Source organism: Polyangiaceae bacterium (genome assembly GCA_016715885.1).
Taxonomy (GTDB): domain Bacteria; phylum Myxococcota_A; class Polyangia; order Polyangiales; family Polyangiaceae; genus Polyangium.
The window spans coordinates 634385-692055 of record JADJXL010000002.1 but is presented as its reverse complement, the minus strand read 5'-3'; the positions used below and the strand labels follow the sequence as shown (position 1 = coordinate 692055).

49 protein-coding genes and 1 pseudogene are annotated in these 57671 nt (G+C 59.6%); 17 read left to right on the top strand and 33 right to left on the bottom strand.

The annotated features are described in order from the left end of the window. Positions 1–29: 29 nt before the first annotated feature. Positions 30–620 (bottom strand): DUF2270 domain-containing protein, encoded by a 591-nt coding sequence (locus IPM54_06390; GenBank protein ID MBK9259450.1) that lies wholly within the window; start codon positions 618–620, stop codon positions 30–32. Positions 621–742: 122 nt separating this feature from the next. Between IPM54_06390 and IPM54_06385 the strand changes: the two are divergent. The 3 genes and pseudogenes from IPM54_06385 (at position 743) to IPM54_06375 (ending at position 3187) form a co-directional block, all read left to right on the top strand. Beyond that, positions 743–1506, top strand: a pseudogene (locus tag IPM54_06385) (creatininase family protein). Between the two features lie 86 nt (positions 1507–1592). Further along, positions 1593–2441, top strand: coding sequence for a hypothetical protein (locus IPM54_06380; protein ID MBK9259449.1), 849 nt, complete (start codon positions 1593–1595; stop codon positions 2439–2441). Further along, entirely contained in the window at positions 2438–3187 is a 750-nt protein-coding gene (locus IPM54_06375) for a YkgJ family cysteine cluster protein (GenBank protein ID MBK9259448.1), read from the top strand. The genes IPM54_06380 and IPM54_06375 overlap by 4 nt, the downstream gene beginning before the upstream one ends. Positions 3188–3460: 273 nt before the next feature. Here IPM54_06375 and IPM54_06370 read toward each other — a convergent pair whose 3' ends face one another. The 4 genes from IPM54_06370 to IPM54_06355 all read right to left on the bottom strand — a co-directional run bounded on the left by IPM54_06370 (position 3461) and on the right by IPM54_06355 (position 5743). After that, positions 3461–3829 (bottom strand): hypothetical protein, encoded by a 369-nt coding sequence (locus tag IPM54_06370; protein ID MBK9259447.1) that lies wholly within the window; start codon positions 3827–3829, stop codon positions 3461–3463. An 18-nt stretch (positions 3830–3847) separates the two neighbouring features. Then, entirely contained in the window at positions 3848–4147 is a 300-nt protein-coding gene (locus IPM54_06365) for a hypothetical protein (protein MBK9259446.1), read from the bottom strand. Between the two features lie 39 nt (positions 4148–4186). After that, positions 4187–4963: a hypothetical protein gene (locus IPM54_06360; protein ID MBK9259445.1), complete on the bottom strand. Its 777-nt coding sequence runs from the start codon at positions 4961–4963 to the stop codon at positions 4187–4189. Positions 4964–5320: 357 nt separating this feature from the next. Further along, positions 5321–5743, bottom strand: coding sequence for a hypothetical protein (locus IPM54_06355; protein ID MBK9259444.1), 423 nt, complete (start codon positions 5741–5743; stop codon positions 5321–5323). Positions 5744–5885: 142 nt separating this feature from the next. Here IPM54_06355 and IPM54_06350 point away from each other — a divergent pair, with 142 nt between their 5' ends. The 4 genes from IPM54_06350 (at position 5886) to IPM54_06335 (ending at position 8186) form a co-directional block, all read left to right on the top strand. Next, entirely contained in the window at positions 5886–6401 is a 516-nt protein-coding gene (locus IPM54_06350) for a hypothetical protein (protein ID MBK9259443.1), read from the top strand. Next, complete coding sequence (locus tag IPM54_06345) at positions 6380–6640, top strand: DUF2169 domain-containing protein (protein MBK9259442.1); 261 nt, start codon at positions 6380–6382, stop codon at positions 6638–6640. Before IPM54_06350 ends, IPM54_06345 begins: the two co-directional genes overlap by 22 nt. A gap of 75 nt (positions 6641–6715) precedes the next feature. Next, positions 6716–7411, top strand: coding sequence for a DUF2169 domain-containing protein (locus tag IPM54_06340; protein ID MBK9259441.1), 696 nt, complete (start codon positions 6716–6718; stop codon positions 7409–7411). Between the two features lie 136 nt (positions 7412–7547). After that, a complete protein-coding gene (locus IPM54_06335) occupies positions 7548–8186 on the top strand; it encodes a hypothetical protein (protein MBK9259440.1) in 639 nt (212 codons plus the stop codon). A 177-nt stretch (positions 8187–8363) separates the two neighbouring features. Here IPM54_06335 and IPM54_06330 read toward each other — a convergent pair whose 3' ends face one another. The 10 genes from IPM54_06330 to IPM54_06285 all read right to left on the bottom strand — a co-directional run bounded on the left by IPM54_06330 (position 8364) and on the right by IPM54_06285 (position 20003). Further along, a complete protein-coding gene (locus tag IPM54_06330; GenBank protein ID MBK9259439.1) occupies positions 8364–9146 on the bottom strand; it encodes a hypothetical protein in 783 nt (260 codons plus the stop codon). Beyond that, positions 9118–9849 (bottom strand): DUF3396 domain-containing protein, encoded by a 732-nt coding sequence (locus tag IPM54_06325; protein ID MBK9259438.1) that lies wholly within the window; start codon positions 9847–9849, stop codon positions 9118–9120. The genes IPM54_06330 and IPM54_06325 overlap by 29 nt, the downstream gene beginning before the upstream one ends. Positions 9850–10072: 223 nt before the next feature. Continuing rightward, entirely contained in the window at positions 10073–10426 is a 354-nt protein-coding gene (locus tag IPM54_06320) for a hypothetical protein (GenBank protein ID MBK9259437.1), read from the bottom strand. Then, entirely contained in the window at positions 10416–11177 is a 762-nt protein-coding gene (locus tag IPM54_06315; protein ID MBK9259436.1) for a DUF4150 domain-containing protein, read from the bottom strand. The genes IPM54_06320 and IPM54_06315 overlap by 11 nt, the downstream gene beginning before the upstream one ends. Before the next feature lie 78 nt (positions 11178–11255). Beyond that, the gene (locus IPM54_06310) at positions 11256–11723 is read right to left on the bottom strand and encodes a hypothetical protein (protein ID MBK9259435.1); all 468 of its coding nucleotides are present in this window, start codon (positions 11721–11723) and stop codon (positions 11256–11258) included. A gap of 284 nt (positions 11724–12007) precedes the next feature. Next, the gene (locus IPM54_06305) at positions 12008–13078 is read right to left on the bottom strand and encodes a hypothetical protein (protein MBK9259434.1); all 1071 of its coding nucleotides are present in this window, start codon (positions 13076–13078) and stop codon (positions 12008–12010) included. Then, positions 13068–14105: a DUF2169 domain-containing protein gene (locus IPM54_06300; protein ID MBK9259433.1), complete on the bottom strand. Its 1038-nt coding sequence runs from the start codon at positions 14103–14105 to the stop codon at positions 13068–13070. The genes IPM54_06305 and IPM54_06300 overlap by 11 nt, the downstream gene beginning before the upstream one ends. A 16-nt stretch (positions 14106–14121) precedes the next feature. Then, positions 14122–15414: a TIGR02270 family protein gene (locus IPM54_06295; protein ID MBK9259432.1), complete on the bottom strand. Its 1293-nt coding sequence runs from the start codon at positions 15412–15414 to the stop codon at positions 14122–14124. 13 nt (positions 15415–15427) lie between these two features. After that, complete coding sequence (gene tssI, locus IPM54_06290; GenBank protein ID MBK9259431.1) at positions 15428–18100, bottom strand: type VI secretion system tip protein VgrG; 2673 nt, start codon at positions 18098–18100, stop codon at positions 15428–15430. A gap of 550 nt (positions 18101–18650) precedes the next feature. Continuing rightward, complete coding sequence (locus IPM54_06285; GenBank protein MBK9259430.1) at positions 18651–20003, bottom strand: serine/threonine protein kinase; 1353 nt, start codon at positions 20001–20003, stop codon at positions 18651–18653. 177 nt (positions 20004–20180) lie between these two features. On the opposite strand from IPM54_06285, the gene IPM54_06280 reads away from it, so the two are divergent. Together IPM54_06280 and IPM54_06275 are read left to right on the top strand one after the other, a co-directional pair. Beyond that, the gene (locus tag IPM54_06280) at positions 20181–21389 is read left to right on the top strand and encodes a hypothetical protein (GenBank protein MBK9259429.1); all 1209 of its coding nucleotides are present in this window, start codon (positions 20181–20183) and stop codon (positions 21387–21389) included. Positions 21390–21401: 12 nt separating this feature from the next. Continuing rightward, complete coding sequence (locus tag IPM54_06275; GenBank protein MBK9259428.1) at positions 21402–22910, top strand: hypothetical protein; 1509 nt, start codon at positions 21402–21404, stop codon at positions 22908–22910. Positions 22911–22926: 16 nt separating this feature from the next. Here IPM54_06275 and IPM54_06270 read toward each other — a convergent pair whose 3' ends face one another. From IPM54_06270 to IPM54_06240, 7 genes are all read right to left on the bottom strand, one after another. Then, entirely contained in the window at positions 22927–23511 is a 585-nt protein-coding gene (locus IPM54_06270) for a hypothetical protein (protein ID MBK9259427.1), read from the bottom strand. After that, a complete protein-coding gene (locus IPM54_06265; GenBank protein MBK9259426.1) occupies positions 23477–24019 on the bottom strand; it encodes a hypothetical protein in 543 nt (180 codons plus the stop codon). The genes IPM54_06270 and IPM54_06265 overlap by 35 nt, the downstream gene beginning before the upstream one ends. A 17-nt stretch (positions 24020–24036) precedes the next feature. Continuing rightward, complete coding sequence (locus tag IPM54_06260; protein ID MBK9259425.1) at positions 24037–25026, bottom strand: tetratricopeptide repeat protein; 990 nt, start codon at positions 25024–25026, stop codon at positions 24037–24039. 7 nt (positions 25027–25033) lie between these two features. Then, on the bottom strand, positions 25034–26137 hold the full coding sequence (locus IPM54_06255; GenBank protein MBK9259424.1) for a hypothetical protein: 1104 nt from the start codon (positions 26135–26137) through the stop codon (positions 25034–25036). A 20-nt stretch (positions 26138–26157) separates the two neighbouring features. Next, positions 26158–27114: a hypothetical protein gene (locus IPM54_06250; protein MBK9259423.1), complete on the bottom strand. Its 957-nt coding sequence runs from the start codon at positions 27112–27114 to the stop codon at positions 26158–26160. A gap of 27 nt (positions 27115–27141) precedes the next feature. After that, positions 27142–29226, bottom strand: coding sequence for a protein kinase (locus IPM54_06245; GenBank protein ID MBK9259422.1), 2085 nt, complete (start codon positions 29224–29226; stop codon positions 27142–27144). 294 nt (positions 29227–29520) lie between these two features. Then, positions 29521–30183, bottom strand: a complete 663-nt coding sequence (locus IPM54_06240) for a hypothetical protein (GenBank protein MBK9259421.1) — start codon at positions 30181–30183, stop codon at positions 29521–29523. A 223-nt stretch (positions 30184–30406) separates the two neighbouring features. On the opposite strand from IPM54_06240, the gene IPM54_06235 reads away from it, so the two are divergent. Continuing rightward, on the top strand, positions 30407–30766 hold the full coding sequence (locus tag IPM54_06235) for a hypothetical protein (protein ID MBK9259420.1): 360 nt from the start codon (positions 30407–30409) through the stop codon (positions 30764–30766). A 52-nt stretch (positions 30767–30818) separates the two neighbouring features. On the opposite strand, the gene IPM54_06230 is transcribed toward IPM54_06235, so the two are convergent. Next, positions 30819–31688, bottom strand: a complete 870-nt coding sequence (locus IPM54_06230) for a hypothetical protein (GenBank protein ID MBK9259419.1) — start codon at positions 31686–31688, stop codon at positions 30819–30821. Positions 31689–31782: 94 nt separating this feature from the next. Beyond that, the gene (locus IPM54_06225; protein ID MBK9259418.1) at positions 31783–32466 is read right to left on the bottom strand and encodes a hypothetical protein; all 684 of its coding nucleotides are present in this window, start codon (positions 32464–32466) and stop codon (positions 31783–31785) included. Positions 32467–32703: 237 nt separating this feature from the next. Here IPM54_06225 and IPM54_06220 point away from each other — a divergent pair, with 237 nt between their 5' ends. From IPM54_06220 to IPM54_06210, 3 genes are all read left to right on the top strand, one after another. Further along, positions 32704–34437, top strand: a complete 1734-nt coding sequence (locus IPM54_06220; protein MBK9259417.1) for a L,D-transpeptidase family protein — start codon at positions 32704–32706, stop codon at positions 34435–34437. 239 nt (positions 34438–34676) lie between these two features. Beyond that, positions 34677–35864 (top strand): acyl-CoA dehydrogenase family protein, encoded by a 1188-nt coding sequence (locus IPM54_06215; protein MBK9259416.1) that lies wholly within the window; start codon positions 34677–34679, stop codon positions 35862–35864. A 206-nt stretch (positions 35865–36070) separates the two neighbouring features. Further along, the gene (locus tag IPM54_06210) at positions 36071–36982 is read left to right on the top strand and encodes a DUF4388 domain-containing protein (GenBank protein MBK9259415.1); all 912 of its coding nucleotides are present in this window, start codon (positions 36071–36073) and stop codon (positions 36980–36982) included. 322 nt (positions 36983–37304) lie between these two features. Here IPM54_06210 and IPM54_06205 read toward each other — a convergent pair whose 3' ends face one another. The 3 genes from IPM54_06205 to IPM54_06195 form a co-directional block, all read right to left on the bottom strand. After that, positions 37305–42143, bottom strand: coding sequence for a hypothetical protein (locus IPM54_06205; GenBank protein ID MBK9259414.1), 4839 nt, complete (start codon positions 42141–42143; stop codon positions 37305–37307). A gap of 168 nt (positions 42144–42311) precedes the next feature. Then, the gene (gene hisD, locus IPM54_06200; GenBank protein ID MBK9259413.1) at positions 42312–43631 is read right to left on the bottom strand and encodes a histidinol dehydrogenase; all 1320 of its coding nucleotides are present in this window, start codon (positions 43629–43631) and stop codon (positions 42312–42314) included. Positions 43632–43774: 143 nt separating this feature from the next. Continuing rightward, positions 43775–44257, bottom strand: a complete 483-nt coding sequence (locus IPM54_06195; GenBank protein ID MBK9259412.1) for an SMI1/KNR4 family protein — start codon at positions 44255–44257, stop codon at positions 43775–43777. Between the two features lie 248 nt (positions 44258–44505). On the opposite strand from IPM54_06195, the gene IPM54_06190 reads away from it, so the two are divergent. Continuing rightward, positions 44506–45321, top strand: a complete 816-nt coding sequence (locus IPM54_06190) for a uracil phosphoribosyltransferase (GenBank protein ID MBK9259411.1) — start codon at positions 44506–44508, stop codon at positions 45319–45321. Between the two features lie 13 nt (positions 45322–45334). Here IPM54_06190 and IPM54_06185 read toward each other — a convergent pair whose 3' ends face one another. The 5 genes from IPM54_06185 to IPM54_06165 form a co-directional block, all read right to left on the bottom strand. Then, entirely contained in the window at positions 45335–46432 is a 1098-nt protein-coding gene (locus IPM54_06185) for a hybrid sensor histidine kinase/response regulator (GenBank protein MBK9259410.1), read from the bottom strand. A 72-nt stretch (positions 46433–46504) separates the two neighbouring features. Continuing rightward, complete coding sequence (locus tag IPM54_06180; GenBank protein ID MBK9259409.1) at positions 46505–48772, bottom strand: response regulator; 2268 nt, start codon at positions 48770–48772, stop codon at positions 46505–46507. Continuing rightward, the gene (locus tag IPM54_06175) at positions 48762–49706 is read right to left on the bottom strand and encodes a hypothetical protein (protein MBK9259408.1); all 945 of its coding nucleotides are present in this window, start codon (positions 49704–49706) and stop codon (positions 48762–48764) included. The genes IPM54_06180 and IPM54_06175 overlap by 11 nt, the downstream gene beginning before the upstream one ends. Before the next feature lie 569 nt (positions 49707–50275). Then, entirely contained in the window at positions 50276–50893 is a 618-nt protein-coding gene (locus tag IPM54_06170) for a chemotaxis protein CheW (GenBank protein MBK9259407.1), read from the bottom strand. Then, complete coding sequence (locus tag IPM54_06165) at positions 50890–52326, bottom strand: hypothetical protein (GenBank protein MBK9259406.1); 1437 nt, start codon at positions 52324–52326, stop codon at positions 50890–50892. Before IPM54_06165 ends, IPM54_06170 begins: the two co-directional genes overlap by 4 nt. Before the next feature lie 125 nt (positions 52327–52451). Between IPM54_06165 and IPM54_06160 the strand changes: the two genes are divergently transcribed. Continuing rightward, positions 52452–52910: a chemotaxis protein CheW gene (locus tag IPM54_06160; protein MBK9259405.1), complete on the top strand. Its 459-nt coding sequence runs from the start codon at positions 52452–52454 to the stop codon at positions 52908–52910. Between the two features lie 126 nt (positions 52911–53036). Further along, complete coding sequence (locus tag IPM54_06155) at positions 53037–53327, top strand: hypothetical protein (GenBank protein MBK9259404.1); 291 nt, start codon at positions 53037–53039, stop codon at positions 53325–53327. Between the two features lie 5 nt (positions 53328–53332). On the opposite strand, the gene IPM54_06150 is transcribed toward IPM54_06155, so the two are convergent. Next, complete coding sequence (locus tag IPM54_06150) at positions 53333–56848, bottom strand: protein kinase (protein MBK9259403.1); 3516 nt, start codon at positions 56846–56848, stop codon at positions 53333–53335. Positions 56849–57164: 316 nt separating this feature from the next. On the opposite strand from IPM54_06150, the gene IPM54_06145 reads away from it, so the two are divergent. Next, positions 57165–57626: a hypothetical protein gene (locus tag IPM54_06145; protein MBK9259402.1), complete on the top strand. Its 462-nt coding sequence runs from the start codon at positions 57165–57167 to the stop codon at positions 57624–57626. Positions 57627–57671 lie beyond the last annotated feature (45 nt).

The following is a 57671-nucleotide window of genomic DNA, read 5'->3' as shown; positions in this document are numbered from 1 at the left end:
GTCGAGCGAGTCCCAATCGCGGACGACGTTCACTCCTCTTCGGGCAATTTGTAAATACTCGCCAAGATCGCGAGCCCCACCATGAGCACGAGCGAAATGCAGAATACGACGGCGCCGGGCAAAATGCCCACCGCCGCGTTATCCACGATTCCTTTGTGCCCGAACGACAACTTCACGAGCCATCCCAAGTAGACGGCCCCAAACAGCCACAAATAATTACGCCGAAGCCGCACCGAGGCAGCTTGCAATCGACCAATGGGACTGCGGGGCGTCTCGAGGCTTTTCCAGAGCGCATCTTCCCATCCCTCGCGCGGCGGTTTTCCCATGACGACGGCGTAAAACCCCACTTCCAATAGGCGCACGCGCATTCGGACGAGCTCATAGAATCGAAATCGGCGAATTTCCATCCACAAAAAAATCAAGTCGAGAAATACGGCCAGTAAAAAAACGAAATGCGGCGCCCGCTCCTGACCGAGCGCAAACGTCGTGAGCGCAGCGCTCGTGCCCACCGCCCAGTTCGTCGTCGTATCGAGCCGCGTGCGATACATCGTCATCCGGCCAAGCTCGCCACGATAAAGATGAATCAGCGCGGTCGGTACATCCTTCGGGGTCACGTCCATGGCGAACACACTGCGACAAAACCCGGCGAACAACAACTTTGTGCATGAAATCTTCAGCACACTTCTCGCGACTCGTCACGAACCGTGCTACTCGTTGCTCACGTCACACGACGACCGATCGCATGAGTTTCCATCGCTTTTTCCTTGCTGACTTCACGACCGAGGCGCTCGGACCATTGCTTGCTGGTCCGTCCCCGCTCGTCGCGCTCGTTCCCGTCGGATCCGTCGAGCCGCATGGGCCTCATTTGCCCTTGCGGACGGATACGATCATTGGTGAAGCGGCGGCCGTGCGCGCGGCAGAGATGCTCGAAATGCGTGGGATCAAGGCGCTCGTGGGGCCGAGTATTCCTTATGGTGTGACGAAATTTGCCGAAGGATTTGCCGGGGCCATAAGCGTTACCGAATCGGCGCTCGTTGGTTTTTTGCATGCCGTCGTGAGTGGATACATCGATGCCGGGTTTGCTCATGTATGTCTCGTGAACAATCACCTCGAACCTGCGCACGACGCGGCGGTTCGTGCCTCCATTGAACGAATTTGCCCGGGCGGGCATCCGTTGCTTCTCCGCTCACGAGGCGTTTTGCACGTACGTTATCGGCTGAATTCAAGAGTGGTGCATGTCATGCCGGGCGTTATGAAACGTCGCTCGTGCTCGCAGCGGCGCCGGAGCTCGTGGATCGAGCGCGTGCGTCGTCGCTGCCAGCGCTTTCGGCAAGTCTTTCCGCGGGTATTCGTGACGGAAAGTCGAGCTTTTTGGCGATGGGTATGACCGATGCGTACACGGGTGCGCCAGCCGAAGCCTCGGACGAGGAAGGCCGAGAGCTTTCCGACAAGCTTGCTGAAATGATCGTGACCGAAGTCGAAGAAGGTCTGCTTGCATTAAAGTGACGGCGCACGAAACGGTCGCATGAGGGTCGCTGGATAGACCATCGAATGCTATCGTAATCGATTGCCGTCATAGTGAAGGGGGAATCATGGACACGGCCAATTGCCGCGACGAGGATCGTTATTCTCGAACGCTGGTAAAAATGATGCAGGGTCAAGCGTACCGCGAAATGGCTGCGGCGCAGCTTTTCGGTTATGGTTTGTCGCTCGTCCCCGATCTGCGGAACCTCGAATACTTCGTGTGGCAAATCCAAGAAGAAGTCGAGCATTTCAAAGACGTCGCTCGCATGTACGTCGAGTTCACGGGGGAAAGCGTCGAGCCTGCGGTGCATGAGCGGCTTTTGTCGCGCCCCATTCCATTCGTCCAGAGCTTTTACGAATTGGCGATGGCGCAATTCTTGTACGACCGCGGCGGGTATTGGCAATTGCGCGAATACGAGGAATCGAGCTATCTGCCCTATCGACGCCTCGTCCAGGAAATCGTCGAGGAGGAATGTGGTCACCAGCTCCACGGCGAACAGCTCGTCATCCAATTGACGCGCACGGGTGACTACGAAGTGGAAAAGCAAGGGCTGTTCGAGCGCTGGCTCCAGGCAGGGGCTGCTCTCGTTTGGACGTCCAAACACGGAAGGAGCCAAATACGCGATTCGTGTCGGGCTCAGAAAGCGCGATCCTGCGATCGTCATGCAGGATTACTTGAACGACATCAAACCCACGGCGACTGCCTGTGGTCTCGTCATCCCGCCGCTCGCTGCGATTGGAATCGATGCCCCGGCGAGCGTCGAATCGGGCCTGAGCGGCGTGAAATCCAAGAAGGTCGAGCTGCACGACGCGATTGGATTCTACGAAGTGTAGCGCCTCGTAAAGAAAGCTTCGGACGGCTTGACAGGGACGCTCGAGTCGGGTTTCATTGCCCGGCTCGAGGCGTTTTTCCATGAAGCCTACGCAACCAAGCGTTTTTACTTTCGAACTTGGCACTCCCGAAGGATCGCTCCGAACGACGCTGCGTATTCCGAGCGAAAGCATGCGTTTGTCGGACCTTGCGCGCAGCGTGATGCGCCTCGACGACGACCTCGTCGCGCTCGGCCTCAAAAAGCATTTGCCGATCGTGGGTCCTCCGTCTTGCAAGAAGGGTTGCGCGTCCTGCTGCGATCAGCTCGTACCGATTTCGATACCCGAAGTCTTCATGATTCACGACCTCGTATCGGCGATGCCCGAAGCGCGACAAGAAGAAGTGCTCACGCGTATCGTGGCGTCCGAAGAGGTGCTGGAATCGCTTGGGATCGATGCTTTTGCGCTTTCCGATACGAAAGAGCAAAGCGTGCGGCAATTGCTCGTCGAATATCATCGAAGCGGAACGACGTGCGCATTTCTCGATAAAGGATCGTGTTCGATTTACACTTCACGTCCGGCGTCGTGTCGTGAATATTTGGTTTCATCGCCGGCAGAGAATTGTGCAAAGATTGGGGAAGTGGTGGTGACGCGCATCCCCATATCGATTCGCATGGCGCATGCGCTTTCGGGCGTCGCCGCGCGGGTGCTCGGAAACGATCCGCTCTTGGTGCCGCTGGCGTTTGCCATTGCATGGGCCGAACAGCACGAAGAAATCGGGCAGCGAAAGTTCGACGGTTGCATGCTCGTGAACATGCTGCTCGAGGAATTGTCGGCCAAGCCGAATACGTAAAGCGGTATTCGAGAAGTGGGGGCGATCTGCGGACCGCCCCACTTCAGCACATCAGCATCAGCGCGGATCGAGCTTGAGCAGCGGAGCGCTCGCGACGGGGCTCCACGTGAACTTGCCGCCGACCGTATATACGAGCGCCACAGGAAGCTCGTAACGGTCGAGCGTAAACGTCATGGTGACTTCCACTTCATTCGCCGAAAGGAGCGTTTTGCACGCTTCGCCGACGTCTTTACCATTCGACGGGCCCTTGGTGCCGCGATTGGTCGCGATTTTTCACGTCGCCGCAAGGGAAGGCCTTTGGCGATCTTTTTCGCGTTCGGTCTTGCTGCCCGTCTTGTATTTCGTCTCGGCCGAATCCATGGCCGCCTTGGTTTTTGCGGCTTCCGCTTTCGCTGCCGCGTCGCCCGATTCGGCTTCGCGCGCCGCCTTTTCGTATTCGCCCTTTGCGATGTCGAAAGGCACGCGCAGTCGCGCGTCGATGTTGTCCCCTTGAAGCGTCATGCCCCAGGTGACCGTGAGTTTGCGCTGTCCTTTATTGAGCGCCGTATCGTCGACATGATCCTGGATCGTAATGCCTTTTACGGTCCCCGAAAGCCCATTTGCGTAAACGTCACTTCGGGCATCGATGCTGAACGTCTTCACGCGTCACTTCGAGCAAGCTCAGCTTTGCTTAGCCATGTCTTGGTACACGACTTTGCCCTCTTTCGGGTACACCAGCAAATTGCCCGACGCATGCACCAGCTCGCCATTGTCGAGTTTCACCGATTGTAAGGTCATCGCTTGCGGCGGCAGGTCGAACGTGACGGGCGAGCTTTCGACGATGTCGTCACGTGTGTAACGAATCTGCGAACGCAAACGCAACTTGAAAGCGGCACGGTGGTCGCATCTTTGGGCCGTCGCCCGCGGCAACCTATTCTGGAAGATGTTCGACCGATTTTTCTTGGCGTCGCGCACGGGCAAGAGCACCAGGTAGCCGCCCGATTGTGCCGAATTCGGACGCTATCGCCCGTGAGCGCCAAATCGAACTTTTCGCTGTCGAACCTGAATCGAACGATTCACGAATCGCTTATTGGCTCTGACCACCACGCGGCCTCGAACCTGCGACGGAGGCAGGTCGTTCACGATGCCTCGAATCGCAACGTTTGGTCGCGAGTAGAGGCGAATTTTTTCACCGGGACGCCACGGATGCTCCAGCGTTGATCCATTTTCGTTGCGCCACGCCGTCGGCTTTTCGCCAGTAAATGGGTCCGCTTTCGCGTCCGCCGGCACGTTGTTGTAATGGAGCGCATATGCAGTGCTGTAATAGTCACCAATCGTATCGGGCGTGAACTTGCAGTCGACTTCGCGATCGCCATTGACGAAGTGAAGCTCGCCGTCGAACCACGCGCCGGTCAATACATCGCCCGTCTCGTTCGTTGCTTCGACGATGACGCCGACGCCATAGGAGCTGGTCGAAGTGCGAGTATTGTACGTGCCGTTGTCGCGAACGTTCGGCATGGCTCTGGACGAATACGGATGAAACAATTGGAAGTCTTTGATGGCGACCTGAATGCCACCGCTCGACTTTGGCGCAGTAGGCTGAGCCACAGATCCATCGGCAGCTCCTGTAGCTGGAGCGGCCGCAGCCGACGATGATGCAGCCGGTTGCCCTGCGGAACCAGCTGGAGCGCTGGTGCCCGCGGACTCCGATCCTTTGCCACATCCTATGGAGCTCGATACGACGAGAGCGCAGCGGACTGCGATGAGTGCGCTGCGAGTTTGATAGTCCTGACGCATGGCGCACGGTGCTCGCAAGTCTAGGCCATTGTCAACTTGTGGGGCGTAATGGTGCTGATTGGGGCGATGGAAGCTGGATTGCTTTTCTGGGGGCCAGAACATGGCTCTTCGTTTTGGGCATTGAGCACTACCTCCAAGGAGCTCATCCCGAAGCGGGTGTCGTGCGGGTGCGCCGCGCTGAAGATATTCCGCTGTCGTTTCGCATAGGCCACCCGTCTTCTGCAACAGCAATGCTGGAGGCTCCTCGATCGGGCACCTGCGGTCACTCATTCATTTCAATAGCGCCCGGCGACGTACCCATAAACCGTGCTGATTTGGTTCAAGGTCCAGTTTTCGGTTGCGGGAGGGATGCAAGCATCATGCCGCCCCATGAAAAACGCGCAGCTTGGCGGTTGTTGTCGTGACAATTCCTTGTTCCAACATGACCCAGTGATTGGCGAACGTTCCGAGTGATTTAGCCTTGCTGCTTTTACCTTTGGCGTCCTTTTGGATTGTTTCGAGTCGTTGGAGCGTTTGTAGAAGCTCGGCGAGGATGAGTAGGAAGACCTTGTAACCGGCGGTGTTCTTGTCGACCGCTTCTTGGAGGACCGTTTTGGCCCGTTCATTTTGGTAGCCCAAGACTTGGGCCTTGTTGATGACTTCGGCATACCCCACTTCCTTCATCCACTTCTCGATATGTCCGGGCAGGGTGATACCGGGGGCTTCGTCGCCGACGTTGTCGTACTTATCGAAGAGAACGACGGACCCTTGCTGTTGCGAATACTCGCCATCGGAACCCAATCGGCGGGATGGGGTGGATTTCCCGCTGGCCGGCAGCTTGTAGTTTTCGGAGGTTTTGCTCGATCGATGACGAACTTGTTGACCTCGCTTTGCCGTAGCGATACAGGTCGAGCACGAACAGTGTGTATGTCACTGATCGCGAGTGGCCATATCGTACAAGAATGCGGCTGGTCCGGACAGACTCTGCGCCGCTCTGATCGATCTTGCTGCGTTAGAATTCTTTCCCCGCAAAACCGTCGACGAGCGCCTGTTGTTCGATGACGAAAAGCGGATTTTCCAGCAGGTCTCATTGAACGCGTTCAAGATTTGTAGTGTGCCGTTCTTTGCTCATGTTCGTCCTCTGATGGTCCTGGACGAACAGGTTACCGCCGAGCCGCCGCCCATGACAAGCGGATCCAGGCGTGGTAATGGTTTGCCCCATGCAGGGAGAGACGCTAGCGCTCTCGACGATGGACTCGTCACGCTTTGCCCGTTTGTCGCATCCAGAGTGGTTTGGCAAGCTCATACGGGAGCGTTTGCCCTGACGGTCATCGTCAAGGCCACATTCGTTTTACGACCTGGCACCGCAAGCCTTGCGCCCAAACAGGATCCCATCTTCGAGCGTGATCACTTTACGACGACGATCCACGGCGAAGTGTGCGTGTTCCCAATGATGTAGTTCCGTACAAACCTCGGGCCGACGTGCTGCTCGTGGGCCACGCGTACGCGCCGGACAAACAGCCCGTGCGTTCGCTCGTGACGCGGTTTGTCGTGGGTGCGATGGACAAGTCGATCGAGGTGTGGTGTGATCGAGCGTTTCGCGTGCTCGACGGACAAATGCTCGAAGGAAAACGTTTACCAAGATGCCGCTCGTCTGGGAGCGTGCGGCAGGCGGTGCTGAATCAGCAAATCCTGTAGGAAAGCGATTCGATGGGCGGCCGGATGCGTATGGCACGATCGCGATCGGGGAACTTGCAACCGCTCGGACACTTTGTGTCCAAACCATCGGATACGTTTGTCCCGACGTGCTACGCGCCGGTGGCGCCGACGTGGCCCGGACGAACCCAACGATTGGGGCGTTTGTCAAGAGCAATTTCGGATGGTTCGTGGAACGCGCAACCCTTACCTGGGGACTTCGATCCGATGTTTTTCCAGGCGGCGTCTGCGGATCAAAACGTGAGGGAAATTCGGGCGGACGAGCGGATTGTCTTGGAGAACCTGCACGCGGAACATCCGCGCCTCGTGACGAGTTTGCCCGACTTGCGTCCGCGGGCGATCGCGGATCGCGCAACGGGGGAGCGGGAAGAAATTGCGCTTGTCGGGGACACTCTTTTGGTTGACACCGACCGAGGTGTCTGCTGCGTGGTTTGGCGGGGAAGAATGGGGCTGCGTTCGGCGGAGGAAGCGGGGCGCATTGCAGTGTGGGTAGATGCGCTGCCAATGGTTGCTGGCGTGGGTACAGCAGGACAAACGAGTTCGGGGATGGATGATGAGCACGACGTAGTGAAAACGATCATCGGTTTGCGGCCGACAGGCGCCGCTCCAGCGCTGCCATTCGTCTCGGGATCATCGCGCTTGGCGCAGTCGAATACGTTCGACGCTCATCCGACGAACGGGACCGAGAACGATGGCACGGGCACGATGTTCGTCTCCATCGAAAAGCTTGGGGTCAAAACCCATTCCATTTGAGCACCAAGGAAGTGCGGAATCGAAGCTCGAGCAGACATTCTTGCCGCTACCCGTATCGAATGCCCCTATACCGTTTGCGGTGCCAAGCACTCCCGAACGTCCGCCTCTTGTTGCAGATCCATACGCAAATGTACGTATGTCGATTGTCGAACCGTTTCCTCTGGAAGATGTTACCGGTCCGGTGAGTGACGTCGAGCTCGAGAAGAAGGAGGAGGTTGCGCCCCCGCCGATGATTGGGCCTTTGGCGAAGGTGGGGATGCCTGTAGAGGCGTCTACTGATGCGGCTGAGCCATCGAAGTCGGGCCTCGAGGTGGAGACCGCTTTGGCAGGCGAGGAAGAGGACGATAGGGATGTCGTCGAATTATCACTGGAGCAGACTGCAACGATTGCGGCAGAGCTGGCGGAAGGGCACATCGAGCGGGAGCAAGTGTTCGAAACGCACGGGCTGACGGAGCATGCATGGACGAAGAATGAAGAGCGGTGGGAAACGGCCATTGACGAAGAGCAAGCGCACGGGAAAAACACGTTGCGTACGACATACGACGCGGCGTATGTGAAGCGAGTGGAAGGGTTTCGAGGGACGATTACTGCGAACGACTACGCGAAAGTGGTTGTCGGGATGGAACGGGGCAGGGAAGAGGCGGTGCTGAACGCGTTGAACATTCAGCAAGAAGCGCTGCTACCGATCATGCGGATATGGGCGAGAAAATTAGCGAGGGACATGGGGCTGGCGAAAGATGTGGCGAAGCTATTGCGTGGTGCGAGAGCAGCGTGATAGTTCACACCGAAAGAGTGAGAGAGGACGTCAGTGCCCCGAATGGTATGAACAGGCTCCGCGGGTTCACGGTGGATGACTTCCCCAAAGTGGGGGTATGCCTTGGAATGAGGTAGGGATAAATCCATCGAGTGATTGCTTCCGAAACGGCGATTTTTTCCTAACAAGCAACGCGACTCACTCGATCGCAACTGCTCGAACCGGGCATACCGAATGGTGGATCCAGTCGAGGCAATTGAGCATCACATCGACGGCCTCGTACCGCGCAGTGAACACATCGAAATCGTAGCAATAGAGGTCCTCAACGACAACTAGCGGCGGTGAACACGGGTGCACATCCGACATCCCGGTGCCAAAGTTGGGCAGTGCGAACCCCCACCGGACAAGCGCGGTGTACCACGGCTGCAGAAACCGGGAGACCCTCGCCACATCATTGCCGTCAAGGCGCCGGGCAAATTCAACTTGGATCGACAGTTCGCGACCCACTTGACCCTGCTCCACTGTAGGGAAACTCAGCCGCGCACGACGTCTGGGAAGGGGTCGATTCGCAGGCTCTGGGCCGAATGCTAAACCCCATGCCAGCACCTCTACCTCTACCGCTGGTGCAATATTGAACGTCGCCCACTCACAAAGGTTTAGGAGGAGGCTTGCTGCACCGAGGTCGATGTTCATGCCTCTGAACCGCCACTCGAGCCAGTCGCCTACTTCCCACACTTCCAAGTCCTCACGAAATACCGAAACCCGCGGGTCAGCGGTGCCACCACTCAGCCCAGAAACCACCGCGAGATGCACAAATGCGCCCTGTATATGTGCGACCCATGCATCTCGCTGCTCTTGGGTCCACATGTCGATCTGGCGAACACGAAGAGTCCACTGTCCCGCAAGAGGCTCGGGACCGAAGCGCACATCAAAAAGGCGCCCTCGCTCGGCCTCAGCCGTCAAATCTGTGAACCCATCCATTCCGGAACTCCTCTGTACCATAAAACAGCACTTTTTTCTCAGGCCGCAGGGGTCTCGTAAGGCGAGCCACTTCACGAACAGGACCGAGGTCGAGTGCATGGCGGTTCACGTCGCCAACAGGCGGCAATTGGCCGGCGACTAGCATCAGCCCTCCAGCGATCCGTCGCACCGTTACAGCATCCGAGACCGCTGCGCGCACAAGGCTTTCACCGCCAAGCTTCATAACGATCCTGTCTCCGAGGAAGTTGAGCCACGAACAGTTCGGCACCTTCCCCCGCGCTACGCGAGCAAGATCCGGCTCAAGAATGTCAAAGCCTAAGAACCGCATGGCGACCTTCCCAACGAAATCGTCAGCCTCGGTCGTCCACGTACGTTGTAATTGGTTGAACGAATAGCCAAGCTGACCCGTCTCGAAAGGGTAGAGCTCGGCCACACTCACAGCCCAATCCACAACACGACTGGCACCCATCCGCTGGATCTCATTATGTGGCAGCTCATGGTAGATTACGTTCGTGTTGTCCGGGCGGATCGCGGTATTCGACAGATTTCCACCATTAATGTGGAAGCCATATGGCCCTGCACTCGCAAGAAGTGCGCCTGAGCCAAGGTCGACGTTGGTGTAATCGATGTCCTGCTCCGCAACTTCTTGAGTTGCCGCGCAAGCGCGGAAGAAGAGAAACGCCCCCACCTTGATGTGAGACATAAAGTCGAGATGGCCCCCTGTGGGACGATCCCGAGGTAGGCATCCACGATTCGATCGACAGCATCTCCAATCACATGAAGCGGATCGGAGTAATACATCGCGAAGCCTAGTCCAGGTCGAACAATCGTGTACGTCGTTCCGTCGCTCGTGGCGGTAAAGTGGCAAGTCAGTGCCGGGAGAAGCGATTCCGGAAGCATACGCTTGATCTTTCTTGGTGCCTATTTTAGCAGCCCATATTGGTAAGAAGCGTAGCTCTCGCTTCGGCGGCGATTTCTTGCGGGCTGTTGACTTTCATCGCGTCGACCAATTCCTTTATATTCTCTTCCTGCCCAGGCCTCCAAGTCGGAACCGCATCTCCCTTCAAGGCATCACCGTTACCAGGCTTCACACCCTTGGGACATTTGAACTTGTACTCGAAAAAACCCTCGATCTTCCCGTCCGCTCCGCGCAAGGCGCCATCGGGGAAGATATTGTCATTAACGCTTTTGCCGATGTCATCGGCCTCCGCTATCATGGATTCGAGCTGCTTCGTTGCCGAGTCGAGCGCGGGGTCAATGATGAAATAATCAACAGCCATCCCGACTACGAAGCTGACTGGTGTAAATTAATTTGACAACCTTCGCTCCGGCCTTCGTTGCCTTGAGAGCCGTCTTGGCTGTGTCGATTTTCTTCCGCAGTTCTTTGAGCTTCCTGAACCGTTCAAACAAATCCCGCCGGCTGCGGAAGCTAGGCTTGCCCGTTTTCTTGTTATAGCCACGTTCACCGTCGAGTTTTGGCTTCTTGCCCAAACGATTGTGCTCTGCCTTCTTTTTCTCCATGCAATCGTGCTTCTTGGTACCAAGGGTAAGACAATTATCGTCTTTAGTGGGCTGGACCTCTTTGTCACAATCGCACAGCATTTTCTGCAGCAGCTTTTGGGTGGCAAGCACACGCTGGATGAGACCGCTCGCGTTCACTGTATTCTGGTGGTTGTGATACATTTTGTCGGTAAGTCGGCATGCGGCTTTCCCTTCGATTCGTACATTGAAGGAGAACGTGAGCCAAGTCGCTTCCTTGATAAAAGTACCCGACTTTACGCCTCCAATACTCCCTGCCTCGTCTCCAGTGCTCTTCGAGAACTCTGAGCCGTAATTGGCGCACATGTTGCCGCCGTCTGCCACTACAGTCTGCGTCCCCTTGGCAAGATCCCTTGCATACGCGATGTTTGGATACGGGATCGGGACTCCGTTAGGCGGCGTCTTGCACACGTCAGGAAGGGTGGCAATCGAAATGCCGCCGCTATCTTTGTGGCACAGTGTCAAGTTGTTTACGTTGATGGTAACAGCCATTGCTTATCACTATGCCCCTACATCGAGGGAGGTTCCCTATTCGCGCCAAACTTCCATGAGCATCCGACGTGACTTCGTTCAATTAATCTCCACGGAGCCACCCTGAATACGATTTACGCCAGCCGACTGGGAAAGAACATATTTACCGCGAATGATAATTTTTCCTGCACGTGTAAGGGTAATGCTCGACTCACCACAACGAAGAACGAGTCGCTCGTGCGCTGCCACTTGCACTTCGTGCTCATCTACTTCTGCTCGGATTGTCAAAGATGTGACTTGCACATGAGGCGTGACCATCCGTCCCACCACGACGGGACGTTCGGGATCTCCTCCCTCGAACATCAATGCAACGTCTCGGCCGATGTCGTCCGGCGCGAGCAACACCATCGTACGTGCCGACAGACCTATGGGCGGAGCACCGAGATAGGTGACGTAGGGTGCGCCATCGACTTCGACAGACAACACACGACCAATGAGGATGCCATCGATTCGAGTCTGAAGCGCCTCCTGTTGCTCCGCGTGCCCTTCAAGAACATCATCGAGCAATGGATTTTGATCAGTGTCAGATGTCAGTTCACCAGCGACGAGCACTGTCTCGTCATAATTCAAATCAATGTTCTTGGCGTTCATTGTTCCAAACCCCTATGACATCAAGTTGCACATCGTCGTGCATTCTTACAGAAAGAAACTGCAACCATTCCGAATCCATCCACGAGACCCAACAAGATTGTGGCATTTCGGAATCATCAGCTATCATCATGCGAAATACGATTGCTGTTGTCATAGCATCTATCATCGTATCCATACTTGTGGGGACTGACATTTTGCACTCATTTCGTGATAGCAGAACATCTCGACGTCAATACCGCTCCCCGCAATGGTTGCTGAGCGCTACTCGCGCAGGTGAGAGCGACACTTCTATTGGTGTGCCCCCACGCTGATGATGCGACGGATAAGACGAGCGCTAACACTCCCGATGCCGCTCCAACATCCCCCCAACACTCCGCAGCAGCCGTGAACTTCCCCGCATCCTCGAAATACTCCGACGTTCGACAGATGGTAAAACCGTATTCGTCCGCGCGATACGTCTCGCCATTGAGGTCACAATAGCTGCGCGATACTTTATAGCGAGAATCGAGCACCTGTCGAAATGCCTCCGTCAATCCCTCACCTAGACAAATCGTATCCGTTCCCATGAGCTTCGTTTCACGAGTTGTCGCGACATTCAGCACTTCCGCAAGCGGTACAAGTCCATACTGTTTGGCTCGTGCCGCGGTCGTCACCAGACAGAGTCCAGCCCCCTCACCGGGGATAAACCCCCAACTATGATTCACCGAGTGGAGACGCCCGGCGGCGTCAAGCGCCTCCAAACGCTCTGAAGCAAGCCATGAATCCGCTCCCCCCACAAGACAAAAATGCGCCTTCCTATCACGCAAATCTGCGCATGCATTGGCAAGCGCGAGCAAACTCCCCGCATGTCCCTCCGCAATGCATTCCGTACTCAGTATGCTAATCCCCAATCCCGCGACAATCCGCTCAAGTACATCCTGCCGCCGAGTAGCGTCCGGCAAATTCTCAGTGGAGAGTGCCAAATGTCCTCGAAATGCCAACTGATCAAGGGACAGGCCCGTCGAGAATGCAGGTGCAAGCGCTTCCTGTGCGCACTCGACCGCCAACGCCACAATACGGTTCTCTACCGATAGATCCTCAGCGAGCCATTTGGCTCGGGCCACGATCATGGATTCGCCGTGTTTGTCAATCATGTACGGATGCTCGGAAAAACCTGCAATACCAGCATGAACCGCCGCTCCGGATGCGAGCAGTCCACGGCCGACAGCCGTTAAAGCTCCCGCTCCAACGATGCAGATTGCATTGTCGGCAAGATCACGTTCAAACTGCATCGGACACCATGGTATGGATCGAATCTGCGCCCCGCCACGACAGGTTGCGCTTCTGAAAAACAATGGTTCGCTTGAGCGTGTATAGCGTATGGTGACAAGACAGCGCCGTATGCCAAACCATGACGAGCCTGCGTTCGTCCGGCTCGATAATTACGGAATGCAATGCACGTTCATGGTGAACCACCCGCCCGCCGATCTCCGTCCTAAACCCGAGGGCGATTCGGGGCAGGTGGAACGAGACGAGTCCTTCCGGCGTGAGATTCTTCAGGAGGACCCTCTCGCCCCCCGTAAGGAACCCTGCAACCTGTTGGTCTGCCGGAGCGCACTGAAAATATGCATTCTGAAAATCCGCAGGAACTAGGGGTAGTCGCGTTTGCTTCCAGTTGTCATCATAGGTCCCAGCGAGTGAAACCCTCGGGCGCCAGTGACAGGCGATGGGCCCAAAACCCGCTGGCCTACCTTCGTATCGAGGGGTCGCGATCGGGTCGTCAATGAATGTGCAATTAGGAACGGGTTTTCCGGGTAAAGCATCTCGACCCATCCCTGCTGGGTTTTCCGGGGAGCGTCCAATACCCTGCGGGAGGGGGCCGCCCCATGCTCGCTCGTATCGAATAGGCATCGTCCTAAAGGGTAAAGGAGCGCTCGGGCAAAGACCCCCCACACGCCTTTCCCAAATCCGGTCGCCAAATACGCGCAATCCTTTGTTCAATGGTCCAACCGTCCAACCCGCATCGACAAAGGAAACTGGTTTGTCCGAAGGCGCATGCGCCGAAGCATTGAGAATGATGTCCGTACCGAGTTTCGTCCGCTGCAGATCAGATTCATATTGTAAACTACTGCAACCCGGATCATCAAAAAACACTGGAGCTGTGCAAACCTTCTGTTGCTCGGGGGCGATTGTTAGCTGTCCGTGAGCGTCAAACAAGAACGTCGCCCGTACGGCCACCAGCCAGACCTCTACACCATCACAGTCGCGAACGAAAGCACGCTCGGCTTCGAATGGTGTTTGATTGTCTATTGTCCACATGGCAAGAAACTCGTCTTTATTTTCGCTGGGGCAAGAACGTTGACGTCTGTACGTATCCAGAGGCGCAGACCTGAGCGATCGAAGTGCCTCGCGCCATCATCGCCAATTCAATCGCCGCCGCTATCCGCGCTGGTTGTTTTCCCTTTCGAAGTACTTCAATCAACCATGTCTCCTCGATTGGTTTCCCCATCAAATACCTTTGCCCCTTCGCCCATGTGGCTTCATACCTTAGCCACCATGCCCGAATGGCATCAACGTTTGGCCACGGCAAACCTGTATCAGGATCACGGGCAATATTGGCGTCATTTGGATCGTCCGACGGACCCGAGCGAAATCCGACAGGCGCTTTTCTACTCAGTTGTTGCGCGTGTAAATCGATACCTGTCAGCATCATAAATGCCCAGCCCGCCAATCGGGCGTCTCGGGGCTCCGACATGCACCCTATTAGCCATGGAACCAGTGCCATATCACCAAGCGCCGCGGCACCAGCCATTGCCGTACGTTTGTCACCCGAACTGGCTCCAAGCTCACGTAATCGCATAGCCGCAGTACCCAGATCCATTCGACGCACGACCATCTTACAGGCACACGATGCACGCGCTCCTCCGCCAAGGACGAACTTCCACAACACATCTAATGCGGCGGTTTCCCCAAAGAGAACACCAGACCACGCCGCCCAGAATCGACAATCGTCGTCCTCCGGCAAATACGACCCACGCACTGCTGACAATAGGCTGACGCGGCCTAACTCTCCGATCGCCCGCAACGCCCGCGCTCGCACGCGCAGACATTGCGCATAAGCTGCGCTTTCGAGTACATCACCAGGATCGTACCTGTGTACGGCCGCACCCGCAATCCCGAAATAATTCAGCTCAGGAGGCGCATCCGCACTGAGCAGCTCATCGAGGTAACGCTTTGCCTTGCCAAACGGCAACCATCCGAGCGCTGAGACAATTTCTCGTGCCAGCTTAGCCGCGTTGAACCCACGCGAAAGCAGTTGCGCAAGCGCTTTCACATCTTCCCGCTCAAGCGCCAACACGGTCACCACGAATAGTTCGCCCCCGTTGTCATTACCAAGCGCATCCTTGGCGATTTCCCACCCTACGTCTCCGGCAACGCGCAACCCATCGAGGTTTGCATCAAGCCGTTCGTCAACGCGGTTCAATGCCTCGAGGTCGTAGTTGGGAGAACGAACCGCTGCATCGCGCATCGTCCACAAAAATGCGGCATGCTGCGCATGACGCTCGACGATATCCCTCAATACCATCGAAGGCGGAGTCGTTTGGCCTAGGAAACCTCGCTGCATCATATACCCGCCCAACTCAATTCATATCAATGGTCGAGCCCCTGACATTCACATTCGCTGCGCTCTTGACGTTCACCACACCTTGGGCATCCACGTTTACTGTGCCTTGCGCTTGTACGGAAATATCTTTACCCGACACCACGATAGTACCCGCCTTATCCATCGTAATCGTACTCGCACCGCACGCGATGGTTACCTTGTTACCAACCGTAATCGTTTTCGTAAGACCCACGTTTTCCGATTGCACAAGCGCCACATTCGTGGCCATCATCCCGCCGACGGTAATCGCATACGCACCTCCCACCGTCAGCGCTTTTGCTCCGCCCACTGTTTCCGCCGATGCCAACGCTACCGTTTCCGTCTTGGCCTTCCCAACCGTTTCGGACAATGCTCCGCCCACGGATAAACTCATATTGGCGCCAATGTTTTCCTCGTGATTCAACCCAATATCCACAGAGCGATTCTGTCCAATGCGCTCACTCTGGTTCTGCCCCACCGTCAGCGTCTCGTTCGCACCAATCGTCTTCGTTCGATTGCTCCCTACCGTGATACTCTCGTTGTTCCCGACGAGCCGCGTGCGATCGTTGCCAATCTGCACCATTTCGTCATGCACCACTTGCCGCGTTCGATCATGACCAACCACCAGCGCGTCGTCGTGCCCGATCTGCTTCGTGCGATCATGCCCAATCGTTACGCTTTCATCGTTCTTGACGAGCTTCTTCAGGTCCTTTTCGGCCTGCATGTTCACGAGCTCTTTGCCCTTGGCATCCTCGAACATGATCTCGTTATATCCACCGCCTCCGCCTGTCGAATTGCTCCGAAGTCCTGTTTGCGTCTTGTTGTCCGGCAGCTTGTACGGCGTTTTCTGCAAATTCGTGTACACGCGGCCCACGATGACCGGCCTGTCCGGATCACCACCCAAAAAGTCCACGAGTACCTCTTGCCCCACACGCGGCAACGCCGTCCCGCCATACCCCGCTCCACCCCACGGCTGACTCACGTGAATCCAACACGAGCTGCTGTCGTCCATCTTGCTCTCGCGGTCCCAATGGAAATGCACGCGTACCCGACCAAACTCGTCGCAGTGGATCTCCTCCCCCGGCGGGCCTACAACCGTCGCACTTTCAACCCCTTGAGTCTTCGGACGAGGCGTCGCCAATTCGGGCCGAAATGGAATGTCCGTGCCCCGAACTTCACAATGCTGCGACCATTCTCCATTCGTCGTGCCGCTGAGCGAGGATTCCACCACAAGGAGCGTCTTGTCCTCGCCAAGCGCACCATGTCCGTGCCCGGTGATGCTCAGCACCACCCCAGGCGCTAAATCGAACGCGTTCGTCTCGAACGTCGCCGTGCGCGCACTACCACGTTTCGCATCGAGCCGCTTTTGCGCCAAGAGCTGCGCTTCTTTTTCGTCCGTACGCGTTTTACCGCGGTCATCTGCGCTCGGCGTCGCTTCCCCCGAATCCGTGCCAAACAGGAACGCCCCTGGTACATACTGAAATCGTTCGAGTTTTTCCTCAATCGCCAAGCCCTTTGACGCCATCGACATCAGTTTGTACGTCGGCGGCTTGCGGTAATCATGGTCCCGCATCGTGTACTTGCCCGGACGAACTCGCTGCCCCATGCGTACGCTCGTGACGAATTCGGTGTGCACCGCGTTGGTCAAGCTCGTGTCGTCCTTGAAGGTCAGGCTCGGTTCGCGCTTCGAATTCGAATGCGGTGCGTCTGACAAAACCAATTCCGTTTCATCTTCGCCCTGCCGGAAGTAAAACGTGATGCCCGCATCCTCAAGCATCCGGCACATGAAGGCGTAATCGCTCTCGTTGTATTGCACGCGATACTTGCGCTTCTTGTACGCCCCCTTGTCGTATTGCTCGACTGGCTTGATGCCCCACTCCTCCAGCATCTTCAGCACGATGTCCGGCTCGGATATCTGCTGGTGCATGCGGTAGTTTTTCCGTTGCGTAAGAAGCCAAAGCGTCGGAACAATTGAAAATTGGTACGTCGACATTCCCCCCGGTTCGTGACGAACTTGCTCGAAATGATTACAAATGCCCGACCAAAACTTGTCGTGCATGCCCGCGGACATCGAAAACTGCGCCGGTTGCCCCACCACCTCGTCGAATTCGATGCTCGGATTGTCCGACACCGCGACCAAATTCACCTGAAATAACGACGACAACCGCTCGTGAATGGAGAATTGTCGAACATCGAGCGTGTCACCAGAGCCAATCGTAACCTTGAAGTTTTTGTCCCCAAGTTTTCGTAATGCGTCACCGACGAACTTCGCCACTCCCGCGTCCGGTTTCGCCGGATCCACTCTCTTCGGCGTTGACGTGACCGCAATGTCCGTGAATTCGGGTAGCTGCTCCGCAACCGCTTCCTCGACATTCTTCTTCTTACCGTTGAGCAGCGCATCCGCGCCCCATTCGATGAGCTCGGACGCAACCTTGTCCGTTACCGCCCCGAGGATTTCGCCCCCACCCTTTACGTTTTTCTCAACGATCTTACCAAGCTTCTCGCCAACTTTCTCACCCAGTTTGTCGGCGGCTTTCTCTGCGATTTTTTTCCCAATGGCCTTATCGCCTTTTCCGGGCAGTTTCTTCGCCTCGTCGTCGCCTGGCCCATCGTCACCACCGGGCAAGTCGAACCCCAGCAAGCCCCCCTCTGGCGCTTTCAGCTCGGGCATATCCACAGATGCATCCAGGTCGCCCCCGGGCGACTTCGGCCCGCCGTTCATCGGATTGAAGCTCATCAGTCACCCTCCAAGATAAAGATCCACAAATTGGGCCCGTGCGCGAAGCACGAACGGGCGCCTTGGATACCCACATCTCCGACCAACCCCGCCATGACGAACCCTCCGTTCGGGTTCGTCTCGCCGAGGTTCGTCCTGATCGATTTGCGAGCAGTGACCTTCGGGCCGCCAACCGCAAATTGGTCGTTTGTCGTGCCGTCACTCCCCTGTTTTAATGCAGCATGACGCCAGTTTGTCTCGCGCAACCCCCACTCCTAAACGACCCGCCACCCACCCGGTTCCCCCACCTGCCGGGAGGCGCAACGTTTGTCCATGGCACCCAGGGAAATCTTTAGGGTGCGTGACGCGCGGAATTTGTTTTACTGTGGAAATAAGCACGCGACCTCGTGGACCGTGGTTCGCTGCGCACCTTTTTTTCCTTTTTTGGCCGAGGAAAGTAAGGGGTTCCCGTGGGGGTTGCTCAAACGGCGCCGACTCCCCCACCCTAAAACGGCACCACGATCTTCTTTTCGACCTTCTTTCTCGGCACCGGCACCACAGGTTTGGCCGACGGAACCACCGGCGTCGCCGATGGCACCAGCGCCGAGTTTGTCGCGGATGGCACCACCGATACCAGTTTGTCCTCGAACGCGTTTGTCGACGCATGCGGCGTCGCGCTGGGTTCGGTCGGACCAACCTCGACGGGAACCCTGGATTCGTTTGAGAACCAACCAAGTACCAGGCCCAGCACGAGCATTCCCACGACGCCCACCACCACACCCACGGCCACCCCCACGATCATCCGCAACTCTCGACGACGACGCGAGGTAGACGTGATCCCAGGTGCGTCTCGAACAACCGTCTCGACTCCCTCCAAAGGTCGCTCCGTAGGCTCGGACATCGCGTCAGGCAACACGGGGCCTCCTGGTGGACGCCAGAGCAGCGTCTTGTCTCCGTCTGCATCCGCAGGTTTGTCCTTCTGTACTGGTTTGCTTGGCCAAACCCTCGGCGACTCGATCAATTGCGTCAAGATCGACACGAGCTCCGATGCGCTCGACAAGCGTTTGTCACGGCTTTTCTGGAGGCACAACATCACGATGCGATCGATCTCGTCCGGCACTCCACGCACTCGCTCGCACACCGATGGAGTGTCTCCCACGAGCACCTGATTCGCCACTTCCGTTTGACTTCCAACGAACGGACGCTTGCCCACGATGAGCTCGTACAAGATGATCCCAAGCGCCCAAATGTCCGTGCGATGATCCACGCCCCGACCAATCAACCCCTCGGGACTCATGTACGCGGGCGACCCGAGCGCCATCCCCACGACCGTCGCATAGGTTTGGTTTGCCGAACCCACGCTCTTGGCAATCCCAAAATCCAAGACTTTCACGACAAACTCGGTTCCGCGGCCGGTTGCGTCGTGCAACATCACGTTCGCCGGTTTCAAGTCGCGATGGATGATCTCCGCAGCATGCGCAGCTTCGACACCAAGCGCAATGTCACGCACGATCCGCGCGGCCTCGCGGGCATCGAGGCTCTTCTCGGTCTTGAGCTTTTCGGCGAGCGTCGGTCCCGTCAAACATTCCTGTACCAAGAAGGGCTCGCCGTCGTTTGTCTCGCCCACGTCGAGCGTGGTGACGATGTTTGGGTGCGACAAACGCTTGGACAACTTCGCTTCTCGGACAAACCTCGCTCGAAGGTCCGATGATTGCTCCGCGGCAAACTTCACGGCCACGCGCTGCGCGGTCACGAGGTCCAGCGCCGCCCACACCATGCCCATCGCTCCCGAGCCAAGAGGCTGATCGAGGCGGTACCGCTCCGCGATCACCAAGCCCGCTCGCTTGACCATACCCATCGTGTTCTCCGGCAGTGCGTGGGGTATCCCCGTCAAACCAACTCCGTTTTACATCATCTACGCGGACAATCTCCAGCTTCCGGTGGTTTTTCTTGATCATTCGGCAATTTCGTGGTGCAATGCACGGCGCCAAACTGGTTCGCACCGAGCGCGCTCGGACTCCACGCGAGGGCCACCATGTCGGATCCCAACAACAACTTCCCGCTCGTCATCGTCGTCATCGGTATCGTCCTGGTTTTCGCCGTCATCATCGCGCTTCTGTGGAACCGCAGCTCCAAACTCGCAGACGAACTGGACAACGCAGAGACCGAACGAGATGCAGCCCGCGAGCGGGGTCGGCAATTGCAAGAAAAAGTCGCCGTACTCGAAAGCGAAAAGACGAAGCAGCTCAACTGGCTCGATACGTCCGACCAACACCGCAAGGCGCTCGAAGAAGAACTGAAGACGCGCCCGAAGGTCGACAAGAGCATCTATCGAATCCTCACCGTGGGCATGAAAGCCACGGGGAAAAGCTCGCTGACGCTGAAATGGGCCAACCCGCTCGTGGACCTTGGAACCATCGAAGGCACGAAAATGGAGCGGTACGAGCGGACGGTGAGCCTCGCCAAAAACAGAGATACGTACACCGAGCACGTGTTCGAGGTTTACGATTGGGGCGGCGAGCATATCGTCGATGCACAAGCGCAGCTCGTGCGCGGCGAAATCGACGGGCGCAAAGGCGACATTCACGGCATTCTGATGGTGGTCGATTTGGGCGGGCGCGACGCACGCCTCGTCGACGAACACCGGATTGCGGAGCAATTGAACGAGTTCAATCGGCATGCGCTCAAGTTTTTCCTGACGACTGAAATTGTTCGATCATGCAAGACGATCGTGCTCTTCATCAACAAGAGCGATCTGATTCCCGGGCCGCCCGCGCACGCGGAAGCGCAGGCGCGCGAATACTTCTTGCCGCTCATCCAAAGCTTGCACGAGTATGCGAACAGGATTGACGTGAAGGTCATGGTGGGGTCGGCGAGCTACGGACATTCGACACACATTCTTTTTTCGCATTTCGTAGAGCAAATTCTGCCGGAATCGGCCTACGACCATCAGCTCCTGCAACGCATGAAAGGCGCCGAGCCGAGGCGGCGGACGCAAACGATTACGCCGGGCATCAATGGCGCCGTGCATGCCGTGCAATCGCTGCCGGCCTCGTCGAGCGGGCCGCGCACGCATGCTCCACCAGCGCCGCCGAATGCGCGTACCGCGCCGAATGGACCGCCCGCACGATCGATGCCTGCAAGGCAAGCCACGCAGCACATCAACCATTCCAATGGCGAACTCGAAACGACGCTTCCATATCAAAACGCAAAACCTCCGCTTCCACCAGCGCGACGAGGATGACGAGGGGTAGCCATGATGGATGTGACGAGCTTGTCAAAAAGGCAGTATCACGCGCCCACGTACAGACTGGAACCGGACGAAGCGTGGTACCATTTCTTGCACGGCAACGTTCCGGGGCACGAAATCGATTTCATTTATCACCCCGAAGTGCCTCAAAAACCGCTGACGAGACAACACGTGAATCACCTCGTCGGGCTGCTGAAGTTCATCGAGCCGCGGCAAGGAATGGCGTACGCATTTGCCATTGCAAACCTTTCGCTGGGCGATTCACAATTCGAGCCGGGGCATGGCGGCGTCGCATTCGTGTTCGGCCTTCGGATCAAGGGTGCTTATGATCATGCAGGGAGGCACGATCCGCCTTTTTGTCACGCCGCGGCGCTCATCGATCGGCATCTGGACGCAGAAACCATTTATGGAGTTTCGGCGCAATTTTACCAGAAATTGCTCCCGGATGAAGAATCGCGTGTCGAGGGGAGCGGCTGGTATCACACGTACGTGGCAAACGCGCAAAATGAAGATGCGCTGCCGCGACTGCTTCGCGGGTACGTGCAGGATTTCGCGGACGTGCTATACACGCCGCCGCGAAGCGAATTGGCGTTGCGGTGGACGACGGAGCCTCCGCCGGGCGAGAAAGCCATGGTACCTCGGCGGATGGTGGTGGTTTATCCGGACAAGGCTGATTTCGCGACGCTGGCGTATGGCATGGCGCGCATTGCCGCGGTGCTGATCGAATCGGATTTGCGATGGACGGCGATATCGAACGGGCGTGAGCCGGACATTGCGGGGGGCATGGCCGTGCGATTCGTCCCTCGGCGCGAAGCGGACAACGAGCCTGAAGACGTGGTGCTTTTGTATTTGGAGCAGTTGCCGGAACATCCGGCGGAGATTGCGCAGCTTTTCGGGATGTACCCGGCGCGGCAATCTCGATTGCCCGAATTGCGGGTGAACATTCCGTTGGCAGCTCCGGCGCCGCTGGACGAGACATCGAATGGAGCGTCGCATTCTGGACTCGGTCCGGTCGTCATGGATGCCGTCGTGTCGACGCCGGGATTCGGGGGCGTGGTGGGTGTCGTCGAAAAGAGGGAAACGTTCGACGCGCCATTGCCGCAGCGGGATTTGGTGAAGGAGCTGAAGAGGAAGGAGCGCAAGCAATCGGCTGCGATGATGGTGGGCATTGCATTGCTGGTGCTGGTGTTTGGTGTGTTTGCGCTGGTATGGATGGTCCGTGCACCGCGAGACCCCGATGATATGGTCGATGCGGGCGCACCGGTGCAACCTGCGGTGTCGGCAACGGCGCCAAGGCAAACGGTTCCACCGACGGTGAAGTCGAATGCGCCGCCAGTGCAAGCACCAACGACGGCGACGGCGGCTGTTCCGGATGCGGTGGTTGTGCCGGAAATGACGGTTGCTCCTGCGCCTACGACTGCGCCCACGGTGAAGCCGATGCCAACGACGAAATCGGTGCCAACCGCGAAGCCGGTGCCGAAGAAGAAGAATCCGTATGACGAAGGATGGGAATGAGCGGTCGCGGCCGTAGCTATTGGCACTTGCGAGGGAATCCGGCACAGGTGCCGCTCTCGCATTGGTCATTGATGACGCAGTAGCTGCCAACCGGTAGCGTGCAAGAAATATTGTACTTGCACGAGGTTCCAGTTGGACACGCGTTACCCATTCCGCAGGGGCCACCGCACGTCCCGCTTGGCGCGCCATTGCAATGATGGTAGACGCATTCAAAATGGTCCGTGCACGGTTCGCCCTGGGGCAATGTGCAGGTCAGCCCGTCGTGGACCTTGGCCGGCGGAATGCATTCGGCGTCAACGTCGGCCGGTTGCCCGTGCAGCACCTGGCAGCGCGCGCCCACGATGCAGGCAGCGCCGTCCGGGCACGTAAACCCACCCCCACACGCCACGCACGTGTTTGTCCCGGCATTGCACAGGTGCGATGCGCATTCGAGGTGATCGACGCACAGCTGACCGTTCACGGACACGCAAATCTCCCCAATGCAGATGCCACTCTGACAATTCTCGTTCATCGTGCACAATGCGCCGAGCGGGAGTTTGGTGGTGCTCTGGCACTTGCCCTCGTAATCACACAGCTCGTTCACGCTGCAGTCGCCCTTCATGCCAACAGGCAACGGCGAGCATGTCGCCAAGCACACGGTTGCACGCATTGCAGGGACCTTCGCAGGCGGAATCGCAGCAATAGCCATCGCCGCAGAATCCGCTTTCGCACACGTCGCCCGTTTGGCATAGCTGACCATTGCACCGCTTCGTGCATTCCGGATCCGAGCATTCCAGGCACGACTTGCATTCGCCTGTCGAATCGCACGCTCCAGGACCGCCATCCAGGGTGCATTCACGGCCGACGACCGCCGTATGGCATGCGTTCGCATCGCCGCCGGGACATTCTTGGTCGACGAGGTCATCCGTGCATGCATTGACGTCATCGCTGCAAGTGCACGGCATGGCGCCGCCCGTGCCACCTCCGCCGGAGGAAGCCGTCGATGGAGCCCCCCCTACCGACTGGTAGTTGATGTCCGGCGTACTCCACGGATTGATGGCGCAACCGTCGGCCGCAAACAAGAAGCCAACCGTGACGGCAAGCAAAATCGACCCCGCATGACGCATCATTGTAACTTCGCCAAACCCTAGAACGTACCCGAAACGACCATTCCGCCCACCGTCGGCGCAACCAATAGCCCCGTTGTGGGGCCATTCGGTCGCTCGCTATGTCGAGGCCTCGTCAGGGCATACACCAGCGCGCCCAGCCCCACAACACCGCTGGCCGTCATCGTCCACGTAAATCCTTCGAGCTTTCTGCGCCGCATTTCGTATTCGCGTCCACAGTCAGCCACGTAGCAGCGTCCACTTTGCGGATACGCATCGCGCGTTGGTGCATACAACACGAGCGCTCCGATTCCGGTACCCATCGCGACCCCGGCCAGACCTCCCGCCACGGCAAATCCAGCTTTTGCTTCGGGTGCCCATCCCTGCGGCTCGACGTTCACGGGCTTCGGCGGCGTTGGAGGCGGCGGCTGCACCGTACGCGGTGCCGGTTTCAACGTGACGTCGACCGGAAGCATGCGCGCTTCCTCCACGTGGACCGTGATCTTCGTGGTCTCGAAGTCGGGCGCAGTAACGACGACCTCGTGCGTGCCAGGGTTGACGGGATAAGGTAAGTTCGCTTCGTCTGGTGTCAGCGCATTGCCATCGATTTGCACGCGAGTGTCCTGCACGGGCGCACCACTGACACGCACGTGCAGCAACGGTATCCGCGGACCGAGCTCCACGATGGCTTGTTGTGCGAGGGCTCGCGTTTCTGCGAAGATGGGCTTTTCGTTGGGCTCGGCGGGCATTCGAGCGACTTCTTCGGCGATCCTGCGAGCCTCGACGAGCTGCCCGAGCGCTTCGTGGGCTTTGGCCAGGTCCCAGCCGGTGGTGGGGACGCGCATGATTTCGTGAGCTCGCTTGAACAGCTCGAGCGCCGCGCGGTATTGCTTGGCTTGGAACCGCGCGCGACCTTCCACGACGAGGCTCACGGCGACGGCTCGCTCGGCATCGGTAGGCGCGGCATTCGCTGCGGACGCATACACGCTGAGCGCAAGGAAAGCCGCACAAATTCGAGATAGGTTCGTCATGGCCACCCTATTGGCACTTGCGAGGGAATCCGGCACAGGTGCCGCTCTCGCATTGGTCATTGGTGACGCAGTAGCTACCCGGCGGTAGCGTGCAATGAATATCGTTCTTGCACGAGGTTCCAGAAGGGCACGAGTTACCCATTCCGCACGGACCGTTGCACGTCCCGCTCGGCGCGCCATTGCAATGATGGTAGAGGCATTCGACATGATCCGTGCACGGTGCATTCTCGGGCAGTGTGCACGTTAGTCCGTCGTGCACCTTGGCCGGCGGAATGCATTCGGCATCAACGTCGGCCGGTTGCCCGTGTAATACTTGACAACGCGCGCCCACGATGCAAGCGGCGCCGTCCGGGCACGTAAACCCGCCCCCACACGCCACGCAAGTGTTTGTCCCAGGGTTGCACAGGTGCGATGCGCACTCGAGGTGATGGACGCACGGCTGACCGTTCACGGAGACGCAAATCTCCCCAATGCAGATGCCACTCTGACAATTTTCATTAACAGTACACAACTCGCCGAGCGGGAGTTTGGTCGTGCTTTGGCACTTGCCCTCGTAATCGCACAGCTCGTTCACGCTGCAATCGCCCTTCATGCCAACGGGCAACTGCGAGCAATTGCCAGCCACACGGTTGCAGGCATTGCACGGTCCTTCGCAGGCGGAATCGCAGCAATAGCCTTCGGCGCAAAATCCGCTTTCACACACGGTGCCAGTTTGACATAGCTGACCGTTGCACCGCTTCGTGCATTCTGCATCCGAGCATTCCAGGCACGACTTGCATTCACCTGTCGAATCACAAGCTCCGGGACCGCCATCCAGCGTGCATTCACGGCCAACGACCGCGGTATGACACGCCGCCTGATCGCCTCCGGGGCATTCCTCGTCTATATGGTCATCCGTGCACTCGTTGCCGTCGTCGTTATCGCAGATGCACGTCATGGCGCCACCCGTGCCGCCTCCACCCGAGGAAGCCGTCGATGCTGCGCCGCCCGCGCCGCCAATGTAGTAGTTAATCTCCTGCGGATTCCACGGATTGATGGTGCAACCATCGGCGGCAAACAAGAACCCAGCCGCAGTCGCGGTAAACAATGCCAATACCGCAAGACGCTTCATCACTTGTACCTCGCCAAACCCTAAAATGTTCCAAGCACCATCATGCCGCCCACGGTTGGCACGACCATCAGCCCCGTGTTCGTAGAGCCGCTTTGCCGCTCGCCATTTCGAGGCCTCATTGCCGCATACACGAGCGCGCCTGCCGCGAGGGCCCCGCTCACTGTCATGGTCAACGTCAACCCTTGCAGCGGCCCGTCGAGTTTTTCATAATCCTGGCCGCAAGCTGGATCCTGCTGCCGATTACATTTTCCGCCTTCCGGATATGCATCGCGCGCAGCGAAATACGTCGCGAGCGCACCGATTCCGGTGCCAACCGCAACCGCGCCCAAACCCCCCGCCACGGCAAATCCAACCTTTGCCTCGGGAGCCCAGCCCGCCGGTTTGTCCCCATGCCCCGGCTCTGCCTTCTTGGGCTCTGGGTCAAGCGTCACGGGAAGACGCGCCGATTGGCCCACCGCATAATTGCCGCTGAATACCCGCGGCGTAAACCCAGCCTTCTTCACCTCGAACGAATGCCCGCCAGGCAGGAGGTAAATCGGCCATGTCACCCGTTTCGGCTCGACCGGCTGTTTGTCGACGAACACCTCAGCATCCGGCTGATTGATGACCAGCTCCACCGTGACGACTTTTTCTTTGGCCCGGGCCAACGTCTTCGTCACGCTTTGCTTCATCTTCTCGGACGGCTCCTTCTCTTCGCGCAAATACAGCTCCAGATTGGCCGCACCCGCCACGTAATCGCCCGACTCCACCTGCGCTCGCCCCAGCCACGCCGCCGTCCGCGGTGTTGGCTCGAGCTTGTACGATTCGCTGAACATTCTGATTGCATCCGGCCACCGACCGGCATTGCTTGCTTCCCGACCACTCTCGAACAACGTCTGCGCCGGCGTCAGCGGAGCCTCTTGCCCCCACGCAGGCGTTGCCACGACAAACATCGTCGCGACCAAGGTTCGTCCGAGCATAACCGTAAGGTTTTTCATGACCATTGCACCTCGTTGCAGCGCTCTTCAAAGTTGGTCTGGATTGTGCGTCGGCGTGGGCGCCGGCTTGCCGTCGCATCGCCTGAAGACGCCCGTCCCCGTACACTTCGGCGGCGGCTTCGGTGGCGGCTTCGATTGCGTCTTCGGCGCCACGCTCGGCGGCTTCCGCACACTCGGCGGCGTCGTCGGCGCCGGTAATGCGACGCTCGCGCTCGGCACCGCCGCGGCCGACCCCGGCGGCACCGCTATCGCCGATTCCACCGGCGCTGCCGAAGGCGTCGGCACGACCGCAGGTACCGTCGGCGGCTCTTCCTCAGGCGCATCGCTCGACACGGGCGGCATCGGCAGCACGACCGACGACGGCGTTGGCGCGGCCGTCGCATCGGCAGGCCGAGGCCGATTCATGCCCACCACGACCAAGAGCCCCACCGCGGCCGCGACAAACCCCGCCACGACAAACAAAAATCCCCGATTCCTCCGACGTCGACGACCCGTCGTCCCCGCCGCGTCGAACACGACATTCGACGAACGCACCGCCGCTACCGATTGCGACATCGCCACCGATGTCGTCGCCGACGGCTCCGAGCGCCTCGGCGGCTCCGAACGCCTCGGCGGCTCCGAACGCTTCGGCGGCGGCGCAACCTCGTCCGTCATCAGCATCTGCGTGCCGCCCGTCGCCTCCAAGTCGGCCAAGTCCGGAATCGGAATCGATGCCGACGACTTGCGATGGTCCTCGAGCGCTCGCTGCATTTCGTCAAAATCCGGCAATGGCGACGCTACCGGCGCATCACGAGGCAAATACTGCGTGCGCACCGCCGCATCCGCCGGCTCCTCCATCACCGTCGGACGCGGCAGCGGAGCCTGCGCACCCTTCGGCGGCATGCGCAACGTCACCTCCACGTCGCTCAAGTCCGGCACATTCGTTTGACCACCAACGATCGGCATACGATCCGTCATCGTCGGCTTCACATCGGGCACGACTTCCTCGATGACCACCGGCGCAGCCAACACCTCGATTCTGGGCTTCAGCGGAATCGTGCGCGCAAATTCGTTGAACCGACGCTGTTCATCCGCAGCGGGAACCGCCTTCGATTCGATGATCGCCGGCGCGTACAGGTCAATCAAGTCGCGTGCTGCGACGGGCGACTTTCCGCTCGTCGACGGTTTGGCCGATGAAACCACGGGCATCGGCACACCTGCAATCGCATACAAGTCACGCGCAAGCTCCTCGGCGCTCGCATACCGATCCGCAGCCTTGGGCTTCGTACATCGCTCGACGACCGCATCGAGCTCCGGTGGAATGTGCCGCGTGCGGTTCGATGGCGCAGGCACGGGAGCCGCCACGTTCTTGCCGAGCACGATGGGGCCATACATCGCAAGGATCTCATTGACCGAGCCGGAAAACGCGCGCAGACCCGTGAGCATCTCGTAGAGCACGACGCCCACGGACCAAATGTCGGTGCGGAAGTCGACTTTCTTCGACCCCATCGCCTGCTGCGGGCTCATGTACGCAATCGATCCCAAAATCATGCCGGTCATCGTCGGCGTGTTGTCTGACGCGATCTCGACGGAATCGCCGTCCTTGCACACACCGAAATCGAGCACTTTTGTAATGAATTCGTCCTCGGCCATGCCCGCTTCGCGATGCAAGTAAATGTTGCCCGGCTTCAGATCTCGATGAACCAGTTTGGCCGCGTGCGCGGCCGCCAAGCAACTCGACACATCCGCCGCAATACGTGCGGCAACCTTCGGCTCGAGGTTCCGTTTCCGCTTCAGATGCTCTTGGAGCGTCTCGCCTTCGAGCCGTTCCATGACCATGTACGGCCCGTGTCGATGGGAGTCGTCCATCGACAAATCGAGCACACGAACGACATTGGGATGATGCGCGAGCTTCATGCACGCTTCCGCCTCGCGACGAAGCCGCTGTCGAAGCTCCTTCTTGTAATTCTCCTCGGCAAGTTTGTCCTGGGACCTCACGTCATCGAGCAGCAACTTGATGGCCACACGCGACTTGTTTGTCCGGTCAACCGCCGCCCACACGACGCCCATGCCACCCTGACCGAGCAACCGCTCGAGCACGTATCTGTCGCCGAGGATGTCGCCTTCTCGCATGACCCGGATGTTCCCACAATTCCGTATGTCTTGACAAGCACCAAGTTTGCCCCCGTGGTTTGCCTGCATTTCCATGGAAAAACGTCGGTCTCGACGATCGTTTGTCCATCCGATCGTTCGGCGCGCCAGACCGTTGCGTGCGCCAAACCAGTTCAAGTAGTCACGCGCGCGCGACGCAAGCGCGCATGGATCGCGTTTGTCAGGGTGTCAAGAATTTTCTAGATGGGTTCGCGAAGACGAACGAGGTGTCGAGGCAGGCTGAGAAGATTCGGGCAACGTCTTGCGGGAAAGGACCTACTGGACGTTCGGGTAGATGAGATGATGCCCGTTTGTCACTTCGAACAGGTTCTTCGAGCCCGGATCCCAGTACGTATGCGCGACGTAATCATTCGTAACCGGCGAGAACGAATTGGTGTACGCGCTGTCGTAGGTGCTCGTCCCAAGGTTGTACTTGCCGACGATGGCCGGTGACGAATACGTCTGGCCAATGTAGAAGTTGCCATTGACGAGGAACGCAAAGCCCGTATTTACCTTGACGCGTGGAATGGTCCAGGTTTGCTGGATGCCGAGCGAATTCGGGTCGAGCCGTGACACTTGGATGTTCGTATTTCCACCAGTGGGCGCGTACATGACGTAGAGCAGATTGCCGGTATCGGTGTAGAAAGCGATATCCGAATAACCGCCCCAATTGAAGTCGCTCTGGTTGTGATACCCTGCATTCGGCAGGTTCACCGAGGTGACCAACTGCCCCGTCACGGCATTGACCTTGACCATGTTGCTCGTATTGGCTTCATTGTAGTACAAGAAGCCATTGAGCGCCGCGTGGTACGTTCCTTCGTAACCGACGGCGAGATTGATGGTCGTGGCGTTCGTGTTGCTCACGAAGTTCGGTACGTCCGGGAATGCGGAAAGCGTGTTGCCGGTATAGGCTGCATGCCAGTAGACCTTTCCGGTCACCGGGTCCGCGAACAAGCTATTCCATGTGTTTCCCCGAGTGACATCGTTCGTATGCGTCCCACTGAGTTGCCGAATGGCGCCTGCAGAGCACGTGCCATTTTGACACGATTGACCGGCGTTGCATGCATTGCCGCACATGCCGCAGTTCTGCGTATCGGATAGCGGGTTGGACTCGCAGCCATCCGCCGGGTTGTTGTTGCAATCGTTGAAACCTGCGTTGCAAGTGAAACCACATGCACCGTTCGCACACGTCGCACTCGCGTTCGCCGGCACGGGACACGCATTGTCGCAGAACCCGCAATTCATCACGCTCGTCTGCAAGTCGATTTCACAACCGTCGGTCGAATTGCTATTGCAATTGCCGAAGCCCGTGTTGCATGCAAAGGTGCAAGAATTGTTCGAGCACGATGGTGTCGCGTTGGGCCTGTTCGGACAAACGTTTCCGCAGAAGCCGCAGTTTTGCGGATCGGACGCGGGCGTCGTTTCGCAACCGTCGGGGAGCATTCCGTTGCAATCGGCGCTGCCCGGCGCGCAGATGGCAACGCACGAGCCTGCCGAGCAAACAGGCGTGGCCGAAGGATAGGGGCCACAAGCATTGCCACACATCCCGCAATTCGCCGGATCGCTCGACGTATTCACGCAGGCATTGCCGCATTTCGTCGTTCCGCCGCTGCACGACAGCGCGCAATTGCCCGCCGAGCATACTTCGCCCGCCCCGCATACCGTACCGCACATCCCGCAGTTCGCTGGATCGTTCGACACGTCCACGCACGCATTGCCGCATTTCGTCGTTCCACCGCTGCACGATAACGCGCAATTGCCCGCCGAGCATACCTCGCCCGCCCGCATACCGTGCCGCACATCCCGCAATTCGCTGGATCGTTCGACACGTCCACGCAAAGATTACCGCATTGCGTCGTTCCGCCGCTGCACGTCAGCGCGCAATTACCCGCCGAGCATACCTCGCCCGCCCCGCATACCGTGCCGCACATTCCGCAATTCGCTGGATCGTTCGACACGTCCACGCAAAGATTACCGCATTGCGTCGACCCACCGCTACACGTCAGCGCGCATTTCCCCGCCGAGCATACTTCGCCGGCAGCGCATACCGTGCCGCACGCGCCGCAATTCGCGGGGTCATTCGATGTGTCGATGCACGAGCTTCCACATTGCGTGGTGCCGCCTCCGCAGCTCAAACTACAGCTTCCCAGCGAGCACACTTCACCCGATGCACAAGTATTGGCACACGTCCCGCAATTCGCCGCATCAATCTGCGTATCGGTGCACGTTTCGCCACAAAGCTCCTGATTGGGCCCGCACGCTGGAGCGCCGCCCATTCCCCCGGTACTCGACATGCCACCAGCGCCGCCAGTACCACCGCTACCGCTGGTGGTCGTACTGGTCGTCGCGCCGCCGTCCGAACAGCCCGTCATGAGCGTTGTCGAATACAAAGCCGCCGCCATGAAAACGCCCACACGAGCGTTCCATCCATTATGCCACGTCATTTTCCTGCATCCTTTCGCGCATCTCCACGAACCAAAGACAAGCCATTCATCGTCGCACGACTAGCCGCGCGAATGCAAGCCGTCAATCAACGAATCACGGTCCACACGCAGGCAGTTGCGCCTTTCCTGGAGCATCCCCCGCCTCGATGAACGGAATGCCAGTGTCCTCCACGACCCCACCTTCGACATCCGTCACGCGAAATGTGTAGGGTCCGGGGCCCATGCCATTCGCATCCACGAAATAATTGTAATCGACCCGAGGTACATCGTGCCAAACCCCGTCGGCCGATTGCCACTCGAATTTGGCAATGGCATGCCGGTGATTGCGAATTTGCACCGCCGTCCACCATTGATTGGATCCCTCCTTGAAATGGTACACGATGGGCCCGGATACTTCGCACGGCACGAATTGCCACGAAATCGGAATTCGCCCCTCGACCAAAGGCGCGAGCTTCTCGAATGCTTCTGGCGACAAATCGATGTCCCCATGCACGCATTCGGGACACAAATCCACGATACGCACGGTCACTTCACCATTCGGACCTTTGACGTGCGCGCAAGCTCCGCACACATTCGAATTATTGTAATCTTGCGCGTTCATCGCCCCAATGAGCAGCGGTTTGTCCGCGGACGGCCCAAAGCTGCACGCGCCATCGCCACTTGCAGCGTAATACGTGCCCTCCCCCTCGAACGTAGCCGCATTCGCGCACGCGCTCGCAGACGAGCCCCCCGATCCGCCCGCACCTGTCGATCCGCTTGAAGTCGACCCGCCCGACATCGTCGAGCTCGAGCTCGACCCGCCCGCACCTCCGTCTTCGCCGGCGCCGCTGCCGGATCCACCACACCCGGAGAAGCTCGCGAATGCAAAGATGCCCATGATGCCAAGCATTTGGTAAGCGCGATGAAGTGACATGAGCGCTACGGTATCACCGCCTCGCGACGGCTGTCCATGCGTTCATGGGAGCAAATCGATACAAACTTGGCCCTTCGAAAACGAAGCTGATAACGCGCGGGCATGCGCGTCGGATCGTTTCTCGTGACCCTGGGCATCACCAGCTTGTCGATGGGTTGCCCGCTGCTCGAAAAAAGCTCGTGGACGGACCCCGTGCGTCCCGCACCCGACGTTGCGACGCCAATGCCGCAGCCCGCCCTTGTTCCGACCATTGCACCATTGGCTCCTCCGCCACAATCGATCGCAATGGCGTCTTCGGCTAAAGCGACGGCGCCCGCGATAGCGCCGTCATCCACCGCACCCGAGCCGCCTGCCGCGCCGACCGTGGACGAAGTGCCGGAATTGCCGCCGGATCCCGCAGCTCCCGTGGACATTGCGCAAGCCGACGCGGAAGCGCAAAACATCGAAGAACCGCCGTCCGAGCCTGACAAAACCGCACCCACCAAAACATCGCCGAAAGCACCTGCCGCGGAAGTATTCGAGCTGGCGAGCATTGGGAAAGAAACGTGGATCTACGCCGAACCTCGATGGAAGAGCCAGCGCATTGGGTACTTGCGTGCCGGAGCCGTCGTCGTACGAAAGGAAAAACCTCGGTCGCGTGCGAATTGCGCCGAAGGTTGGTACGCCATCGAGCCGCGGGGATTCGTGTGCGTTGGGACCTATGCGACGCTCGACGTCTTTCATCCGGTCGTCGAAGCAGCTCGGACGCGGCCCATTCGCGGCGACGGTTTGCCTTATACGTATGTGATGAGCCGCAATCCGCCGCCGCCCTTGTACGCGCGTTTGCCCACGGCAAAGGATCTCAGGGACATCGAGCCCGATTTGAAGGGTCATTTGCGCAAAGTTGGGCAAACCGCATTGGATCCCGCATTCGTGGCGCCTCCGGAACCGGATCCGACGCCTGGAGCGCTCCTTTATGGTCTCGCGGCGCCGCCCTTGGCAGGCGTCGTGCGATCTGCCAATGCATTGCTCGTGGGCCGAGCCAAAGGTCGGTCGGGTTTTGCGCTCTTGTCGACGTTCGACCATGATGAACGACGCTATGGTTTGACCACGGAGCTTGCCGTAATTCCGGTCGATCGGACGCGTGTCGTGCGCACGAGCGCGTTCGTTGGGCTGCCGCTATCAGAAGATGTGCCCTTGCCGGCCGCATTCGTGCGGAGCAAGCACGCGAGGCATTACATCAAAAATGCACAGGGCAACATCGTTCCCGAGGACAAGCTGGGCCATCGTGTGGGCATTCCCTTGTCCGGAAAAACCGTGCGCACGGGCGGCATGACGCTGCTCGAAACGAGGCATGGGACGTTCGTCCGGGAGGATCAAGTCGTGCGGATCGATCCGGCGGAAAAAATGCCTTCGTGGGCGCTAACTGGGCAAAAGTGGATCGACATATCGATTCTGAAGCAGAGCCTCGTGGCGTACGAAGGAACGAAGCCGGTGTACGTGACGTTGGTGAGCACGGGCGCGGACGGTTTGGGGGATCCGAAAAAGACGCATTCGACAATACAAGGTGTTTTCCGAATTCATACGAAACACGTGAGCATCACGATGGACGGGGACGACGTGGGCGATGAATTCGATTTGCGCGACGTGCCTTTCGTTCAATACTTCACGGAAGGATACGCTTTGCATGCGGCGTATTGGCACGACGACTTTGGCATACCGCGAAGTCACGGGTGCGTAAACCTTGCGCCACGCGATGCTGCGTGGCTCTTCGAGTGGACGACGCCGGAAGTGCCCAAAGAATGGCATGCCGGCCTATCGTTACGCGGCGGCACCATCGTGTACACCCATCCGTGAACAACCGGTTTGAATACGGGCCAGAATTTGCTCGCTCGCTTCGCGCGCGTGAGACGCGCGCTTCGCGAGGCGGAAAACACCGTTGGAGGCGAGCCTCGGCCCCCGTGCTGGACTGCGTCCAAAGCGCGGCGAGCTCAGGCCCCCGCGCGCCAAGCCCTCTCATCAACCCATTTGTTACCTGAGTCGCTCCGCTTCCCCTTTCCTCGACCACGTTTTCACGATAAACACGGCCAGCCATCATGCGAAACATTCCTGAGCCCCTCTCGCTCGACGCGCTGATCTCCCTCGATACGCACCTCACCGAAGAGGAGCGTTTGATTCGCGATTCCGTGCGGCGATTCGTGCGTGAACGATACTTGCCCAGGGCCGCCGAGCTATTTGCGAAGGAAGAGTTCGCGACCGACCTCATCCCGGAAATCGCAGCGATGGGCCTGCTCGGCGCGTCGCTTCAAGGTTACGGCTGCGCGGGCATGAATTCCGTGTCGTATGGGCTCGCGCTGGCGGAGCTCGAGTACGGCGACAGCGGTCTGCGAAGCTTTGCGAGCGTGCAAGGGTCGCTGGCGATGTACCCGATTTGGAAGTTCGGCTCAGAAGAACAAAAAAATAAGTATTTGCCGAAAATGGCGGCGGGTGAATTCATCGGCTGTTTCGGGCTCACCGAACCCGACGCAGGGAGCGACCCGGCGGCGATGAAAACCCGCGCCAAGCGCGACGGCAATTCGTATGTGCTCACAGGAACCAAAATGTGGATCACGAGCTCGCCGATCGCGCACCTCGCCGTGGTCTGGGCAAAAGTCGACGATGGCGATGCGTCGACGATACGCGGGTTCATCGTCGAGCGCGGGATGAACGGTTTCGAGACGCCCACGGTGCACGGCAAAATGAGCCTTCGGGCGAGCCCCACGGGCGAGATCGTCCTGAGCGAGGTTCGCGTGCCGGCAGAAAACATGTTGCCCAACATCGTGGGGCTCAAGGGCCCGCTGTCGTGCCTCACGCAGGCGCGTTTCGGGATCGCGTGGGGAGCGCTCGGAGCGGCGCGGGCCTGCTACGAGAGCGCTGTGTCGTACTGCCGCGAGCGCGTGGCGTTCGGAAAGCCGATAGCCGGCAAGCAGCTCGTGCAAGAGCAGCTCGTGGAAATGGCGATGGAAATTTCCAAGGGCCAGATCATGGCGCTGCACTTTGGCCGAATGAAGGATCAGGGCGGGATCACACCGGTGCAGGTGTCACTGTGCAAGAAGAACAACGTGCGCGTGGCGCTCGAAGTGGCGCGAACTGCTCGGGGTCTCTTGGGTGGAAACGGGATTCTCTTGGATTACCCCATCATCCGACACGCGTTGAACTTGGAGAGTGTCTACACATACGAAGGAACCAACGAGGTGCACACGTTGATTCTGGGCCAAGCGCTGACGGGGCATAACGCTTTCTAGGCGGTGCGAGGACGTTGGTTCGAGTACGCGCGTGCAGTGCTGGTCGAGCGTTCCTGGAAAAGATGATCGACGGTGCAGTGAAAGCCGAGCGGCTGCCGCAAGTTATTATCGAGTGACCCCAAGGCAGTGAGCATGCAGAATGTTGGATCAGGTAGGGCGGCAGCACTTCGCGGCGCCGCCTTGCCCTCATGGAACAAGCTCCTCTCATGACGAATCCGTCGAAGCTCGTCCTTCGATTCATCTCGGGCAAGTACCAGGGCAGCGAAGTGCCGCTTTTGGACACGCACGAGATCGTGGTGGGGCGTGCGAGTGACGCGTCAATCGTGCTGGTCGAGGAGATGGTGTCGCGACGTCACGCGCGCTTCGTGATGACGGAATCCGATGTGACCGTCGAGGACCTCGGGTCGACCAACGGCACGTTCGTCAATGGCGAAAAGATCCAGCGCGCAACGCTCAAGGAAGGCGACCGCGTGCTCATTGGCACGAGCATCATGAAGGTCGTTCAGGGGGAGCAAGCGCCGATGTCGCGTAGGCGCGCCTTGACGCCCAAACCGTCGATGGCGCCGCGAGGTCCAGCGAAGTCGATGTCGGGACAGATCGAGGAGATCCCGCTGCCCGATTTGCTCCAGCTCCTTGGCACGTCGAGGAAAAGCGGAGTTTTGGTGATCACGGCGGATCAGGACGTGGGGCGGCTCGTGCTGCATCGCGGAATGATCTCGTACGCAGAGATCAACGAAGACGACATTCCGCCGTTGAAAGCGGCGATCCGCATGCTGGGTTGGACGCGAGGAACGTTTGACTTCGAACCACCGGACGAACAAACGGTTCAGACGACGCTCAACCTGTCGGTGCAAGAGCTGCTCATGGAGGGCTTGCGGCAGATCGACGAGCTGAACGCGCTTCAGCACAAGTTGCCTGCGCCCGACGCGCGGCTCGTCGTGCCCATGCCGCTCGAGCCTCGCGTACGTGACTTGTCCCCGGACGAACTGGACATTTTCCAGCTCGCGTACAACCACGCGGAAGTGCTCGATGTCTTCAACACGAGCCAGACGACGGATCTGCAAACGGCGCAGATCATGTTGAAGCTCATCGGCGCGGGCTACTTGCGACAAGCGTGACGGATGAGTTTGTCCTGGAACACCGTACGAGTCTTGAAAGTTGGCGCTCAAATGAGTCGCGGAGCGCCGTGCACATACGGCGCAGGGTAAAATCGGGGGGCATGGGGGGCAGAGCAGTCGGGCTGGTGTTTTGGCCTTTGGCCAAAACCCTAAAACAGAGCGCCTGCGAGCCCCCATCGCCAAGACGCGTCAGCGGCAGCGCGAGGACTTCGTCCCGCGCGCCGAAGCGAGGGTAAAAATCTGGCCCGGTTTGATCTGGAAATTAGAAAACGGCCACGGGGGAGGTGCCCCGTGGCCGTTTTACTTTGCAGGGATCAGACGGTCAGTCGTAGATGCCCTTGAGCGAGGGATCGGCGAGACCGTACGCGGTGAGCGCTTGGCGCATGAAGAAGGGAACCTCGACGTAGCGTGAGAGCTTCACGCACGCGCGGTTCGCCGAGCAGGTGCAGCCGGAGTTGTCCACTGCGGTGCACTGCGGGTTCGACGGGATGCCATCGTTGGTGATGGTCGGGTCGTACTTCACGAGCGGTTTGCCCGTGGCAGGGTCGAGCCGAGCAATGTACCAATCGATGGTGCCGTCGCTGTTGTAGTCGACTTCGTCAGTCTCGTACGCAGCTTGGAGCAGCTCGTTGGCGTGCTGAAGCACGCGAGCGGCGACGCCACGCTGAGCGGTCTTTTCGTACTTCGATCCCGGGAAGAGAACCTCGGTGCCGAAGGTCTTGGCGACGTACGCCTTGCCCGTCGGATCGTGGAACTCGATGCGAGCATCGAACGTCGGATTGTCGTCCTGACCGATCTCCCAGATGCGGAGCATGTTGAGCCACCACTGCTGCTGGTTTTCCGGCAGGTAGTTCATGGTCCAGGCGATGAGGAACTTCTGTTGTTCCCAACCAACCTGTCCATCGATCGGCGCGAGCGTGTCGACGTTGACGGCTTCGGCTTCGAAGGGCGTGTTGTCCCAACCGAACGCCGAGCAGACCGTGGTGCCGTCACCGGGGAAGCAGACTTGCGGGCCTTCTGCGGGCCACCAGGACGTCCAGCCGATGGGCGTCGTGGGGAACTTCTGCCCGTCGGTGATGGGCGTGCCTTGCGCGTTTGCCTTGACCCACGCGCCTTTCAAGAAGTCGTCACCGGTGAGGTTATTGGCCAGCCACCTGCGGTAGCCCTCGGGAAAGAGGTCAGCCATCGAAACCGAACGGTAACGAGCATCGAGGAAGTCGAGCCTGGATGCGCTGATGAAGTTGTCGACGGACTCGGTCATCAGGATCGAGGCGTAGGCTTTGTCGTAGTACGAGCCCGCGTTCATTGTGAACTCGGAGTCGTAGTCGTTGCCCTTGTTCTCAGCGAGGCGGTTTTCGAGCAAGCGACCACCGATGCCGATGGCAGCCGGAGCCGTGCCCTGCGTGTCGGAGATGTAGCCGCTGACGCCGTTGGGCACGTTGACGAGCGTGGCGCCAGGTGTCGCGTACGTATCGTCGACCGAGCGGAGGACGATGTCACCAGCGGGCCTGAAGTGCCCACCGGCTTGCGGACGCGCGACTTGTCGGACGAAGTGATCGAACGCGAGACCCGAGGCGATGATGTTGTCCTTGTACGTGTCGCCCGCGATGACGGGCCACAGCATCTCGTAGTCGTACCCAGCCTCGAGAGCGAAGTCGCGATAGATGTTGGCGAGGAGGCCGAGGCCTTTGGCGCCATCGCGCATCTTCTCGTTGTAGCGCCCGAAGGTACGCATCGCCGAAGAGCGAACGCTGAAGCTCTGACGATTGCGACGGTAGTTGTCGAAGATGTGTCCGACTTCTTGTTGACCGATGAAGAAGTTGAACAGCTCGTACGGGTCGGCGCCGTTGTCGTGACGATAGACGGCGAGGTTGCCAAGGTCTGCCCAGCGGTCCGTGGCGAACCCGTAAGGAACGCGCGTGCGTGCTTGCGGATCGATGGCGCTGTAGCGGACGTTGTACGACTCGGGGGCCGTACGGTCCTTCATGACCTGCCAAGGCACATAGTCGACCTTGCGTTGCTTGCAGACCGAGTACTCGCCATCCACCTGCACGATGAGGCCATCGAGCAGCGGATCCCATTTGCCGTCACGCGCTTCGTTCCACGTAGCGGGCTTGCGCTTCTGTACTTCGTCTGCGCTGAGCGTCGTACAGGTCGCGGGATCGATGAGCTTCCAGTGCCTCTGCAGTTGCGAGTAGTGGATGTTGGCGCTGCCGTTGTTCGTGTACTGATAACCAACGATACCGCCGAAGCCGTCCATCTTGTTGAGCGCTGCGCGCCCGAGCGGACGGTTGGAGTTGAAGTCGGTCGTGTCGGCGTGAACGGCGACGGTTTGTCCGTAGAACATGCGCGTCGCTGCAAAGTCGTACGCGGACAAAGCAATGAAGTCCTGCGTCGCTTCACCGGCGTACTCCATGACCGACTGATGCGTGAACATGTTGATGAGCTGTTCGCGCTCGTTCTTCGTCGGCGGATCGAAGTAACGCGGACCCACGCATGCTTCCGCCTGCGCTTCGGTCTTGAGGTCCGTACACTCGGTCGTCACCTTGCCGTTCTTCGTGCGGAGCTGCCAGTACTGCGGGCGGAAGCCCCAAGCATCGGACGAGCTGACGAAGTTGTGGCGAAGCGCGATCGAATGGCCCATTTCGTGAGCCATGACGGAGTAATGCGCGCGCTGCGCGATGAACTTCCGGATGGCCTCGGCACGGTCCATCTGGTCCTGCTTCGTGTTGGCCACTGGATCGGCAAACACGCCGTAGGGTTGACCCGTGCGCGGGTTGACGACGTCCTTGAACTTCTCCTTGACCAAACGGTCGAGCGACGTGAGCGAGACCGGCGACGGGAAGCTCATCTCGAGCTCGCACATGCCGCGCTCGGCGAGCGCAAGCTCTTTCATCTGATGCAGGTCGCTGTGCATACGCGGGTGATTTCCACGTAGCGGCGAAGCGAAGTTCATGACCGCATCGGTGAGCGGAAGTTTGTCCGTACCAGCCAACTGCTGCATCGGCACCGTCGTGAGCTCGGCTTCGACGGACGTTCCAGCAACCCTGGTCCGACGTGCTTCGTAGATGGCACGATTGCTCGCCGGCGCAGTCGCATCAGCACGGATGTCGAGCATCGCTTGCTTCATCTGCTCGAGCTGTGCGGCAAACCCCGGCTGGGCAAACAGCGCTTGGGCGGATTCCTTGACTTCCTTCATCTTCTCGGGTTTGACGCCGAGCGCGCCGTAAGCGCGGCGATCGATCTGTTCCCGCGTGATTGGCGGAACGATGCCGGTTCCACCCGCGATCTCGGTCGCGATGGCCCAATCCTTCACGTACGTACCATCCGTCACCTCTTCGGTGGACAGTTCGCCGTTGAGGTAGCGCATCTGATCGACGACGCCCTGGCTCCACAAGTCCGTGATGAACGACCAGACGTTCGCGCTACCAGCAATCTTTTCGCCGGTGAGCGGATCATCCGAGTCCGTCATGATGCCCCACGGCGATGGCGTCTGCGGGATGCCGATGACGTTGATCTGATGATATCGCAGATCGCCCTGACGAACCGTTCGGCCGATCGGACCACAGGCCGGATTGTCAGTCTCGTTCACGGGGCTGTGACAGAGCACGATCATTTCCGGCATCTTCGCCACGGCGATGACGCCCGAATCGATCTTGCGCTCGGCGCCGAGCTGATCGGCCAGCGCGTTGCAGTCCTGTCCCCTGTACGCCACGCCGGAGCGACACGAGTCGACTTCCCGGGCTAGCTGGATGAGATCCCAGTGGTCATCCATTTGGCCGCGGTACATCGGGTACTGGCCATCGCATGATCCGGGATCGCCGCCCGTTGCTTTGCACTCGGCGTTGCGCGAAGCCATGACGGCACCACGCATCGCCACGTCCCACTCGTGCGTGGCCCATTCGCTGCCGTCGAAGTACTCGGGGTCGGAGTTTTCCGTGTAGTACCAGGCCTGAGGGACTTCCTTGCGCAAGCGGTAAGGCAAGGTGCAGCGCTGCTTGAACTCGTCACAGCGTGAACCTGCAACACCCGTCTTCTGCGTGACTTCCTCGCACTCGTCCTCGGTACCGTTGCTGTCGGCATCGCGATGCGGATCATCACCCGTGGCGGTTTTTCCGGGCACGTAACACTCGACGGCGCCCGTCATGTTCGCGGGGTCGTCGTAGTAGTGGCTGCGCTCCCAGATGTTGTAGCGGCTGATGAAGCGGTACCACTTGTCGTCGCTCATGCCGTAGTTGCGGGCATAGCCGGAACGTTCCACGTAAAACGCGCCGTACGCGGTGAAACGCTTGCCGTCCCAGTGCACAGGCTCGTAGTCGCGATCGACGACGCGCCGGAACGACTGACGAATCGTGAGCTCGACGGGGTTGCAGTTGCCGGACGGTGCCGAGCCACCGAAGAAGTCGTTGTCGAGGTAGCACGCAGGGAACTTGTCGATGCCCCAGCCGAGATGGCTGAGGTCGATCATTTTCGGACGGGCAAACGCCTTGTTCGTGATGTCGAAGTAGCCCGTCTCCGGATCGAAGTGCGGAGCGTCTGGATCGGTCGGATCGGTCACGTCATACGAGAGCGACTCGTACTCCACGCCGCCATACACACCGAGCAGCGAGAGCGTGTCGAAATCGTACGAATCGACGTTGAGATTGCGTTTCCAATCGACGCGGAAGTACTCACGCTTGTCCCACGTGCGATCGGTCGTGTTCTCCACGAGAACGTTGAACTCTTCGCCCGTTGACGGGTTGTAGTCGTACCGAATGTCGAAGTGCGAGGTAATCGGGTAGGCAGCAACGATGACGCCTTGGTTCGTCGAAGGCCCAACGCCCTTCTTGCCATCCGTGTCCTGAATGCGCTCGTAGGTGAGTCGGCCGATCAGGAGATCTTCCGTGATATGCCACTTCAACCGACCAACGGGTTGCGCATAAGTCGACGTAAAAAGCCCGTCCTGCGCCGCTCCGTACCCGACGTCGACCACCGTGCCCTGCGTCCAGAACTCGGGGTTGTCGGCATCGCCGGCGAGATCCTCACCGACGAAGAACGACTTCGCCAAGGCGTTGGCTTGCACGCGGTTGATCGGATCACGCTCCTCGGCGCACCCGAGCGCGCCGCCAGCGACTAGCCCGACGGTGCCCACGAAGGCCGCCCGTAACCACATCCATCTCATCGAAAGTCCTCCTTACCCTGCAACTGCGAAGCTATCCGAAATCCATACGCGCGGGTCAGAGTCCCCGACACGAAAGCTGTTCCGGCCTACCTGCAACAATCAATTCACGAACCATTTCAAGCACTTAACCGTCAAGCCTTGCCGCTACCTCCAAAGTTGAATCGACGTCTACGACCCGCCTGCAGCACCTTTTGATGCCGCCTCCGCGGACAAACCCCAACGATCCATCCGAATCTCAACTGCACGCGCGTGCGCATCGAGCCCCTCGGCCCGGGCAAACTTGGCTATGTGCGGCCCGTCTCGAAGCAACGCATCGCGCGAATACCCAATGACGCTCGCTCGCACGACGAAGTCGTACACACCGAGCGGCGAACCAAAACGAGCAGCTCCGCCCGTGGGAAGCACATGCGAAGGGCCAGCAAAGTAGTCGCCTACCGCAACGGGTGATGCATGCCCCAAGAGCGCAGCCCCAGAGCCCTCCACGCGATCGAAGAGCGCTTCGGCATCGTCCACGTGATATGCAACGTGTTCGGCAGCGATGAGCGATGCGACCTCGGCCATGCGTTCCAATGTATGGACGACGAGCGCTACGCCGCGTGACCGAAGAGACTCCGTAGCGATGTTCTTCCGCGAAAGATGCGGCATCTGCGCATCGAGCTCTTGAGCGACCAAGCGCGCAACTCGATCCGACGTCGTCACGAGAACGCAACACGCCGCTTCGTCGTGCTCGGCCTGCGACAACAGATCCGCGGCGACGACGGCGGGATCAGCCGAGTCGTCTGCGAGCGCGAGGATCTCGCTCGGCCCCGCAAGCCCATCGATGTCGACATCGCCAAACACGAGACGTTTGGCGCAAGTAACCCAGATGTTTCCTGGTCCAACGATCTTGTCGACGCGAGGCAACTCCGCTGTGCCATACGCAAGTGCCGCGATGGCTTGAGCTCCGCCTGCATCGAGAATGCTCGTGACACCGGCAAGGTGCGCGGCCGCAAGAAGTGAATCGTCAGGTGCAGGCGTCGCCAAGACGATGTCGCGCACGCCTGCGACACGCGCAGGAATGGCCGTCATGAGCACGCTCGACGGATAACGCGCCTTGCCTCCCGGCGCATACACACCCACGCGTGCGAGAGGACGAACGCGCATGCCAAGCACGACGCCATCCTCTTCGTACCGAAACCCCGTATCACGTTGATGCACGTGGTAACGCTCGATGCGCTCCGCTGCGCGTTCGAGCGCTACGCGCAAGGCGGGATCGAGACGAGCAAGCGCCGCAGCACCATCGAAGCTACGCATCACGAGCGGATCAGGACGGCGACGTTCGAATCGCTCGACGTAGCTGCGAACGGCATCATCACCCGATGCACGAACGGCTGCGATGATGTCACGCACAGCAGGCTCGACGGCAGCGAGATCATCCGCGCCACGCGACGGCAAGCGCCGCATGGTCGCGGCGAACTCACTGCTGCCGTCGATGAAGATGGGAATCATGCGAAGAGGTCATCGTACCACGGCAAACTTCACCGCGGAGCAAGCTCATGCAGTAGGACAGCAGATTCGTAAGGGTTGGCAGGTCTGGATTTGTTCGATGCCGCTCGAATCACCGCGCGGCATCGCGTGGAAACCCTGCAATCTCAGGTCCAATGTCCAGCACGGAGCGCGGCTGAATCGATCGTTTTGATCTTCGGTGCCAAAGTTTCCCGAAAGATCGCCTCGTCGTCGTCATCGAGGACCGCTTCGCCAAACCCTGCAGCAACTTCCATCGATGTTGCAAGGATGCGAAGGAATTGCTGGAAACTCGATGCGCACAACTCGGGCTTGATGGAGTCCGTTCCGGTCATGCACGTGTAAACGGGGCAGTCGCCCTCGGCGTCGAGCTTGCTGACATCGAGGAAGTACGGGTCTCCGAGAAGCGCGCTGCGAGCGATGATCACCCATGACTTGCGCCACGCGGGAATATCGCTCGTCAATTTGCCTCCGAGCGTTTGCTCGGAAGCAAGCTTGTGACACGGAAACAGCCGCACACGCTCGACCGGGGTCACCGTCTCGACGTCCGCCGGATCGGCGGCCACGAGGAACGACCGGTACCGCGCGGGGATGCGGTACGCCTTCCTCATTTCCTCGAGCGTTGCAGGTTCGGCCTTGCCGAAACGTGCGGGGAGTCCCCTTTTGGTAAAGATTTCCTTGAGCGCTGTGACGGACTCAGCGAGGTCGCTATCCACCGAACTTATCCTCCCTCTTGCGCACGTGTGAAGGCCATTTGCGTGAGGCCCCCAGGGACGTCCTGCGCTGCACTCATGCGCCGGGAACCACCGGCGCGCGTAGGCATACCCCGCACCGGGCCAGGTAGTGTAACAGAAAAACGATGGTCGACACTGCCTACGCCGAAAGCCGCTTTACTGCCACTGAGATTCGCCATCACTACGGGCCAAAAGTTCACTTGCTCGACGATCCGTTCGCGTGGACCCTGCTCACCCGCGCCTGCTCGCCCGAAACCGGACAGCCGGACATGGGCCGCCTCGTACGAATGCTCTACGAGATGCTGGCCCACGTCGTGCTCGCCACCGAGTTTCCACGCGTGCGCGTGGACGTTCCCACGCGCATGGCGGCTTCGCATCCCGAAGCGGTCTACCGAGGTCTTGCGCTGTCGCGCTCGACGAAAGCCGTGACGGTCGGCATCGCACGCGCCGGTACGATGCCTTCGCAAGTCGTCTACGACTTGATGAATGAAGTGCTCGACCCAAATCTCGTGCGGCAAGATCACCTCTTCATGAGCCGACAAACGAACGAGCAAGGAACGGTCATCGGAGCGACGTGGCACGATGCGAAAATCGGACGCGATGTCGGAGATCGCATCGTGCTCTTTCCCGATCCGATGGGCGCAACGGGCTCATCGATCGTGAGTGCCGTCTCGTACTACAAAAACGCGCTCGAAGGCACCCCCGCAAAACTCATCGCGCTGCATCTCATCGTGACGCCCGAGTACATCCAGCGCGTCACGAAAGAGCATCCGGACCTGGAGATCTACGCGTATCGGCTCGATCGCGGTTTGTCAGCACCAGCAATCTTGCGCACCGAGGCCGGTCAAAACATCGCCGAAGAACGCGGCCTGAACGATCATCAGTACATCGTCCCAGGCGCAGGCGGCGTGGGCGAGATCCTCAACAACGCCTGGGTTTGACCAAGTACGACGTTCACGAAATCGGTAGCGCAATACGGAACGTCGACCCCCGCCCCACATCACTCTCGCACCAGATGCGCCCACCGTGGCTCTCGACGATGTTGCGCACGATGGCAAGGCCAAGCCCCGTGCTGCGCTCGCCTCCCGTCGTTCGCGCACTCGTCTTCTGGAAAGGCCGAAACAGCTTGTCCACCTCGCCGCTCGGAATACCAACGCCTTGGTCGGTGACCGAGATGATCGCTTGGTCGCCGTCTCGCTCGAGCCGCACATCGACGCGCGTTCCTCGGTGGGAAAACTTGATCGCGTTCGACACCAAGTTGTTGAGCACTTGCTCGAACTTGCGACGATCGATCACGAGCTCGAGGTCGCACTGCTGCTCGAAGACGAGCTTGATCCGCTTTTTCTCGGCGACGACTTGGTTCGTCGTGACGTTCTTCCGAATCATGGCCGCAAGGTCGGTGCGGCGCAGATCGAGTCGAATCACGCCCGACTGAATCATCGAAAAGTCCAAAAGATCGTTGATGAGCCCCAACATGAAGTCGCTCGACGAACGGACGACGCCCAAAACTTCCGTTTGCTCGTCGGTGACTGGACCTGCATCGCCCGACAGCATGAGCTCGGTGTAGCCAAGAATGACGCCGAGCGGATTGCGCAAGTCGTGAGCAGCGATGCTCAAGAACCGGTTCTTCTCCTCATTCGTGCGCGCAAGCTCGGCGTTCTTCGTTCGCAATTCACTCGTGAGCTCCTCGAGCTGCGCGCGAAACCGATGTCGCTCGATCGCGTATCGCATCGTGCGCACGAGAAGCGACTGGTCGAATTGTCCCTTGAACAAATAGTCCTCGGCTCCGCACCCGAGCGCCGCGAGCGCCAAACGTTCATCGGAGTTGGCCGTGAGCACCACGACGGCAACTCGCGGAGCCGCGGCCAACAGCGCCTTCAGTCCATCGAGACCCGTCGAGTCCGGAAGCATCAGATCGAACGCAACGGCATCGACGTGCGTGGCCGCGACGAACGCCAGCGCATCCGCCAAAGATGCGACGCCATCGACTCGAAAACCGTCAGCCTCGAGAAGCAATCGCAACTGCAGCGCCTGCGTCGGGCTGTCCTCCACGACGAGTACGCGAGGATGGGCCTCGGAAGTTTTGTCCTCCAACGTTCTTTACCCTTCGAGCTGCACGCGACGTTACAGGAGCTGGTGAATCACGTCGAGAAGCTGGTCCTTGTCGAAAGCGCTCTTGACGAGATACGCGTCCGCTCCTGCCTCGAGACCTCGCGCCTTGTCTTGCTCGGTCCCAAGACCCGTCATGAGCACAACGGGAAGCTTGGAAAATACGCGCGATGCACGAATGGCTTCGGTCAAGGCAAACCCATCCATCCGCGGCATTTCCACGTCGGTGAGCACCAAATCGGCTCCTCGTTCTTCGAGGATCCGCAGTGCATCCTGGCCGTCGACAGCCACCGTCACCTCGAACCCAGCAGCCTCCAAGATGGTTCGATTGAGCGTCCTCGTCGTCGGTGAATCGTCGACGACGAGAATGCGTCGTTTCGGCGGTTTGTCGTGAGCGACGCGTCGCGGAAGAGCCACCGTGCGAACGGCACGAAGCTTCGGAAGCGCCGCGATGATCTCTCCAGAATTCAAGATCAACGCCACTCGTCCGGTTTCGAGCACCGTCGCACCTCCGACGTACCGCACTCGACGCAGCCTTCGACCAAGGTTCTTGACGAGAATTTCATCCACCAAAACGAGCCGATCGACAACGAGTCCCACCGCATGGCCACGTCCCGAAATGACGACAACGTGCGTGTCGTGATCGAGCTCGTCACGTTGCTGTTCCCCGAGTCCGAGGAGCTGCGAGAGCGAGATGACTTCGAGAAGCGCGCCGTCGTGCACGAACATCGCCCGCCCCTCGATGAAGCGAAGGTCGTCGTCGCTCACACGCACCATGCGCTCGACGCTGGTCGAAGGGAGTGCAAAGAGCTGGCCAGAAACCTCGACGACCACGGCTCGAAGCGTGGTGATCGTGAGGGGAACGATCAGTGCAAAACGGGCACCATGGCCCGGTTGCGACGCGACGTCGACTTGCCCGTGCAGCGATTCCACACGGCTCTTGACAATGTCGAGGCCGAGCCCTCGACCCGACACGAGCGTCAACTCAGACGACGTCGACAAACCCGGCAGGAAGACGAGTCGGGTGAAGTCATCGACCGACGCATCGGAGACAAACCCATGCTCGAGCGCTCGCGCGACGATGGCTGCAGCATCGAGCCCCGCGCCATCGTCAGTGACCGAGATCTCCACTTGGGAACCGCGCAGCGTCGCCGTAATCTCGATGCGCCCGCGCGCAGGTTTACCGCTACGTGTACGCACATCCGGCAACTCGATGCCGTGATCGACCGCGTTACGCACGAGATGCACGAGCGGATCCTTGAGACCTTCGAGGATGTACCGATCCAGCTCGACTTCGCCGCCACACACGACGACCTCGACCTCTTTGCCTCGCTCCAGCGCCAAATCGCGCACAGCGCGGCTGATGCCCGTCGCAACGTCGGCAAACGGGAGCATCCGTATGCCTTTCACGTCCGCATCGATGGCCGCGGCGATACCGTGACACGCACGCGTCGTCGTGCGCATGCTCGTCGAAAGTCGTTCGAGGTCTCGTTCGAGCTGACCGACGAGAGCACGGGCACGGTCGAACGATTTGCGAAAGGACAAGGGCAACACGCCGGGCCAATCGCCCACCGCGAGCTTGTCGAGCGGCCGTTCGAGACGATGCCACTCGGCGCGGAGCTGCGAAAACACATCGACGATCGCATCGACATCCTGCACGCGCACATCCAAGTGCGAACGCGCAACCGAAAGCTCGCTGGCCAGCGTGAGAAGCTGGTCGAGCTTCTGCGCCGCGACGCGCACGTAGCCCACGGCTGTTGGGTCCATCGACGTACGCGAGGGCAAACTCGTCGCCTCGGGCAACGATGCAGGTGCAACCGTCACCGTTTGCCCGAGGAGCCCCGCGCTTGCCGTGAGCGGCGCTTTCGCACCGATCTGCGGTGGCGAAGCCGTCGAGAATCGCTTCGTGACGAGCTCGACGGGTGCCCCATCGAGACCATGCCCCTCGCGCAGCCGTTTGCCTGCGTCGTCCAGCGCATCGACAGCGGCAAACAGAAGCTCGAAGGCGGGTTTGTCGAGGTGTCGTTCGTCCCTGTCGACCGCGCCGAGAAGCTCCTCGACGTGGTGACACAGCTTCTCGATCGGGGACAAACTCACCGCACGCGCCGCGCCTTTCAAGCTATGCGCAGATCGAAGCAAGTTGCGAAGAATCTCTTGGCGCGCGGCACCTACCGGGTTTTGCTCCAGCGCGAGCAGACAATCGTTTTGCACGCGAACATGCTCGGCAAGCTCGCCAAGAAAAACTTGAATGAGCTGCTCGAAAAGCCGCGCCTTATCGATCATGCGAAGACTCGCCGACCTTCGACAGCATGTCGCGCAGCCGTTCGCTGAGCTTCGTCAAGTCGGCGACCGCTTGTTCAACCTGGCTCACCGCAATCACGTTCTGTCGCACGGCTTGCTCGATCGTTCGCATGGCCACGTTGATCTGCATCATGCCCGTCGCCTGCTGAGTTGCTGATGCAGCGATCTGCCCAGCCGAATCGGATGCATCGCCAAGAAGCTCCGACAGCGACTTGATCGTTTCACCCGCGCGCAGCGCAGACGTGACCGTGGCCTGCACCGTTTTCGCGCCATCTTCGGCCGAGATGACGGCCGCGTTGGTCGACTTCTGAATTTGTCCGAGGATCTGCCGCACCTTCTGCGTTGCTTTTTTCGATTGCTCGGCAAGCGCACGCACTTCGGCCGCAACGACGGAAAATCCGCGACCATGCTCGCCTGCACGCGATGCTTCGATGGCCGCGTTCAGCGCAAGCAGATGCGTCTGTTCGGCCATTTCGTTCACGGTCGTAATGATGTCGCCAATCGTCTGCGCCTGCTCCGCAAGCTCGATGATCGACTCCGCAATCGACTCGGCCTTCTTGCGCGCACCATTCATCGCGTCGATGGTGTCGTCGATGGCCTTGCGACCCGCTTTGCCAAGATCGTCCGCTCGGCGCGAAGAGTCCGCGACCGAACGCACGCGCAACGCCGCATGCTCCGCTGATTGTGTGATCTCGTTGATCGTCGCCACGGTTTCGGTAAGCGACGTCGCCTGATCTTCACTGCTCGCTGCTTGCTGCGACGTGATCGCCAAGAGCTCGGCCGACGCGGTCGCGAGCTGATTGACCGACTCCTTCGTGCTGTCGATGAGCTTCGTGCGTTCCGACTGCGCGCGCAGATCCTGCAAGATGCCAATGAAAATGCGGCCTCGGTTTCCCTGCTGCTCGGTCACGCGCAGGTAGACAGGAAAAACCGTGCCGTCCTTGTGTTGTCCCGGAACGGGCCGGCCAATCCCGATGATGCGAGCTTTGCCCGTCCGCAGGTACCGCTGCACGTAACCGTCATGTGCATCGGCATGCGGCGACGCCGCCAAAATCGATACGTTGCGACCAACGAGCTCGTCGGCTCGATATCCAAACAACCTCTCGGTCGTCTCGTTCACGTCGAGGATCGTGCTCTGCTCGTCGATCGTCACGACCGCATCCGACGTGTTGTTCAAAATGGCGCGCAATCGAGGCTCGTGCGCGGCGTTCTGCTCACGCTCGATGATGCGCCTGATGAGCATCAGCAAGAGCAGCCCCACCGCAACGTTTGCCGCGCCGATCACGTACTGCAACGTCTCGACGCGCGCGATCCGATCCGCAAACGCCGGCGCATCGGATTTCAGCGCCCGCAAGATGTCGGCGTTCACCAAGAAGATGACGCCCGTCGCGATCATCAGAAAGAGGACCGCCAAAAGCAGCTTCGCTCCAAGGCTCTTCCAAAAAGGAAGCGTCGCATCGAAGCCCAGTCGCGTGCTCATTGCACCTACGTCTCCTCCGCTTGCTCGACGACGAGTCGCTCGTCCTCGAGAAGCGCTGCACCATCGATGACGAGTATCCCGTCAGCGGTCATGCCCACGATGTGGCGACGCTCGCCCGATAGGGAAAGGCGCGGCGTGGACAGCACACGAGCGTTCGGTAAAACGGTCACCGTCACCAGTTCATCACAACGAAGGGCAAACTCGCCATGCGTCTGCCCGAGCACGATGAGGAGGCCCGCATCACGGTGATCTGCCGGACTTCCCGCTCCAAAGAGGCGCTCGAGATCAACGACGGCAACGATGTCACCTCGGATGTTTTCCACGCCCAGAAACCATGCCGGCGTACCCGGCACCGGCGTAAGCCCCGTGCTGCGAATCGTTTCACACACGTACGAAACGCCAATCGCGTAGCGCTCACCGGACAGCGCAAACACGAGAACGTCGACCCCTGCCTCCGATTCGTCCGGTGCACGCGACGCGCGAGCAAGCAAACGCGCGCGTTCCTCGAGAACACGCTGCGCGTCTTGCGCGGATGCAGCTCGGCCCAGCAGCTCATCCTCGACGTTTGTCACGGCCAATCGTTCGCGAACCGATCGCCAGTCGATGGATGCCTCGTCCGTCACGAAGCAGCCCCATGCAGCTCGAGCCCCTCGATGCGGCGTGCCATCGCCTGCGCCATCACCGCCGCTGATTCACCATTCGACAGCGGCACGAGAGCATCCGGCGCGAGCGAAGAACAAATTCGGTGAGCGTTACGAAACGCTCGCACCGCGTCGCGAGCAGCACCTCGATGCATCAAGAGCACGCCGAGTAGGGCATGACAAACCGCCGACGATCGGTCCAAGTACAGCGCTCGGCGCAGCGTATGCTCCGCATCGGAGTGTTTGTCGCGTGCCGCGAGCAAGTTCGCATGCTCGTACCGCAGCTCGACCGACATGGGAAACGACTCCACCGCACGCGCACACTCGCGCTCGGCCGCTTGTATGTCGATGTTCCCGAGCGCGCGGACGCGAATCAGTCGCGCTTCGACGCCCAGCGCTGGATCGCACGTGAGCTCGGCTGCGCGCGTATAGTGCCCCTCGGCCATCGCCGCATGAGCTGCGTCGATGCGATGATCCTTCGCGATGACGACTTCGCTCGCAGGTTCGGGTTTTGCCGCAGGCAGAGGCACCGCGTCTTGCGAGAAGCATTCAGGCAAGCTCGTGCACGGAGCGGCCGTGGTCGTCACAGTGACCGCAACTGGCTTCATCAGGGCCGTCTTGCGCCGATAAAACGTGCAGCCGGATTCGACGAATGCTTCGAGCGGCGCGAACGGCTCGAGCGATGGATCCGACGGCCCCGTGATGAGCACACCTCCGTCGCTCAGCGATGCTGCGAGTTTTCGAGCGACGAGCGAAATTGCTTCACGCCCAAAATAAATGAAAACGTTGCGGCACAAAACGAGATCCAGCTCGTGACGACAAGGAGGAGCGTCGGTCACCAGGTTCATGCGACGAAACTCGACGCGCGCCTTGATCAGCGGATCCAGGATCCAGTGGTACCCATCGTGGTGCAGGTAGCGACTCGTGAGGTTCGCTCCGGGACCTCGCAGCGACCAAGCTCGGTACACGCCCTGACGCGCATGTTCGATCGCGATCGAAGAAAGGTCGGTGGCAAGGATCGACGAACGGTCGGCGATCCGTTCCTCTTCGAAAACCATCGCGAGCGAGTAAGGTTCTTCGCCGGTCGAGCAGCCTGCGCTCCACGCTCGAAACACATGACGAGAGCCGAGCCGCGCCAAGACATCGGGGATCACCTTGCGCCGTATGAAGTCGAAATGCTGCGGTTCGCGGAAAAAGTACGTCTCGCCCACCGCAAGCTCACGAGCTACGTCCTCGACGGCCGCGTTGTCGTACGCGATTCGTTCGCCCAATTGCTCGATGCCGTCGCATCCGGTCACATTTGCGACGCGCTTGACTGACGCTTCGAAAATGCCGCGCCGTAAAGCGGGCACGGATATCCCGGTGCGCTCCGTGAACAGGTGCACGAGGGCATCGAGCTCGGCGTGTTGATTCATGTACGAGCCGTCGTCTGCATGAACGGCGTTTTCCCCTTCCAGCGCTCCCAGGATACACTCGACCCCTCGGACAGTGGGGCTTTTGCGACCCGAAACGGCCCGTAGCTCGAATGGAATCGCAGAATATGACGAAAACGGTGCTGACGTTTCAAATTGGCGATCTGCGGTGCGGACTTCATGAAAATGACGTTGCAGAAATTGTCCATGCCGTGAGCGTGACGCCGCTTCCGGGAGCGCCGCCCATCGTCAAGGGAGTGATCTCCGTGCGCGGCGTTCTTACTCCGGTTCTCGATCTGCGGCCACGTCTCGGGGCTGCACCGAAAGCCGTATCACCAGCCGACCATTTCATTCTCATCCGTACGACGGGAAGGCTCATCGCGCTGCATGTGGATCGTGCCGATGCGCTGATCGAGGTGGAATCTGCATCGCTTGTCGAAGCGGCACCCATCACGCGAGGCAATGGGGTCGTGACGGGCGTGGCCACGCTTGCCGATGGATTGGTGCTGATTCACGAGCCAGCGCGATTTCTATCGGAAGCGGAAGCCGCGAGTCTGGAACGAGCGATTGCGTCGGTTGCGCCGTAACGAAATGCGACGTATGGGCGGACAATTTCCGACCCAGTCGTTCAAGATGAGGTCGACGGTGTATCGATCGGCGTGCCATGTTCAGCGCGCCAGCCTCGTATGCTTCGAGGCGCAGGGAGGTTTGTGATGAATTGGAAGCTCATTGGCGCATTGATTCTCGGTGCTGGACTGGTCACGGCGTGTGGTGCGGGCCAACAAGAACCCGCGTCACCGGCCCCTGGCAGGGAACCCGCTCCCGAGGAAGCAAAACCCGGTAGCGAGGCAAAGCCTGGCATGATGCGAAGCGCCGAGCCGGAAGCACCTAGCCCGGAAGGAGCAAGCCCCACGGACGGCGCCGCTGGCGGCGCTCCGCCGCCCGGAGCCTCACCCAACTTGCAGCCCCAGGGCATCATGGTGCCCGAGCGCAAAGACAAGTAATCGTTTCAGCCGTCTGCTTTCGGCGCTGCATTCTGCGCCAATTGCCATTCGCGGAGCCAATTCGTCGCCCGATCGAAGACGATTTTGGTAAAACCACCGCGGACATTTCCCAAAGCAGCCACGTCCCCAAGCGCCTTTTCTACGTCTGCTGCAGACGCGCTACCGGATTGTGCCTGATGCAAAACAATCCATAAATTCGCCGTACGAGACCAACCCTGCTCACCCTGTTGCTCGGCAATTTGCATGGCTACCGCTGCGTCGCGCAGCGCATCGTCGGGTCGGTGCAGCACATCCAAAATTTCCGCTCGCCTAAGCAAGGAGAGCGCCTGCAATCGGTCACCTCGCTGGCTCTGTATTCGAATGGCTTCGTCGATGCTGACGAGCGCTGCATCAAGCTCCCCAAGCCTCCGCAATGCATCCGCGCGCAATGACCAAGCCATCGCCCCGAGGACCGCGTCTCCGGCCGCCAATGCAAGGCGAACGACCTCCGCAGCCTTTTCTGCCGCTTCGCGGGCCTGCCCTTCGCGAAGGAGAAATGCGGCCATGTTTTGCAAGAAAAGCACTCGATTGCCGTGCATGCCTCGCGCCTCGGCCGCGCCCACGAGCCGTCGAAGCCGCTCAATCGCGCCGCTCGTGTTTCCAAGCTGGGCCTCGATGACCGCCAAGTCTCCTTCCGTGTGAATCTTCTGCCATATCGACGACGTTGCATTCGCAATGGCCAGCGCCCGCTCGAGGTCCACCGCAGCAGCGGTAAGGTCGGGTGGACTTGCCTCGTACCGCAATTCTGCGCATAGAATGCGCGCCGCAAATTCGAGCGCCGGGCCCATCGTCTCGGCCAGCGCAATAGCTTCGGTTACCATCGGAATCGCATCCGGCCCGCGAGCATGCCCAGCCACGGCCAGCCGCGCTTCGCAACGAATCGCGGCTCCCCCAAACGCGTCCGCATCGGCCACCAATTCGTCATCCCGTACCGAAGTCTCTCGCAACCCACGAGCCACACGCAGCCGCAGAATGCGCCATTCGAGCGCCGCTTCGACAAATGCCGCGCCTCGCTCCGCTCGAATGTCGTTTTCCAGCCTTTCGAGTCGCGTGCGCGCTTCCTTGAAATGACGCCCTTCAATCAAGAGCCGCACGATCGACAATTCCACATGCATTCGTTCGTCCGCGCTCGCTATGAGTGCAATCAGCCTGTCACCGAGACCCATTGCCTCCATGAACAAGCCCGATGCCGCTGCCTCCTGCATCGCCCTGCCAAACCAATGCCTCGCCTGTTCTGCGACGCCAAGCTTGTCATAACCATACGCCAAAAACTCGGCATCCGAATCCGCTCCAGGCTTTGTAGCCACCACGTCCAGCAACGATCGGTATACTTCGACGAAAAACCGCCGGCTCCGCACGAGATTCAACACCGCCTGACGCAACATCTCTTGCGGAAAGTCGTATTCGCGCGCGTCACGCGTCGCCGTCAATAGCCCCGCCGAAAGCAATCCATCCAGCGCCTGTCCAAGATCCGCCGGACGAAGCACCGCCGAAAGCGTGTCCGCATCGATACCACCTCCATGCAGCGCCACGACCGCCAGCACGCGCAATGCCAGACGCCCCACCGCCGCACCACCATCGAATTGCCGCGACAACTTCGCCTGCACCAGCGTCGCGACGCCAGGTAAATCCTCGTCGAGCACGCGATCGTCCGCAGGCTCGAATTGGTCATTGCGAAAAACGATGGACCCCGTCGCGCGCCATGCCAAAATGCCATGTACCAAGAAAAACGGTATTCCCTCGGCGCCGCGGAGCACCGCTTGCTCCAATGCAGGACATAAAGGCCCCACGGCTCGAACCACCTCGGCTGCATCATCCGCACCGAGCGGCGACAGCGGTACATGCCGAATCGCCGAATGCGCATGCGTACCCAAATGCGAAAGCAGCGCACGCAATTGCGCCGACGGAGACGGCTCGTGACGAAGCGCCGCCAAAATCAATAGCCGCGCGCCCGCTTCCGCCGCTGCCTTGTCGCAAAGCCGCCGCAATAACTCGAGCGTATACGGGTCGGCCCATTGCAAGTCATCGATCACCAAAATGAGCGGCGCATTCGCGGCTGCATCGAGCAGCGCGGTCTCGACCACTTCGAGCTCGCTGCCCGGAGCCCGCGCCTCGCGCAACATTTCATGCAAAAGCGCCGTCGAAAGCGCCTTGCGCAACCCCGGTACCGCATCCGATTCCTGAGCCGAAAGCGCTTTGGCCGCCCGCGCGAGCGGCTGGAGCAATCTTTGCCTTTCAGGGCGACATACGGCGCGCAAAACACGCGACCCCGAAAGACCCGCCCGTTCAACGATTGCATCGAGAAGGCGCGTCCGACCCACGCCCAATGGCCCGCTGAACATGACCACTTGCACGCGCCCGCGCCGAGCTTCGGCCAATGCACCGAGCGCCACGGAAACGGCATCGTCTCGACCGACGAGCGGCGGATGCTGCAATAGCTCCGGACCCGATTCGATGGCCGCCGACATACGCTTGTCGAACAATCCTCGATCGAACGTCCCATCGTCCGAAACTGCCGGCGCACTTTGCGCTCCGCGACGTTCGGCCAACATTCGTTCGACCTCGCGAGCCACCCAATCGGCATGTTGCGGGCGCACGTGAGGTTCGGGGGCGCAAAGCTTGTCCACGAGCCACACGACATCCGGGCGACACCGCAAATTGAATTGCTGCGAAATGACGGCCGGCGCAACGGGCACATACTCGGTCGTCACGGCAACCGTCGCATCGTCCACGAGCATCGTTTCGGCATCCGCGACGGTTTCGTCTTCGCTCGGCAATCGGCCCGTGAGCAGCTTGCGCAGCGTAATCCCCAGGGCATACAGATCGCTCGCGGGTGAAGGCAACCATCCCGAATGCAGAATTTCGGGTGCAATGTATCCGGGTGTTCCGACGATGAAACACCGCGCTTCGAGCTCCATGGCTTGACGTCGTGCGGGATCCAAATCTGCCACGACGCCAAAATCAATCAGTTTGTAGCCAAAGGAGCCGCAAACGATATTCGCCGGCTTCACGTCTCGATGCACGAGCCCTGCGGCGTGTACGGCGGACAGTGCCCATGCGACTTGCGCCACGGCTTCGAGCACTTCTCGTTCGTCGAGGTGTCCGAGCCGATTGAGTCTTCCATCGAGCGACTCGCCGCCGACGTACTCCATGGCGAGGCCGAACGCATCGGTCGACTTGTCGCGGAAGACGGAGAAGAACCGCACGACGCTTGGGTGCTGCACGCGGCAGAGTGCGCGGGCTTCGGCGAAGACGCCATCGCGCCAAGCGGATGCGTCTGCGGAGGCGGGATCGATGCCATCGGGGAGGAAGAAGAGTTTCAGTGCGACGTCGCGGAGTTTCTTGCCGTCGTGGATTTCCTCGGCGAGAAAGACAGGGGCGAAACCGCCGCGTCCGAGGGGTTTCAGGATGCGGTAGGGGCCGAAGGCATCCCCTGGGCCGAACGCCTTGCGCGCAGGTACTTGGCCGTCGGGGGGATGCATCGGAAGGGGAGCTTAACGCCGCACCGTGGCATGAGGGAAGCAGAAGAGGGAGGGACCTCGATCATCGCCCACCCGGACCTCATCCATCCTCCACCACTTCGCCAACCGATCGCCCTCCCCTGGCCAAGCATTCACCAAATTCGGCCAACCGTTGCCCACTCGAACCTCGATCGTCGCCCGTTCATCGGCCAATGCTTCCCCGATCGCACCCGATCCCATGCCCATCGAGTGGCCATCCATTCGCCCCACTTTGGCCTAGACATCTCGAATCATCGTCGGTTACCGTACTGGTCCACACCCAAAGGAGGGCCATCGTATGGAGAACAAGGTAGGCGACAAACCGCCGTCGGCAGAAGAGGCCGCAGACTTGCTCGCAAAAGCGAAGGATCTTGCGACCAAGCTCAAGGTGCATGGCATCACGCTCACGGTGGATGACCGAAAACGGACGCTGCGGCCTCGCCGAGGTGCCGATGTGCACGTGCAGCGCGTCGTGGAGCTTGCGGCGAAGTATGGCGTGGCATTGCCGAACATCCCGCTCGCGGGGATGTCGAATGATTTGCTGCTCGCGAGGCAATATCAGCCCATCGAAGACGAATTGCGCGTCGCTTTGCAGATCGCCGAAGACACGGGGACGCAAGCAGGGTCCGAAGCGTGGGAGGCATTCTTGGCGTATTACGGTGTGCTCTCGTCGATGGCCCAGCGCATGCCGGATTTGGCGGCCGAGCTGCAACCGGTGGCCGATTTCATGGCCAGGGGTCCGCGCAAGAAGGCGACGTAATCGTTGGCATCGTGAGCGCCGTATGCGCTCGCCCGCGAATGCATG

What these genes read in the sequence shown, in the direction of transcription:
- IPM54_06145 (MBK9259402.1), top strand. Translation starts at nt 57,165, where the DNA reads ATGGAGAACAAGGTAGGCGACAAACCGCCGTCGGCAGAAGAGGCCGCA.
- IPM54_06285 (MBK9259430.1), bottom strand. Translation starts at nt 20,003, where the DNA reads ATGGGTATGGTCAAGCGAGCGGGCTTGGTGATCGCGGAGCGGTACCGC.
- IPM54_06270 (MBK9259427.1), bottom strand. Translation starts at nt 23,511, where the DNA reads ATGAAGGGCGACTGCAGCGTGAACGAGCTGTGTGATTACGAGGGCAAG.
- IPM54_06210 (MBK9259415.1), top strand. Translation starts at nt 36,071, where the DNA reads ATGACGAATCCGTCGAAGCTCGTCCTTCGATTCATCTCGGGCAAGTAC.
- IPM54_06165 (MBK9259406.1), bottom strand. Translation starts at nt 52,326, where the DNA reads ATGAATCAACACGCCGAGCTCGATGCCCTCGTGCACCTGTTCACGGAG.
- tssI (MBK9259431.1), bottom strand. Translation starts at nt 18,100, where the DNA reads ATGCCCGAGCTGAAAGCGCCAGAGGGGGGCTTGCTGGGGTTCGACTTG.
- IPM54_06230 (MBK9259419.1), bottom strand. Translation starts at nt 31,688, where the DNA reads ATGACGTGGCATAATGGATGGAACGCTCGTGTGGGCGTTTTCATGGCG.
- IPM54_06305 (MBK9259434.1), bottom strand. Translation starts at nt 13,078, where the DNA reads ATGCAGTTTGAACGTGATCTTGCCGACAATGCAATCTGCATCGTTGGA.
- IPM54_06250 (MBK9259423.1), bottom strand. Translation starts at nt 27,114, where the DNA reads ATGAAAAACCTTACGGTTATGCTCGGACGAACCTTGGTCGCGACGATG.
- IPM54_06150 (MBK9259403.1), bottom strand. Translation starts at nt 56,848, where the DNA reads ATGCATCCCCCCGACGGCCAAGTACCTGCGCGCAAGGCGTTCGGCCCA.
- IPM54_06205 (MBK9259414.1), bottom strand. Translation starts at nt 42,143, where the DNA reads ATGAGATGGATGTGGTTACGGGCGGCCTTCGTGGGCACCGTCGGGCTA.
- IPM54_06255 (MBK9259424.1), bottom strand. Translation starts at nt 26,137, where the DNA reads ATGAAGCGTCTTGCGGTATTGGCATTGTTTACCGCGACTGCGGCTGGG.
- IPM54_06180 (MBK9259409.1), bottom strand. Translation starts at nt 48,772, where the DNA reads ATGATCGATAAGGCGCGGCTTTTCGAGCAGCTCATTCAAGTTTTTCTT.
- IPM54_06215 (MBK9259416.1), top strand. Translation starts at nt 34,677, where the DNA reads ATGCGAAACATTCCTGAGCCCCTCTCGCTCGACGCGCTGATCTCCCTC.
- hisD (MBK9259413.1), bottom strand. Translation starts at nt 43,631, where the DNA reads ATGATTCCCATCTTCATCGACGGCAGCAGTGAGTTCGCCGCGACCATG.
- IPM54_06390 (MBK9259450.1), bottom strand. Translation starts at nt 620, where the DNA reads ATGGACGTGACCCCGAAGGATGTACCGACCGCGCTGATTCATCTTTAT.
- IPM54_06260 (MBK9259425.1), bottom strand. Translation starts at nt 25,026, where the DNA reads ATGACGAACCTATCTCGAATTTGTGCGGCTTTCCTTGCGCTCAGCGTG.
- IPM54_06160 (MBK9259405.1), top strand. Translation starts at nt 52,452, where the DNA reads ATGACGAAAACGGTGCTGACGTTTCAAATTGGCGATCTGCGGTGCGGA.
- IPM54_06295 (MBK9259432.1), bottom strand. Translation starts at nt 15,414, where the DNA reads ATGATGCAGCGAGGTTTCCTAGGCCAAACGACTCCGCCTTCGATGGTA.
- IPM54_06360 (MBK9259445.1), bottom strand. Translation starts at nt 4,963, where the DNA reads ATGCGTCAGGACTATCAAACTCGCAGCGCACTCATCGCAGTCCGCTGC.
- IPM54_06265 (MBK9259426.1), bottom strand. Translation starts at nt 24,019, where the DNA reads ATGATGCGTCATGCGGGGTCGATTTTGCTTGCCGTCACGGTTGGCTTC.
- IPM54_06155 (MBK9259404.1), top strand. Translation starts at nt 53,037, where the DNA reads ATGAATTGGAAGCTCATTGGCGCATTGATTCTCGGTGCTGGACTGGTC.
- IPM54_06245 (MBK9259422.1), bottom strand. Translation starts at nt 29,226, where the DNA reads ATGCGAGAAGGCGACATCCTCGGCGACAGATACGTGCTCGAGCGGTTG.
- IPM54_06190 (MBK9259411.1), top strand. Translation starts at nt 44,506, where the DNA reads ATGGTCGACACTGCCTACGCCGAAAGCCGCTTTACTGCCACTGAGATT.
- IPM54_06330 (MBK9259439.1), bottom strand. Translation starts at nt 9,146, where the DNA reads ATGGATGGGTTCACAGATTTGACGGCTGAGGCCGAGCGAGGGCGCCTT.
- IPM54_06300 (MBK9259433.1), bottom strand. Translation starts at nt 14,105, where the DNA reads ATGTGGACAATAGACAATCAAACACCATTCGAAGCCGAGCGTGCTTTC.
- IPM54_06320 (MBK9259437.1), bottom strand. Translation starts at nt 10,426, where the DNA reads ATGGCTGTTGATTATTTCATCATTGACCCCGCGCTCGACTCGGCAACG.
- IPM54_06275 (MBK9259428.1), top strand. Translation starts at nt 21,402, where the DNA reads ATGATGGATGTGACGAGCTTGTCAAAAAGGCAGTATCACGCGCCCACG.
- IPM54_06280 (MBK9259429.1), top strand. Translation starts at nt 20,181, where the DNA reads ATGTCGGATCCCAACAACAACTTCCCGCTCGTCATCGTCGTCATCGGT.
- IPM54_06335 (MBK9259440.1), top strand. Translation starts at nt 7,548, where the DNA reads ATGTCGATTGTCGAACCGTTTCCTCTGGAAGATGTTACCGGTCCGGTG.
- IPM54_06225 (MBK9259418.1), bottom strand. Translation starts at nt 32,466, where the DNA reads ATGTCGGGCGGGTCGACTTCAAGCGGATCGACAGGTGCGGGCGGATCG.
- IPM54_06380 (MBK9259449.1), top strand. Translation starts at nt 1,593, where the DNA reads ATGGACACGGCCAATTGCCGCGACGAGGATCGTTATTCTCGAACGCTG.
- IPM54_06375 (MBK9259448.1), top strand. Translation starts at nt 2,438, where the DNA reads ATGAAGCCTACGCAACCAAGCGTTTTTACTTTCGAACTTGGCACTCCC.
- IPM54_06220 (MBK9259417.1), top strand. Translation starts at nt 32,704, where the DNA reads ATGCGCGTCGGATCGTTTCTCGTGACCCTGGGCATCACCAGCTTGTCG.
- IPM54_06315 (MBK9259436.1), bottom strand. Translation starts at nt 11,177, where the DNA reads ATGGCTGTTACCATCAACGTAAACAACTTGACACTGTGCCACAAAGAT.
- IPM54_06325 (MBK9259438.1), bottom strand. Translation starts at nt 9,849, where the DNA reads ATGTCTCACATCAAGGTGGGGGCGTTTCTCTTCTTCCGCGCTTGCGCG.
- IPM54_06195 (MBK9259412.1), bottom strand. Translation starts at nt 44,257, where the DNA reads ATGAGGAAGGCGTACCGCATCCCCGCGCGGTACCGGTCGTTCCTCGTG.